Raw genomic sequence first — 55,492 nt, forward strand, 5'->3', positions numbered from 1 at the left:
GGACCACCAATAGCCTGATCGCCGGTGGAGGCGTTTCAGAGTTTGCTCAAATAAATCCCCCGTAGCAGCTGTCGAGCCCCGGCGAGGCTGCGTCCGGCGGCGAAGCCGTCGTGAGTTCATACGACGCGGTGTATCAGGTAAACCGCGTGCGCTGGGTTTACGACGGCTTCGCCGCCGAACGCAGCCTCGCTGGGGCTCGACAGCTGCTACGGGGCCGGGAATTGCGAGTTTTTGTCTCAGCCTGTAGGGTCGCGTTTTTTGCGCCGCCTCAAAGAGATCAACCATGCAGGATGCAACCCTCCCCCGCCCAGCCTTGCTGGGTATCGACCTTGGGACCACCAACAGCCTGATCGCCGTCTGGCAGGACGGTCGGGCGCAGTTGATTCCCAACGCCCTCGGTGATGTCCTCACCCCCTCAGTGGTCAGTCTCGATGAAGACGACAGCATTCTGGTGGGCAAGGCTGCCCGCGCGCGCCTGACCACGCATCCGGAGCGCACGGTGGCGGCGTTCAAGCGTTTTATGGGCAGCGACAAACAGTTCGAACTGGGCGGGCGGCAATTCAGCCCGGAAGAACTTTCGGCGCTGGTGATCGGTTCGCTCAAGCAGGACGCCGAAGCCTGGCTCGGCCACGCGGTGCACGAGGCGGTGATTTCGGTACCGGCGTATTTCAGTGACGAGCAACGCAAGCGCACGCTGTTTGCCGCCGAGCTGGCTGGCCTGAACGTGTCGCGGCTGATCAACGAACCGACCGCCGCCGCCATGGCGTACGGGCTGCATGAGCAGAAGTTCGAACGCACGCTGATATTCGACCTGGGCGGCGGCACCTTCGACGTCACGGTGCTGGAATATGCCCTGCCGTTGATCGAAGTGCATGCCTCCACCGGCGACAATTTCCTCGGTGGCGAAGACTTCACCGCCGCGCTGCTGCAAGCCTGCCTGAAAGACTGGCAACTCACCCCGCAAATGATCGATGGCCAGGGCTTGGCCAGCCTCGGCGATGCCTTGGAACAACTCAAATGCAAACTCGGTGAAGGCACCCAGCACCTGAGCTGGAACGGTGCTGGTGCATTGCGCGAATGGTCGCTGGATGAAGCCTCGGCGTTGAACATCTGGGAGCCGCTGCTCGCCCGGTTACGCGCGCCCATCGAGCAAGCGCTGCGCGATGCCCGGCTCAAGCCCAGGGACCTCGACAGCCTGGTGATGGTCGGCGGTGCCACGCGGATGCCGGCGGTGCAGCAAATGGTCGCGACGCTGTTCGGGCGCCTGCCCTATCGCCATCTCGACCCGGACACGATTGTCGCGCTGGGCGCTGCCACCCAGGCCGCGTGCAAGGCCCGGGACAGTGCCATCGAAGAACTGATCCTGACCGACGTCTGCCCCTACACCCTGGGCATCTCGACCAATCGCGGTGAAGACGTCAGCGGCGCCTTCTCGCCGATCATCGAGCGCAATACGGTGATCCCGACGTCCAGGGTGAAACGCTTTTACACGACTCATCCCCAGCAAACGCTGATCCGCATTGAGGTCTACCAAGGCGAGCGGCCGTGGGTGCGGGACAATATTTTCATCGATGCCTTCGACGTCGCGCTGACACCCAGCGAGCAGACCGAAGCGCTGGATGTGCGCTTCAGCTACGACATCAACGGCTTGCTTGAAGTCGACGTCACCCTGCTGGCCAGCGGCGAGCGTCATAGCCACAGCATCGACCGCAGCCCCACCGGGCTCGACCCGCAGTCGCGGCAAAATAGCCATGAACGGCTCAGCGCCCTGAAAATCCACCCACGCGATACCCTGCCCAACCGCACGTTGCTGGCGCGCCTGGAGCGAGCCTGGGCGCAAAGCCTGGGTGACGAGCGCGAACAGATTGCTGATTGGCTGGATACCTTCACCACCGTGCTCGGTGGCCAGCAATCGGTGGAGATTGCCAGCCATCGCTCACAGCTCAATAAAGCCCTGGATGAACTGCGCCTTTAGTCGTTAAGCCGCCGCAAGGCCACCTGCAAACCGCCGGACAAGGTGTCTTCACCGCCGCTGTCCGGTGGCACGCCGTAGCGGTTGGGCAATTTGTCGCCGGGAAAGCCGAACAACAGCAACGGCATGAACGGCAGCACTGGCGACAGACAGCCAAAAATCAGCAGCGTGGGAATCCCGCGCCCCATGTCATGCAGTCGACGCAGAATCGCGCCGAGCAACAACGCGACGCCCAGCAACAACACGCCAATGCCCGAGAGCGCAGTGCCGCTCATCAACGCCAGATACGGGGTGATCAACAGACACCCCAGCACCTGCCCGATAAACGCCTTGCGCCCGAGCCGGGAACCCAGACGCCAGAACGCAGTGGCCGGCACAGGCCGAGTGTCGCTGTTGGCCAGCAGCAGGCGTTCGTTCCAGGACAGCAGGGCGGTTAGCGCCAGACGCAGGCCCACGCTGTTCGCGGTGTCATCCTTGCCGTACTGCAAGATGCTTAGCACCTTGTTCCGCGGCACCCCTGCCGCGCCATGACGGACCAGGCTTTTCAGCGTATCGAGGAGTGAATAAACCACCAGTTTCTCGACACCGAAATCCGCCAATACTTTTTCAGGCGGCCACACCGGCTCGCCTTTGATCAAGCCATTGCGGAACCCTTCGAACCATTCATCTTCGCAACTGACGGCGGCGATGGATTGCAACAGCGCGCGGTGCTGCTCGGCATTCAGCGTCGGATCGTGATACAGCACACCCCAGAGCAACATCAGCCCCAATACATCTTCGCCGCAGGCGTCAGGATCGCTTTCAATGCAGGTATAGAGTTGCGCATTACCCGGCAGCGCCGCGCTGTCGAGGGCCTGTTGTACGTTGAACAGCTTTTGCACGAGCAAGCCATGCACCGGATCGCTGGGTTGCAACCAACCCAGTAAACCGCTGCAACTCCCTTGTTCGCGTTGCAAACGCCGCAGCAGCGGTTGGAGCCGACTCAGAGGATGAGCCGGGTTGACGTCCAGCCGCTCCAGGCAGGCCGAATCGATCAACGCCAGCCAACGTTCCGGCTGGTCGAGCAATGTCAGCAGGAACATCGTTTGAGCGTGCCATTGCCACATCGACTCGCCTTGGGCAATGGCCGGCAATACCACGCCGCGTTGCTCCAACTGGACCAGCAGGCTCAAACCGCGCAAGTCCACGTCCGCTTGCGCGTCTTGCAGATCGAACGCCTGATCGATCCGCACCAGCGCGGACTGATCGTAAGGCCGCAGCCTGCGCAACCAGAGGCGGCCAATGTTGTGCGGTTCGTCCTTTGTCAGCTCCTCGGCCAGTTGCGGCTGAACCGAACGACTGCTGAGGAACGCCTTCATCGCCAACGGGATTGGCGCCTGATTCAGCCAGCACAGTTGCTGCTCGGCCTGATACTTGAACCCGCGCAGCACCAGGCCTTCGAGGGCATCGACCGGCTGCGGTTCGTCGAGTATTTGTTGCAACAACCCCACATCGCCACGGCGCAAGGCCCAGGCATGCTGGTACAGCTGCTGCAAACGGGAATCCGCAGCCTCGCCTAGCAGCAAGGCCAGCAGAGGCAGCTCATCCCCGGTCATGCGCCAATCGACAAAGGCAGCCGGCAAGCCTTGCAGGTTGAGTTGCCCGACTCCAAGCCAGCGAGCCAGCGTCTCGGGACGTTGTGAAGGGCTGCCATAGATCTGGCTGCCATCGGCAAGGTTGGCGGGCCAGGCGCGGACATTCTCCAGACGGTCAAATGCCTGGATCAGCAGCGCCAAAAAGTCCGGCTGGCGCTTGGCGCAAAGTTCCAGCAAACGGTTTTCGGCCTTAGGGTGGCGATGTTCTTGCCACAACCGGATCCAGCATGGCAGCGCCTGATCCTCCAGGCCCAGCAAGCTGTTTTGGCAGGCCAGCAGATACAGCCAGTCGACATCGTCAGGGGCTTGCGCCTGTTGCTCGGCGCACTGTTGCCGCAGACCGACGCCGCCGATACCCGCCTGGGTGAACTGCACCAGCAGACGCTGGATGAATGCGTCATCTGCCGGCAGCGGCACACAGGTGTGGTGGCTGGCGAAGTCTTCGAACTCATGCAGAGGACGATGCTGGAAGATGTAGTCGAGGCTGCGGGCATACCAGAGGGTTTCGATTTGCACAGGCACGGGCCAATCGCCCATCAGCGCCGTGTCGAACGGATCGGGACCCTTGATGCGCTGCAGGAACGCTTCGACTTCTCTCGCCTGGTCGAACTCCAGATCCAGCAATTGCTGTTCCCAGGCCAACCGTTGCGCCAACAGATTCGCGCAGCGGTACGACAAAGGGCCAGCGTTGGCCAATGGGTGGAACAGCCCCCAACTGAGGTCATCGAGCGCGTCCAGCGGCAATTGATCCAGCGCTTTGACAAAGGCTTGCCAGGCCTGCGGATTGAAACGCCGCGCCGGGTCCTGGAGCAACGCGTAAAAATCCACCAGGGTCTGCGGCATCTCAGGGATGCCCGCACCCTCCTCTTCTACGTCGTCCTCTTCCTGCCGGGCGAAACGGTTGGCACTTTCATAGGCTTCACGCAGTGCCTGGAAGCCTTCGGGATCACTTTCCGGATGATGCTGAGGCAGACGCGCGCGGTAGGCATCCCGAATCAGTGCCTGGTCTTTGGTGGGCTCTATGCCCAGACGTATCCAGCAAGTCATGACCAGTCGAACTCCCCTAAAGATGCCGGGCGCTGCGGCGGATCAAGCTCCAGGTGCCAAGGCAAGCCGGCCAGGAAAACCGGCATGTTTTGGCTCAGGCCGCGAGCGATGCGCAGACTGCTCGAACATTCACCTTGTCGGTCCAGTTCGTAAGCAAGCGTATCGTCACTGCTGCTCAGGCAGCCCCAGAACGCGCGACCGGTCAGGAATCCGTTGAAATAGGCAAACCAGTCGTCATAGTGATATTGCGCCCTGACGGCCAGACGCCAATGCAGCCAGAGGCTCTCGGGAAGATCGATCCACCCGTTGCGCACCGCACATCGCAACAGAAACCCCATGCGCCCCAAGTCCCACGCCTGGATACCACCCGAACCGCAGCCCTCAAAGGTACGGCTGGCAAACTCATGCAAGATGCGCTCACGGGGTTCCAGTGTCTGGAGTAACGCCTGCCATTCACCGGGCAAACAGCGTTGCCATGAGCGATAGGCTGCTTCGAGGTGTGTGGCGTGACCGTTATCGGTCATTCTTTCGAGCATGCCCAACAACTGTGGCCGGTCATTGATGCCCCAGCTGCATTGCAGGTCGATAAATTCCGGATCGGAATAGAACGCGGGCTCGTCGTATTCGGCACGAGGATTGAGGGCAACCATTGGCGCGGAAAGACCGCATAGCCAACGCTGTTGTATCTCTTCCATGAAAAAAAGCTCCGGGCCGACCAGGCAGAATGGGAGTCGGCAAAACTGCGCGGATTGTAGAGAAACCGGCTCAAGGCAGCAAAGTATGCATTTCGTTTTTTGCTGGAAAATAAAAAGGCCCCGACACGTCGGGGCCTTCATTTAGCGGGTTACAGCGGGATCACGCGAATCTATTTCTGCGCATGACACTCAGTGCTGCAGCGCCGGCTTCTGCGTCCCATTGATCGGGATGCGCTTGGCTTTCGCTTCTTCTGGAACAACCCGCAGCAGGTCGATGCTCAACAGGCCATTGCTCAGGTCGGCAGCCTTGATTTCGATGTGATCCGCCAGACGGAACGACAGCTTGAACGCACGCTGGGCGATGCCTTGGTGCAGGTAGGTCACGCTGTCATTGGCGTCACGCTTGCCGCCGCTGATGGTCAGCACACCCTTCTCGACTTGCAGCTCCAGGTCTTCTTCCTGGAAACCGGCGGCCGCGACAACGATGCGGTATTGGTCATCACCGTGCTTTTCAACGTTGTACGGTGGGTAGGTGCTGCCAGGTTCGTTGCGCAGGGCGGTTTCGAAAAGGTCGTTGAAACGGTCGAAGCCTACCGAGGAACGGAACAGTGGTGCGAGGGAAAATGCAGTACTCATGGTTCAAATCTCCTGAAAACAATCAGCAAGGTTTTTTGTCTCCGCGACCCGAATTCGGCATCGCGTAACCCTTAGATAGGGACCGCTGATTGCATTTCAAGAGATTATTTTCAGATTTTTTTAGGCCGCTTCGGCGACTTGCAGGCCGAGTAAACGCGAAACCTGATCGAGCTCGGTTTCACGCCGCAGGACGGTAAACAGCTCCACCGCTTCGGGATAATTGCGGGTCAGCATCGCCAGCCACTGCTTCAAGCGTCCCGGCGATTGACGGGCCGTCATCTGCGCCTTGGCTTGCAGCCAGAAGTCCTGGATCAGCGGCAACAACTCCGCCCAAGTCATCTCGACCACTTCTTCACCGGCGCGCGCAGCGGCGATTTGCCGGGCCAGGTCCGGACGCGACACCAGGCCGCGACCGAGCATGATGTCTTCCACGCCGCTGATTTCACGGCAACGGCGCCAGTCTTCAACGCTCCAGATATCGCCGTTGGCGAATACAGGGACTTTGACCACGTCTTGCACGCGAGGAATCCATTCCCAGTGCGCCGGAGGTTTGTAGCCATCGGTCTTGGTCCGCGCGTGAACCACGATGTGCGCCGCGCCGCCTTCGGCCAGGGCCGTGGCGCAAACCAGCGCGCCGTCCGGGCTGTCGAAACCCAGGCGCATCTTGGCGGTGACCGGGATATGCGCCGGCACCGCACGACGCACGGTTTCAACGATCTGGTTGAGCAGTTCAGGTTCTTTGAGCAGGACCGCGCCGCCACGGGACTTGTTGACGGTCTTGGCCGGGCAGCCGAAGTTCAGGTCGATGACTTCGGAACCCAGCTCGCAGGCCAGCGCGGCGTTTTCCGCCAGGCAGACCGGGTCGGAACCGAGCAGTTGCACGCGCAGCGGCACGCCGGACGCGGTGCGGGCGCCAGTCAGCAGTTCCGGGCCGAACTTGTGGTAATAGGCAGGCGTGAGCAATTGATCGTTGATCCGAATGAATTCGGTCACGCACCAATCGATACCGCCGACGCGGGTCAGCACGTCCCGCAGGATGTTGTCGACCAACCCCTCCATGGGCGCCAAAGCAATTTGCATGGAAAACACACTCAACGAAAAACGTGCGGCAGTTTACTGGTTTCAGGGTGCAGAAGGTATTTCGTCAGACGGGGCGGTGGCGATTGTGCTGACGCCTTCGCGGGCAAGCCTCGCTCCTACACGCCGCAAAACCTGTAGGAGCGAGGCTTGCCCGCGAAGAGGCCCGCCCAGACACCTACGAAGGAACTTGCAACGCCGGGCCATAGCCCTCGATAAACTCCGCCGGCATGCGCTTGGGCTTGCCGGTGGAGAGTTCGATGCAGACAAAAGTGGTCTGGGCGCGCAGCAACGTGGTGTTGTCGCTGGGACGCTTGAGCTGGAAGTGACGTGTCATTTTCAGGCGCTGGTCCCAATCGACGATCCAGGTCGCCAATTGCAACTCATCGCCTTCATAGGCGGCGGCGAGGTAATCGATCTCATGCCGAACCACGGCCATCGCCCGATCCAGCCGCCGGTACTCGACCAGGTCCAGGCCAAGCCGCTGCGAGTGGCGCCAGGCACAGCGCTCGAGCCAGGTCACGTACACCGCGTTATTCGCGTGGCCCAGCCCGTCGATGTCCTCGGCGCCGACTTGCAGATCAATGATAAATGGCGTTGCCCGATCCCAGCCCATGCCCCACTCCCGGTCAGATAATTTCGACCGGGGCAGTGTAACGGATGCTCAGGCCGATTGCCGCGCCTGAAGGCTGCGGCCGGACAGCAGTGATAGCACCCCATCAATCACCCGAGGGTCTGCCATCACTCGGTGGTGACCGCCCTCTTCCAGGCGCAACAGGCGACTGTCGAACCAGGCTTCGTGAATCAGTTGGGATTCCTTGGCGCTGACATAGCGATCGTCTTCGGCGTGGACGATCAGCCCCGGCATATCGAGCTGGTAGTGCGCGACATCCAGGGTCGCAGCGCGCATCCCGACGTCTTTCTCGACCTGACGGATAAACGCTGAACGCGCCTTGGGCGGCAGCTTGACCATTCGGGCGAAACCGCGCAGTACGCCAAGAATCCGCGCCGGAGCACCAATCGTGACCAGGGTTTCGGTACGCAGTCCCAACTGCACCGCGAGCATCGCACTGGCGCCACCCATGGAGTGGCCAATCACCGCTTGCAGGGGCGGCAACTCAGCGGCTGCTTCGAGCATGGCCCGGGCGAACAACACCACATTGGCCTCGCGACCCGGCGAACGACCGTGAGCCGGACCATCCAGGGCCACTACGGTGTAGCCGGCATCCACCAGCGCTGTAATCAGGTTGGCAAACTGGGTAGGCCGACCTTCCCAGCCGTGCATCAGCAGTACCGTCGGGCCCTGCCCCCAGCGCAACGCCGAGAGGCCAAAGCGCAGGGTGATCCGCTCGGATTTCGCCAGCAGCGGTAATTCCCAGTCACTGGGGGCAAACGAGCGCGGTGTCATAAACGCCAGGCGCATTTTGCTCGCGACCAGTTGGGGTGCGAACCAGCCCAAGGTGCCATTAACGCCACGAACCCACTTTAACGTGCTCATCGCTCCACTCCTCAGGCTATTTCGCCTTCAGGTCATAGCACCGCTGATTTGGCGGCGCGCAGCAATCGATCGGACAATTCGCCTGGCCCCAGCGCCCGCGCCAGAGCCAGACCACCGACCATCAAGGCCATGTCGGCCAAGGCTTTGTCGGTGTCTTCCGGACTGGCCGCCAACTGCGCGACCATCAGTTCTACGTGTTCATTCAATGCCACACGGAATTCATCCGGCAGTCGTCCCAGTTCACCGACCGAAGCCGGGATCGGGCATGCCGAGCTGGAAGAATCACGGTGTTTGCGCGACAGGTAGAACGCAGCGACCAATGCGCGGCGCTCTTCGCCGGTCAACTCGGCATCCATGTCGGCAATCAGCTCCCGGCGGTGGCCGAGCAACTGCTTGAACGCTTCCAGCATCATCGCGTCCTTGCTTTCGAAGTGAGCGTAGAAGCCGCCGACCGTCAGGCCAGCCGCCCCCATCACTTCGCCCACGCTCGGCTCGGCCGGGCCGCGCTGGATCAGCGCTGCGCTGGCAGCCTTGAGGATGCGTTCGCGGGTTTGAGCTTTTTTATCGTTCATCGTTGCCTCCGAATATTACGACTAGAATATTATTCGCATAATAAATTTGCGCAAGTCATGGGTGTGACCGCTGGTCTGAAGAACAGTTTTGAAGAAAAAGGAGAATTGGCCAAACGCCAGACAAACAAAAGGGCCATTCAATAATTGAATGACCCTTATAAATCCCGCAGAGCGGGTAATCGTGGCGTCCCCTAGGGGACTCGAACCCCTGTTACCGCCGTGAAAGGGCGGTGTCCTAGGCCACTAGACGAAGGGGACACAAACCCTTCTATACAGCTGATCAGTGCTGAGCGCTGATCGATTCAAGGCCGGTGTGGCCAGACCTTGAACTGTAAAATTGGTGGAGCTAAACGGGATCGAACCGTTGACCTCTTGCATGCCATGCAAGCGCTCTCCCAGCTGAGCTATAGCCCCGATTTATCGCCTGGCGGCGGAGCAGCATCTTGCGACACTACTTCTGTAAAACTGGCGTCCCCTAGGGGACTCGAACCCCTGTTACCGCCGTGAAAGGGCGGTGTCCTAGGCCACTAGACGAAGGGGACGCAAACCCTTCTATACAACTGATCAACGCTGAGTGTTGATCGCTTCAAGGCCGGTGTGGCCAGACCTTGAAGTGTAAATTGGTGGAGCTAGACGGGATCGAACCGTCGACCTCTTGCATGCCATGCAAGCGCTCTCCCAGCTGAGCTATAGCCCCTCATCGCTGAGGACGGGGCGAATCTTAATGGCGCATCGGAAGGCTGTCAAACTTATTTTTAAAATATTTCAAAGTTTTTTGCCGACATAACAATCACTTACCGCCAAACCCCATAAATCCGAGGCCATACCCGGTCCTGTAGCAGCTGCCGCAGGCTGCGTTCGAGTGCGCAGCACTCGCGATTCGGCCGCCCTGCCCTTTCAGACAGATTGTGTCGCTGCCATAAGGGGCCGCTACGCAGCCCAACGCAGCCTTCGGCAGCTGCTACAGAGTACGGTGGGAATCAGGCGATATTGCCCAACAGTTTTTCCCACTCCTTGTTTTCCTTCTTCGACACGCCACCGAGCAAGTCGAGGGCCTGGCGCAGACGGAAACGCGTCAGGTCCGGGCCGAGGATTTCCATCGCGTCGAGCACCGACACCGAACTGGCCTGCCCGGTGATCGCAGCGAACATCAGCGGCATCGCATCCCGCAGCTTGAGCTCCAGGGATTCGACCACGGCCTGGATGGTCGCGGTGATGCTGTCCTTCTCCCACTGACGCAGGCTTTCGAGCTTCCACAGGATCAACTGCATCAACTGACGAACCTGATCACCCGAGAGTTTCTTGGATTCGAACAGCTTGGCATCCGGATTCACGCCACCGGCGAAGAAGAAGCCGGCCAGCGGTGCAACCTGGCTGAAGGTTTCAACCCGGCCCTGCACGTGCGGCGCAATCTTCATCATGTATTCAGGATTCAGCGCCCAGGTTTGCAAGCGGCTGGCGAACTCTTCCACCGGCAAGTCACGCAGCCATTGGCCGTTGAGCCAGGACAATTTCTCGATATCGAAAATCGGCCCGCCGAGGGAGACGCGGCTCAGGTCGAAGTTGTCGACCATTTCCTGCAACGAGAACTTCTCGCGCTCGTCCGGCATCGACCAGCCCATACGACCCAGATAGTTGAGCATCGCTTCCGGCATGAAGCCCATGCGCTCGTAGAACGTCACCGAGGTCGGGTTCTTGCGCTTGGACAGCTTGCTCTTGTCCGGGTTACGCAGCAGCGGCATGTAGCACAGCTCCGGTTGTTCCCAGCCGAAGTACTCGTACAGCAGAATCAGTTTCGGCGCCGAAGGCAGCCACTCTTCACCGCGCAGCACGTGGGTGATGCCCATCAAATGGTCATCGACCACGTTGGCCAGGAAGTACGTCGGCAGGCCGTCGGTCTTCATCAACACTTGCATGTCCATGCGATCCCACGGGATCTCGACGTCGCCACGCAACATGTCCGGCACTACGCACACGCCTTCGCTCGGCACTTTCATGCGGATTACGTGGGGTTCGCCAGCGGCCAGACGACGGGCGACTTCTTCCGCAGACAGCAACAGCGCACGGCCGTCGTAACGCGGGGTTTCGCCGCGAGCCATTTGCTCGGCGCGCATCTGGTCCAGTTCTTCGGCGGTGCAGAAGCACGGGAAGGCGTGGCCCATTTCAACCAGTTGCTGGCAGTACTTCTGATAAATATCGCCACGCTCGCTCTGACGGTAAGGACCGTGCGGGCCGCCGACGTCCGGGCCTTCGCTCCAGTCGATACCCAACCAGCGCAGGGCGTCGAAAATCTGCTGTTCGGACTCGCGGGTCGAACGCAATTGGTCGGTGTCTTCGATCCGCAGGATGAACTCACCGCCGTGCTGCTTGGCAAAGCAGTAGTTGAACAATGCGATGTAAGCGGTACCTACGTGGGGGTCCCCGGTAGGCGATGGCGCGATGCGCGTGCGGACGGTGGTCATGGCAAGTCTCGAAATAAAGGTCAAACAAAGGGCGAATGGTAACAGGCGATACCCGCCCGGCTCCAGTCAGCAGGGCATTTAAGCCAAGGTTGCGTCTACAACGCCCGTAAGCCGTGGTGAATGGCCGAATATCAGCCGATGGCATTTACCGTTTATCGGCTGTATGCCAGATTCGCCTGCTGATAACTTTCCTTACAATTCTCGACTACAGTCTGCCCCATGCCTGCCCAACTCAAGCGTCGCCTGTTCTTCTTCCTGCTGATCGTCCTGTTGATCGCCGGGGGCTTCTTTGCCCATTGGTTCTTCAAGGGGCGCTTTTATGAAAGCACCGACAACGCGTATGTCCAGGGCGAGATCACCCGCGTCTCCAGCCAGTTGGGCGCGCGCATCGATGAAGTGCTGGTGCAGGACAACCAGCATGTCGAAAAAGGCCAGTTGCTGATCAAGCTTGAAGGCGATGATTTCCACCTCGCCGTCGACCGCGCCAACGCCGCCCTGGCCATGCGCGAAGCCGAGCAAGTGCAGGCCCGAAGCAAACTGACCCAACAATCCAGCCTGATCGCCGCCAGCGATGCGCAAGTCGCTTCCAGTCAGGCCAGCCTGGGTCGTTCGCAAATCGACCTGTCCCGCGCCCAGACCTTGCGCAAACCCGGCTACGTCTCGGAAGAACGAGTGACCACCCTCTCCGCCGATAACCACATCGCCCGTTCGCAAGTGACCAAAGCCCAGGCCGACGCGCAAAGTCAGCGCCAGCAGGTCAACGCCCTGAGCGCAGAAATCAAACGCCTCGACGCGATGATTTCCAACGCCAAGACCGAGCTAGCCCAAGCGCAACTGAACCTGACCCGCAGCGAGATCCATGCACCGATCAGCGGGCTGATCGGTCAACGCGCCGCGCGCAACGGCCAGTACGTGCAGGCTGGCGCTTATCTGTTGTCGATCGTGCCCGACCAGGACATCTGGATTCAGGCCAACTTCAAGGAAACCCAGATCGGCCACATGCAGCCCGGTCAGAAAGCCGAACTAACCTTCGATGCCTACGGCGACACGCCGATTGAAGCGCGGGTCAACAGCCTGTTCGCTGCTTCGGGGGCGCAATTCAGCCTGTTGCCGCCGGACAATGCCACGGGCAACTTCACCAAAGTCGTACAACGGATTCCGGTCAAACTGACGTTCGCCGCGGACAATCCGCTGCACGGCAAGATCCGCCCGGGCATGTCGGTCACCGTCAAAGTGAACATCAAAGACGCCCCTGACGATGGCCGGTGATCAACTGATCCGCCCGGCTGGGGAACCGACCCGGCGGGACTGGATCGCGGTGATGAGTGTGATGCTCGGCGCCTTCATGGCGGTGCTCGACATCCAGATCACCAACTCTTCGCTCAAGGATATTCAGGGTGCGCTGTCGGCGACCCTGGAAGAAGGCTCGTGGATTTCCACTTCGTATCTGGTGGCGGAAATCATCATGATTCCGCTGACCGCGTGGCTGGTGCAGCTGCTGTCGGCACGGCGCCTGGCGGTGTGGGTGTCGCTGGGCTTCCTCGCCGCCTCGCTGCTGTGCTCGATGGCCTGGAGCCTCGAAAGCATGATTGTCTTTCGCGCTTTGCAGGGTTTTACCGGTGGTGCGCTGATCCCGCTGGCGTTCACCCTGACGCTGATCAAACTCCCGGAACATCACCGCGCCAAAGGCATGGCCATGTTCGCCATGACCGCGACCTTCGCCCCTTCTATCGGCCCGACCATTGGCGGCTGGCTCACGGAAAACTGGGGCTGGGAATACATTTTCTACATCAACATCCCGCCCGGTCTGCTGATGATCGCTGGTCTGATGTATGGCCTGGAGAAGAAAGAAGCCCACTGGGAATTACTCAAAAGCACCGACTACATGGGCATTCTCACCCTCGGCGTCGGCCTCGGTTGCTTGCAGGTGTTTCTTGAGGAAGGCCATCGCAAGGACTGGCTGGAGTCGAACCTGATCGTCAGCCTGGGCAGCATTGCACTGTTCAGTTTGATCACCTTTGTGATCGTGCAATTCTCCAAACCCAATCCACTGATCAACCTGCGCATCCTCGGTAATCGCAACTTTGGTTTATCGAGTATTTCCAGCCTGGGGATGGGAGTCGGATTGTACGGCTCGATCTATTTGTTGCCGTTGTATCTGGCGCAGATCCAGAATTACAACGCGCTGCAGATCGGCGAAGTGATCATGTGGATGGGGGTTCCGCAGCTGTTTTTGATTCCGCTGGTGCCGAAGCTGATGAAGTTTATCCCGCCGAAATGGCTGTGCACGATTGGCTTCGGGTTGTTCGGGTTGGCGAGTTTTTCCTCGGGCGTGTTGAATCCGGATTTCGCCGGGCCGCAGTTCAATCAGATCCAGATCATCCGCGCGCTGGGCCAGCCGCTGATCATGGTCACCATCTCGCTGATCGCCACGGCGTACATCCTGCCCCAGGACGCAGGATCAGCGTCGAGCCTGTTCAATATCCTGCGAAATCTCGGCGGCGCGATCGGCATCGCCCTCCTCGCCACCCTGTTGGATGCACGGACCAAGACGTACTTCGATTATTTGCGCGAGTCGATTGTGCCGAGCAATCCGCAGGTCGCGGAGCGCATGGCGTCGATGGCGGACCGGTTTGGCAGCGACACTGCGGCATTGGGCAAGATGAGTGAAATCGTGCATCAGCAGGCGTCGATCATGGCCTACAACGATGCGTTTCACTTTGTCGGGATTGCGCTGGGGATCAGTATGCTGGCGGTGTTGCTGACCAAGGCTTTGCCGGCGGGTTTGAAGGCTGGCGAGGCGCATTAGCGGTTGATTGCGGTGGGCTTTCGGACGCCTTCGCGGGCAAGCCTCGCTCCTACAGGTTTTGTGGCGTATGCAAATTGGCGCACGACACAAATCCGTAGGAGCGAGGCTTGCCCGCGAAGAGGCCATAACAGCCTCTGCAAATATCAGACAGAGATCAACCGCTCCCGCAACTTGCCAATCTCATCGCGCATCTGCGCCGCCGCTTCGAATTCCAGATCCCGTGCCAACGCGTACATCTTCTCTTCCAGCGCCTTGATGCGCTTGGCGACTTCGCCCGGCGAACGCAATTCGGCTTCGTACTTGGCGCTCTCCTCCGCAGCCTTGGCCATGCCTTTGCGCTTCTTGCTGCGCGAGCCCGGCACGGTGGCGCCTTCCATGATGTCGGCGACGTCCTTGAACACACCTTTAGGCGTGATGCCGTTGGCCAGGTTGAACGCAATTTGCTTGTCGCGACGGCGCTCGGTCTCGCCGATTGCCCGCTCCATGGAGCCGGTAATCCGGTCGGCATACAGAATCGCGCGGCCATTGAGGTTACGCGCCGCCCGGCCGATGGTCTGGATCAGCGAGCGCTCGGAACGCAGGAAGCCTTCCTTGTCCGCATCGAGAATCGCCACCAGCGACACTTCCGGCATGTCCAGGCCTTCACGCAGCAGGTTGATCCCCACCAGCACGTCGAAGGTGCCGAGGCGCAAGTCGCGGATGATTTCGACCCGTTCGACCGTGTCGATGTCCGAGTGCAAATAACGCACTCGCACGCCGTGGTCAGCCAGGTAATCGGTCAAGTCTTCGGACATGCGCTTGGTCAGCGTGGTGACCAGCACCCGCTCTTCCAGGGCCACGCGCTTGCCGATTTCCGAGAGCAGATCGTCGACCTGGGTCAGCGCCGGACGGATTTCGATTTGCGGGTCCACCAGACCGGTCGGACGCACCAGTTGCTCGACCACGCGACCGGCGTGTTCCGCTTCGTAGTTGCCCGGTGTGGCCGAGACAAAAATCGTCTGCGGGCTGATGTTTTCGAACTCGTCGAAACGCATCGGCCGGTTATCCAGCGCTGACGGCAGGCGGAAACCGTATTCCACCAACGTCTCTTTACGCGAGCGGTCGCCCTTATACATAGCGCCAACCTGCGGCACGCTGACGTGGGATTCGTCGATTACCAGCAAAGCGTCGGCCGGCAGGTAGTCGAACAAGGTTGGCGGCGCCTGACCGGATTCACGGCCCGACAGGTAGCGCGAGTAGTTTTCGATGCCGTTGCAGTAACCCAGCTCCAGAATCATTTCCAGGTCAAAACGGGTTCGCTGCTCCAGACGCTGGGCTTCCACCAATTTGTTGTTGGTGCGCAGGTAATCCAGGCGCTCCTGAAGCTCGACCTTGATCCCTTCGATGGCGCCGAGCAGGGTTTCCCGTGGCGTCACGTAGTGGCTTTTCGGATAGAACGTGAACCGCGGCAACTGCCGGGTGACTTCGCCGGTCAGCGGATCGAACGCGGAAATTTTCTCCACTTCGTCATCGAAAAGCTCGATGCGGATCGCTTCGAAATCGGATTCCGCCGGGTGGATATCGATCACGTCGCCGCGTACACGGAACGTAGCCCGGGCGAAATCCATGTCATTGCGGGTGTACTGCAGGTCCGCCAGACGGCGCAGCAAGGCGCGTTGATCGAGCTTGTCGCCGCGATCCACGTGCAAGACCATTTTCAGATAGGTTTCCGGGCTGCCCAGACCGTAGATGCACGACACCGTGGTGACGATGATGGCGTCTTTGCGCTCCAGCAGCGCCTTGGTCGCGGAGAGTCGCATCTGCTCGATGTGGTCGTTGATCGAGGCGTCCTTCTCAATGAAGGTGTCCGACGACGGCACATAGGCTTCGGGCTGGTAGTAGTCGTAATAGGAAACGAAGTATTCGACGGCGTTGTTCGGGAAGAATGCCTTGAACTCGCCGTACAACTGCGCGGCCAGGGTTTTGTTCGGCGCCAGCACCAGAGTCGGACGCTGCACCTGGGCGATTACGTTGGCGATGCTGAAGGTCTTGCCCGAACCGGTCACACCGAGCAACGTCTGGTGCGCCAGCCCGGCTTCGATGCCCTCGACCATCAGGCGGATGGCTTCCGGCTGATCGCCGGCGGGCTCGAAGCGGGTGACTAGCTGGAATTCAGACATGAAATACCTCTGGGTTCGCGCCTTGCACGGTCAAACCGACAGGAGCGAGAAAGGCCGCAAACGACTCACGTCGCCCGAGGAAAAAAACTGGATTGTGCTCAATGTGGAGCCGATTGCCCGCGCTTTCAAGGCAAACGTCCTACATCCCTCGAAGTCTTTGACGATGCCAATCGACTAACGGTCGAAAAATAATCGAAAAAACTTGCTGTAAAAGCCGAATCGTCTGTCGCCATCAATCGCAGATGGCCTCTATACTAGCTCCCCGTTTGTGCACCGCTCTAGTGCATTCGGCTGGAGCGCGACACGTCCCTCCACACTCCATTCAGAGCCGCCGCAAAAATGAGCCTGTTCTCCGCTGTCGAAATGGCACCACGCGATCCAATCCTGGGCCTCAACGAAGCATTCAACGCCGATACCCGTACCAACAAGGTCAACCTGGGGGTCGGTGTTTATTGCAACGAGGAGGGGCGAATTCCACTCCTGCGCGCCGTTGTCGAAGCCGAGACGATTCGCGTCGCTCAACACGCTTCCCGTGGCTACTTGCCGATCGATGGCATCGCTGCCTACGACCAGGCCGTGCAGAAACTGCTGTTTGGCAATGACTCGCCGCTGATCGCATCCGGTCGCGTCCTCACCACCCAAGCCGTTGGCGGTACTGGCGCACTGAAAATCGGTGCCGACTTCCTCAAGCAACTGCTGCCGAACGCTGTCGTGGCGATCAGCGACCCAAGCTGGGAAAACCACCGCGCGCTGTTCGAAACCGCCGGTTTCCCGGTGCAGAACTATCGCTACTACGACGCCGCGACCCACGACGTTAACCGTGCCGGCCTGCTCGAAGACCTGAACGCCCTGCCGAACGGTTCGATCGTTGTGCTGCACGCTTGCTGCCACAACCCGACCGGCGTGGATCTGAGCCCGGCGGACTGGAACAACGTGCTGGAGGTTGTGAAAGCCAAGGGTCACGTACCGTTCCTCGACATGGCCTACCAAGGCTTTGGCGACGGCATCGACGAAGACGCCGCAGCCGTGCGCCTGTTCGCCGAATCGGGCCTGACTTTCTTCGTTTCCAGCTCCTTCTCCAAATCGTTCTCGTTGTACGGCGAGCGCGTTGGCGCCCTGTCGATCGTCAGCGAATCGAAAGAAGAAAGCGCGCGCGTGCTGTCGCAAGTCAAACGCGTGATCCGCACCAACTACTCCAACCCGCCGACCCACGGTGCAAGCATCGTCGCCGCCGTGCTGAACAGCCCGGTACTGCGCGCACAGTGGGAAGAAGAACTGGCCGAAATGCGCCTGCGGATTCGCGGCATGCGCATCCAGATGGTTGAAGCGCTGGCCAAGCAAGCCCCACAACGGGATTTCAGCTTTGTCGGCCGTCAACGCGGCATGTTCTCCTACTCCGGCCTGACCGTTGAGCAAGTGACCCGCCTGCGCAGCGAGTTCGGCATCTACGCCCTGGACACCGGCCGCATCTGCGTGGCCGCGTTGAACCAGAGCAACATCGACGCGGTGACCAAGGCCATCGTTCAGGTGATCTGAGTCTCGCGCGGTACGAAAAACGGGAAGCCTTTGGGCTTCCCGTTTTTTATTTGTCGCAGATAAGTGTCAAAGCGATGTCTGCGCCCTCTAAACTGCACACAGATCAAACTGTGGGAGCGGGCTTGCTCGCGAATGCGATGTATCAGGCAACATCGATGTCGACTGACACGCCCTCTTCGCGAGCAAGCCCGCTCCCACAGGGTTTTGTATACACCCGAGATTTCTGACGAGAACCCACATGAAAAACGATGACCTACGCGCTGACCGGGACGAGCTGGACCATTTCGTGCCCCGCACCCCGGCCAAACGCGGCAACAACCTGTTGCTGCAAGTGGCTGCCGGCGTATTTCTCGGTGGCCTGGCCTTGTGGCTGGTGCAACTGGCCGCCACCTCGCTGTATGCCAAGCTGATGCTCGGCACCTTCACCTTCGGCGGTTAAGCCAGTTCGGTTGCGCGCTGGCTGGCGGCGTCGTCGTAAGCCACGTAAAGCGATTCGGCCACTTGGCTTTTGATCGCCTTGGCGCTTTCCAGGCCAAGGACGAAGCCTTCAGCCTTGCCACCGGCGCGGTTCAATTCGTCAGCGGTGCTGGCCTGAGTGATGGCGTCCAACAGTTTTTCGGCGTGAGGGCCGACACCCTTGGGCAGACTGATCTGGGCGATGCTCATGCGAACACCCCGTTTGTTTGCGATGCGAGTGCTGGATGATTCATGGCGCTTACCTTTTCGGCGAATGGCCGGTAGCGCGTGTCACCACTTCCGGGCAGCTATGGTAGACCTCTCCCACGATTCTGGTAACCGCCAATCAGCGCTAAAACACCACTCGTGCCATTGAATCGATGAAGTTAGCAATGGATGCTTGACTTCTCTTTTTGAATCAGTAACATACACGCCATTCCGCGATAGCTCAGTTGGTAGAGCAAGTGACTGTTAATCACTGGGTCCCTGGTTCGAGTCCAGGTCGTGGAGCCAGACAGCAACATCGAAAAGCCCCTGAATCGAAAGGTTCAGGGGCTTTTTTGTGGGCCTGTGGAAAAGTCAAAAGATCGCAGCCTTCTACAGCTCCTACACAGGATTCGCGTTCACCTGTAGGAGCTGCCGAAGGCTGCGATCTTTTGATCTACAGCCTTTTTAGCGGGGGGAGCCGTCAGACATGCTCCCCACTTTTCGAATGCGCCGACCGTGGCTCTGCATGCCCATGGTCGGCCTCGATGACCGGGATTTCCTTGCCGTCGCAGTCATGCAGTTTGCCTTCGCTGAAGTAGTCCCCTTCGCGCAACGCCGCCAGGTCCTGGTAGCGCAGGACGCGTTCAGTGCCGGCCGCAAAAACTGACTGCTGGTCCGAGTTGCCGGTGGTGAAGTGGTTGAAGGTCAGGTTCAGCACGATAGCCATGATCGCCGACGAGCTGATGCCCGAGTGGAAGATCGTCGCGAACCAGCTCGGGAAGTGGTCGTAGAAGTTCGGTGCGGCGATGGGGATCATGCCGAAGCCGATGGAGGTGGCGACGATGATCAGGTTGACGTTGTTGCGGTAGTCGACCTTGGACAGCGTACGAATGCCGCTGGCCGCCACGGTGCCGAACAGTACGATGCCGGCGCCGCCGAGTACCGACGTCGGCACAGCTGCGATAACCCGACCCATGAACGGCAACAGGCCGAGGATCACCAGGAAGATGCCGCCAGTGGCGACCACAAAGCGGCTCTTGATGCCGGTTACCGCCACCAGACCGACGTTCTGGGCGAAAGCACTTTGGGTGAAGGAGCCGAAGATCGGCGCGATCATGCTCGACAGCATGTCAGCGCGCAGACCATTGCCCAGACGTTTTGAGTCAACCTTGGTGCCGATGATCTCGCCCACCGCGAGGATGTCAGCGGAGGTTTCCACCAGGGTCACCATGATCACGATGCACATCGACAGGATCGCGGCGAAGTGGAAGGTCGGCATGCCGAAGTGGAACGGTGTCGGGAAGCCGAACATCGGGCCTTGGGTAACGGACGAGAAATCCGCCATGCCGAGGAACACCGCGATCACCGTGCCGATGACCATGGCCAGCAGGATCGATAAGCGCGAGATGGTCGCACTGCCGACCTTGCTCAACAGCAGCACCAATACCAGGGTCACTGCCGCCAGACCGATGTTCGCCATGCTGCCGAAGTCCGGGGCGTGGCTGTTGCCGCCCATGGCCCAGCGTGCGGCCACCGGCATCAGCGTCAGGCCGATGGTGGTGATCACAATGCCCGTGACCAGCGGCGGGAAGAACTTGGTAATTCGCGAGAACACCGGCGTGATCAGCAAACCGATCAGCGAAGCAGCTATCACCGCGCCGAGGATCGACTGGAAGCCGCCCTCCCCGCCGCTGCTGACAATCGCCACCATGGTCGCGACGCCAGAGAACGACACGCCCTGCACCAGCGGCAACTGACAACCGAAAAACGGTAAACCAAGGGTCTGCAGCAACGTCGCCAGCCCCCCCGCAAACAATGAAGCAGCAATCAACAAACCGATGTCCGCCGGTGAGAGCCCGGCCGCTTGGCCGATGATCAAGGGTACCGCGACGATGCCGCCGTACATGGTCAGAACGTGTTGCAGGCCGTAAGCCATATTCGCGCCGATCCCAAGGTTTTCATCCTCGGGCCGTTGGTGTGAAACATGGGGCGTTTTCATGGTTGGGGGGTTCCCTGGTTTTTGTTATGCGCACACTGTATGCAAGACTCAGGACAAATGTCTATAGAGTTGTATACAACTATCCAGTCAGATTATGGACATATAGCCATCCGACCTGCTGAGACGGCGCGCCTGAGCCAGCAAAAACCTTGCAATACATCCATCCCTGCACAACCCCCACCCCCCGCTAGTCTTTTGCCTTCATGGCGACCGCCGGCACGGATGCCCTCTTTTTTATACATATAAAGTATGCATAATGAAGCCATTCGAAATTCAGTACGACAAAGCAAAGAATGCAGCCAATAAACTCAAGCATAGAGGCGTCAGCCTGGCCGAGACCGAAACCGTATTCAATGACGAGCGAGCGCTGACCTTGCAAGACTGCGATCACGATGAACAACGCTGGATCATCCTCGGACAGGATGCCAAAGGACGTGTGCTGGTGGTTGCCTACACCTGGCGTGACCCGAATTTCGTTCGAATTATTTCCGCGCGCACCGCTACCAAAAACGAGCGCCACCAATACAGGGAGGCATGACCATGAAAGACGAGTACGACTTCAGTAACGCCAAGCGCGGGGCCATTGCTTCCAGCAAAGGCAAGACCCGCATCACCATCATGCTGGATGATGCCGTGATCGAGGCGGCGCGTACGCTCGCGGAGAACGAGGGCTTTGGGTATCAGACGGTGATCAACAATACGTTGCGTCAGGTATTGCTCAGCGATAAGGGGCAAGCCGCGAAGGCCACGCCGCACAGCGGTGCCAGCGGCGGCCATATCAAAAAAGGCGTAACCGCGACCGATCTGAAATGCCTGGAGAAAAAACTCGCTGACGCCCTCAGCGAAATCCATCGGGTGATGGAGCCAGATGTCCGACCGTAGATAACAACCTCACCGCCCGACATCGGTGTCTGGGCGGAATTCAAAGGAAATGGTGTGGTGATTTACAGGCAGGGAAAGAATTGAAACGTCCATCACTGTTCAGGCTTTTGGCCGCCCTGTTAATGCTCTTCGCCAGTGGCGCCAAGGCCGAGCTCGTGTGTGATGACTTCTTGGTAAAGCTCAGCGACAAGCCCGGGTTTATCGAGTTTCAGGGCTGTCAGCAGTCAATCGATCGTCAGGGACAGCCGTTCTCGGCCAGCTACCGGGTGTCGGGGGAAAACGCCTCCAAAGCTGAAAAATACCTCAAACAACAATTTGGTCAGCCCGCTCTCAAGCGAGTGTGTTGCATATGGGAATCGACAGCACATTTCTATCGAGACAAGCAGACCGACATTGGTTATTCCATCACGATGGGCTCAGGAGAGACGTTGATCCGTGATCGAAAATCGTGGCCAGCCATCGACTACTTTTACATCGGCGTCGATGCGTATGCAGAGGATCCCTGAAACGCCTGGCGACGACCGACCGATGCACAGCAGACTCGATCAGGCTTGTTCTTTCGGCTCAATCAAACGCACAAGCACCTGCCGCAACCGGTCATTGATCGGCACCTGAATCCCGAACTCGCTTTGCAGCAACCCGGTCAATTCATCCACATCTGTCACTTGGCGCCGCTCGCTCTCGCTGCCAATCCGGTGGAGCGCAAAGCTGCCGTTGTTCAGCGTCTTTCGCCACCCTTCCCCGGTACGCGCCACCATCAACTGTTTGACGAAAGACGATTCAGGATGCGTCGAGACATACCAGTTGCCGACGGTGTAATCGATGTCTTCCTGGCGTTGCAGATCAAAGATATACATCGCTCGCCATTCATCGCCCACCTTGGCTCGCAGGGTATAGCCGTCGACATGTTGTTCGATGCGATAGGGTTCGTGGGGGGTGAGTTGTTCATCGCTGCTATCGAGTTTCAGCGGTGCGGTGGGCACCATGCCGCCAAAACCAACATCGGTGATGTAGCGCACGCCGTCCAGGATCACCAGGCTCAAGCGGTGGGTACGCGCCGTCCATGCACCTTCGGGCTGGCCCATCACCACACGGCCGCTGATGCCGCGAGCGTCGAAGCCCAGTTCCTGCAGCAGAGCGAGGAACAAGTTGTTCAGCTCATAGCAGTAGCCACCACGATTTTGCTGCAGGACTTTCTGCTCAATCGAAGGCAAATCGATGAGTACCGGTTCGCCCGATAACGTCGTGAGATTCTCAAACGGGAAGGCGCCAGTGTGGCGCAGCTGAAGTAGGCGCAGGGTTTCCAGCGTGGGCGCGGGGGGCGCGTTGAAACCCAGGCGTTGCAAATACAGGTTCAGATTCTTCAGGCGTGACTCGCTCATTGCTCAGTCCTTATGTGCGGGGCCGCGGATCACTCCGCCGATGGGCGCCATATATAAGGGAAAAAGCCCTGCGACCGACAATTGATTTCGCCAATCGCCACCGACGTAATATCAACGCCGCTTGCGCGTCCCCAGCCGGATCCAGGTCGGCGCATGGTCACTGGCATGAGGCTCGTTGCGCACCCAGGCATCAACCCCGGCCTCTTGCAGATAAGGACTCAGCGCCGGGTTCAACAGCAGATGATCAATACGCAACCCGGAGTTTTTCTGCCAGTGCTGTCGGAAATAATCCCAGAACGTATAGAGACGATCCTCGGGATAGAGATGACGCAGGGAATCGGTCCAGCCTTGGTCCAGCAATCGTTGATAACACTCACGGCTCTCGGGTTGCAACAACGCGTCCTTGAGCCAGGAGCGTGTGTTGTAGATGTCGAGGTCGGTGGGCACCACGTTGTAGTCGCCGGCCAGGACCACCGGATGATCGCTGGCTTGAAGGGCCTGTGCATAACTGATCAACCGTTCGAACCAGGCCAGTTTGTAATCGAATTTCGGCCCCGGTTGCGGGTTGCCGTTGGGCAAGTACAGACATCCCACCAAAACCCCGTGCACCGCAGCTTCGAGGTAGCGGCTCTGGGTGTCGCTATCGTCGCCGGGCAAGCCGCGACGACTCTCCAGCGGTTGCGCGTCCCGGGCCAGAATCGCGACACCGTTCCAGGAGGACTGGCCCTGCCAGATCGCGCCGTAACCTGCCGCTTCCAGCTCGGTGGCAGGGAACGCACTGTCGAGGGACTTGAGTTCTTGCAGGCAGACAATGTCCGGTTGTTCTCGCACCAGCCAGGCCAGCAGATTAGGCAGTCGAGCCCGCAGGCCGTTGACGTTGAACGTCGCAATTCGCAAATTCTTCATCGGCCGAGGCTCCTGGCGGCGAGGTGTCCAGGTTGTGACAGCAGCCCGTTCTGGTGGTTGCGCCCGGAAAGCAATCTGCGGCGTAATAGGCGTCCAACGCCCTAGCCGATTTGCCGAGAATAGCGACTCATGGAAACCCGCCTCGAAGGCCACAGAATTCTCCTGCGCCCCCTGCAATACACCGATGCCGACGCACTGGTCGAGGCGGCTGGGGACGGAGAATTGTGGAACCTGACGGTCACCGTCGTGCCCTCCCCGATCACCGTCGACAGCTACCTGAAAAGAGCCCTTGATGGTCGCGACGCTGGCACTGTCCTGCCATTCGTCATCGTGCTAAAGGACACCGGCAAGGTCATCGGCTCGACACGCTTCTGGAAAGTCGACCGACTCAATCGCAAGCTCGAAATCGGCAGCAGCTGGATCGGCGCCAGTTGGCAGAAAACCTTCGTCAACACCGAAACCAAATACCTGATGCTGCGCCACGCGTTTGAAGTGCTCGATTGCGTACGCGTGCAATTCACCACCGACGAAAATAACCAGAAGTCACGCAACGCGATCCTCAGGCTCGGCGCGCAGCAGGAAGGCATCGTGCGCCACGAACGGATCATGCCGGACGGACGCAAGCGCAACTCTGTGCGGTTCAGCATCATCGATGATGAGTGACCACAGGTTCGGCAGCACCTGGAAAAGAAACTCGCCGAATACAACCCTCACTAACACCACGACTTAATGTGGGAGCGAGCTTGCTCGCGAAAGCTGTATGCCAGTCGCCGTCAATGTTGGATGTGCCGAAGCTTTCGCGAGCAAGCCCGCTCCCACAGAGGAAGGTCGCCATTCGTCATCTTGCCGGCACCAACCGCGCCTACCCGAACACCAATATCAGGTAACGACTCAATTCTGGAGACGTACCATGATCACGACAAAAATCACCTCATTACTGCTGGCAGGTTTGCTGTGCGCAGCGCCGCTGGCCAGTTATGCCGCCAACGATGCCCCTGATGCCACCGGCACCAAATCCGGCGGAGTCAGCGGCTCGACACTGCCACCCAACAGCACGCCCGGTGCACCGTCCGGCGGTAAAGAAACCAATAACGGCACCAACTCATCGAGCACAGGCTCGGGTGTCAACGGCAGCAACGGCGGGACCAGCGGTTCTGGCGCGGGCGGTGGCACCGGAGCGCCCGGTGGCGGGACGGGCGGAGCTGGCGGTGGCACGGGCAGCTGAACGCGAAAAGGCAGCTTTTGATTTTGAAGGTCGGGATCAGGACCTGTCTTTTCACCTGTTCAGCGATCCGAACGCATCAACGCCTCGACGCCCCCCTCCAGCGACAGCACCGCCGAACGGTTTCGTCCTGAGTGCTTGGCCTGATACAGCGCGGCGTCTGCGCGCTGGATGAAGACTTCGATGCTGTCGCGTCCGGTCGGCACAAATGCATAGCAACCCAGGCTGACGGTTACGTACCCGGTGGGTGAGCCGCTGTGGGTGATGTTTTTGTCCATGACACTGCGGCGAATCTGCTCGGCAATCACCAACGCTCCGTGAATGTCGGTGTCCGGCAGCAGCACTGCAAACTCTTCACCGCCATAACGCACCGCGAGATCAGCCTTGCGATGACAGCAACTCTTCAGCGCGCGCGCCACTTCGGCCAGGCAATGGTCCCCCGCCACATGACCGTAAGTGTCGTTGTAGCGCTTGAAGAAATCGATATCGAGCATCACCAGGCTCAGCGGGCTCGCCTGTCGGGAACCGCGACCGAACTCGATGTCCAGCGCCCGCTCGAACAAGCGTCGGTTGGCCAAACCGGTCAGGCTGTCATGGGTGGCGATCAGCTCCAGCGCTTCCTGGGCCTGGCGTAGATCGGCTTCGATCCGCCCACCGTCGCGCACCTGATGAATGAACACCCAGCCGAACAGCCCCACACCCAAGATCACCAAGGCGACGATGACACTCGATTGAAACGCCGTGGCGTACCAGTCATGGAGAATTGCGTCCCTTGACGAGGCCGCCGACACGACCAACGGATACGCTTCCAGCTGACGGTAGCCATACAAGCGCACCGTGCCATCGACCACCGAATTGATCATCGCATTGCCGGAATTCGCGCTCGGCAAGTGCCTTTGAAAAATCGCCCCTTGGGCCAGCGACGTTCCGATCTGCGACTCCACGAACGGTCGCCGCGCCAGCAACGTGCCGTCCGTGAGCGCCAAAAACATCGTGCCCTGCTCATCGATACTGAAACTTTTGAAGAACTGATCGAAGTACGCCATCTTGATCCCGGCCAGCAACACGCCCTGGAAGTTGCCATCCTTGTCGTTGACGCGCTTGGTCACCGGAATGATCCACTCACCGTTCTCGCGACTGCGGATAGCCGGGCCGATGTGCGCCAGGGACGAAACGTTTTGCTGGTGGAACTTGAAGTACTCGCGATCCGATACACCCGAGCCACGCGGCAAGTCCTGGAACGAGGTCACGATCCATTGCCCCTGTTTGTCGAACAGGAAAATCCCGTGCAATTGATGCAAGGCTTGCACTCGCTGCACAAAGGTTTTGTGCAGACGCGGCAATTGGGTCGTGTCGTAACCGTCGGCCTGAATCCAGTCGGCCAGGCTGGTCAGCACCAGATCGGCCTTCATGAACGTGTCTTCGGCCTGCTGCGCCATGGCCCGGGTCAGGTTCGACGACGCGACTTCTGCCAACGCCAGGTCATGGCGTCGCGATTGCTCCAGTTGCAGGTACAGCAAACCACACAGGCACAAGCACACCGCCGCGATAAAAAACGCTGCAGCCTTGAGCAAAGGCAAGCGTTTCAGGGCGCCGGGGGCGTGATGCGAGTCGTGAATGGGGATAGGCAAAGGTGTTTCCTGGAGGGCACGGCATGGGCGAAGGCCCAAAGCCCTTATTTTTTGTGAGCTTAGTCTACGGGGTTGTCTGGGGCCAATGGGAAACCCGCTCTGCTAGGATCAAAGGCCTCAGGACCTGTCCCGCAGGTTTACCCATGGAGGAAAACATGAGTGCTCAGTCTCACCCGGTCGCCATCAATACCGCCGTTTTCGATCTCGGCAATGTACTTATCCGCTGGAACCCCAGAAACCTTTACAAAAAATTGTTCGGTGACGACGTCGAGGCGATGGAAACCTTCCTGACGGAGGTTTGCCACACCGCCTGGAACGAACAACAGGACAAGGGCCGGACCTGGCAGGAAGCCATCGAGGAAGCCATCGCCCGGCATCCTGGCCAGGAAGCGCTGATCCGCGCCTACCGCGAACGCTGGGAAGAAACCCTCGACGGTGCCATCGAAGACACCGTGACCATTCTTGATGAACTGCACGCCAACGGCATCCGGCTGCTGGCGCTGACCAACTGGTCCGCCGAAACCTTTCCGATTGCCCTTGAGCGTTTTGAATTCTTGCAGCGCTTCGAAGGGATTCTGGTGTCGGGCGCCGAGGGCGTGATCAAGCCTTCGCCAGAGATTTTCCAGTTGTTGGCGTCACGTTATGACGTTGATTGCAGTCGTGCGGTGTTTATTGATGATCACCGGCCGAACATCGATGGGGCACAGCGCGAGGGGTTTCATGCGATCCAGTTCTTCGACGCGGCGCAACTGCGGAGGGATTTGGTAGCGCTGGGGTTGCCGGTTCAAGCTGGCTGAGATTGGGGGGACCGCATTCGCGAGCAGGCTCGCTCCCACATGGGATCTGTGTGGTACACAAAATTTGTGTTCACTGAAGATCCAATGTGGGAGCGGGCTTGCTCGCGAAGAGGCCCGCCCAGTCACCGCAAAACCTACCGGGCCAACCGCCGCATCGCACTCTGCAAATGCGCCCGCGCACTCTCGGCATCCCCCAATCGCATCTGCTCATACGCCCGCTGGGCAATCTCATGGGAGACAGGCTTGAGCTCACGCCCGCTCGCCATCGCCAGCAACTGCACCTGAGCAGCACGCTCCAGGTAATACAGATCGTCCCAAGCCTCAGCGATGGTTGGCCCGGCAACGATCACGCCGTGATTTTTCAGGAACAGGATATCGGCATCGCCCATGACGCTGGCAATCCGGTCACCTTCGGACTCATCAAGGGCCAGACCGTTGTAATCCTCGTCCACCGCCGTGCGCCCGTAAAACTTCAACGCAGTCTGCCCCAGCCACAGCAGCGGTGGGCCTTGCAGCAAACACAGCGCCGTGGCATTCGGCATGTGGGTGTGAAACGCCACTCTCACCCGCGGCAGTTGTTTATGCAGCCGCGCATGGATGTAGAACGCGGTCGCCTCGGGCTGTCCGTCACCCGCCACAACATTGCCATGAAAGTCGCAGACCAGCAGGTTCTCAGCGCTGACCTCGGCAAACGCATAGCCGTAAGGGTTCACAAAAAACAGGTCATCGCGCCCCGGCACCATCGCTGAAAAATGGTTGCATATGCCCTCCTCCAAACCGTGCAGCGCCGCCAGTTGGAAGCACGCCGCCAATTCCGTGCGAGCAATGAGCGCGGCCTCCGAATCCAGATCCAGATTGGCGTAGCGCGCCGGACGGGAACTGCCTGCAAGGGTGTGTGCCATAACGACTCCGTGAGTTACCAGCCAAGTGAAGTGAATAACGGCACGACCTGATCCAGCGTGCTCAAGATCGCATCGGGTCGATAGTCGGGCAGCAATTGCCGACCGGTGCCGCGGTCGATCCAGACGCAGCGGAACTGCATATCCCGCGCGGCGGTGTGGTCCAGCATCGGACTGGCGCAGATGTGCACCACCTGATCACGGCGCACGCCAAGCTGTTCATGAGCGTAGTCAAACAGCCTTGGATTGGGTTTGTAAGCGCCGGCCTGTTGCGCGGTGATGACCCGATCAATATACCCACCGAGTTGCGCAACGTTGCCGGCGATGATGTCGTCATCGGTGTTGGACACGATGCACAGCTTGAACCCCATGGCTTTCAGCCGCGCCAGCGTCTCGATCACCTCGGGAAACGGTGGCATCCGCGGAATCGCCCCGGCCAAGCGCTGACTGTCTTCGGGAAGACTCGCCAGCCCCAGCTCTTCCAGGGCAAGTTGCAAACCCTCGGTGCTCAATTGACGAAACGACCGGTGCGGCGGCATCTGCTCCAGCCGATGTTCATGGCGGTCATACACCGCGATCAGGCGATCGACATCGACCGAGTGCTCGCCCTTGTCACGCAAAATCTCGGCGACCACGGCTTTCAGGCCTTCGTCCCATTGAATCAACGTGCCGTAGCAGTCGAAGGTCAGCCACTCGGGGCGCGGGGTGTGCTGGAGCGTCATGGGGAGATCCTCTGAGATGAGAGCTTCAGCTTATGAGCGCTTGGTGATAGTGTGAAATTAAATCTATACCTCGAACTCAGTTGAAAATCGAATATCAGGAGGCCCGCCATGCTCGATCTCGAATTGCTCAAGAGCTTCGTCTGCGTGGTCGACGAAGGCAGCTTCACCCGCGCTGCCGAGCGCGTGCACCGGACCCAGTCCACGGTCAGCCAGCAGTTGCGCAAATTGGAAGAGCTGATCGGCCACCCGTTGCTGATTCGCGATCGCACCGGACAGAACATCAGCGTCACCGAACATGGCGAACGGCTGATCGGTTACGCCCGGCGCTTGCTGGCGCTGTCTTCGGAGGCGGTGCAGGCGCTGGCCAGCGACGTCGATCTGGAGATCCTGCGCCTCGGCGTGCCGGAAGACTTCGACGCCCGACGCATGGCCACGCTACTCGCCGGGTTCAGCCAGGCGAAACCGCATGCACGACTGGAAACCATCAGCGGTATGAGCCTCGACCTCAAGCAGAAACTCGACGCCGGTGAAATCGACATCGCCCTGATCAAACGCGAACCGGACAGCGGTCCGTGCTGGGCGTCCTGGCCGGAAGTGTTGGTGTGGGTGAAAGGTGCAGGAGTGGATTCGGCTAACGGGGTGTTGCCATTGGCGTTGTTTCCGCAGGGGTGTATTTACCGACAGCGAGCGATTCGCTTGCTGGATAAGGCTCAGCGGCCGTGGCGCGTGGCGTTCGGCAGCCATAGCTTGACCGGGATTCAAGCGGCGGTGGCTTCGGGCTTGGGGATTTCCGTATTGCCGGAGTCGGCAGTGCTGCCGGAGCATACGGTGTGTACGGATTTGCCTGAATTGCCGTCGTCGGAGTTGGCGCTGGTGAGTCGCGAGGGCACGTTGACCGGGTTGCAGCGGGGGTTGGTGGAGTTTTTGAAGGAGGCGTTGAGTGGGGAGGCGCGGGGTTGAAGATTGCGCCTCCGGGTTTTCGTCATTTGGATCTGGGCTTGTTGATTTCGCGAAGGAGATCGGCGGTTGGGATGTGCATGGTATTCGAATAGTACGGTCTGTAACCGTAGGCGGTGATGACCACTTTGCAGGGGATGTCAGTTTTGTTTGCCAGAATCGAGTTCAACTCATCCACCGAAAGATTTCTCCGAGACGTGCCTTTATTGCGTGTTTCGCTCAAAAAGGCACGGGTGACATAGTTGAATGCGCCCTGAACATGACCGGGAGGGCTCTTCTCAATCAAACCATACGCTGAGCGTTCTATCGTGTTGCCGACTGAAAAATCACTGTCATTTTCCAACGCGCAGTTAAGATTAGTTGAAGCCTGTCCCAGCCCTTCTCCTCGCCCATAAAGGTCCTGAAGATTAATATTGGAACTGAAACTGATATCGTACAGTGGAAGTCCTCCCTCCCGTTTGACTGACAAAAACCCTACAGTAGCAGATGACTTATTATGCTCTTTAGCACAAGACGAGCACATCACAGCTAGAAGCAGACATATTAAGATCTTCATTCTTGGCAAGCCCTACAATCACGAATAAACGCAACTGACTCATGGTTTATTAACCTCGCGCAGCAGGTCAGCCACGGGCACGTTCATAACATTTGAGTAATAAGGCTTATAGCCATAAGCTGTGAGTACAGCTTTGCAAGGAATACTACTCTTATTCAAAAGAATTGAATTTATTTCCTTTATAGATAAGTCATCATCTCCAGTGCCATTTTTTATAGTCCTCTTAAAAAAAGCACTCGTAACATAACGATAACTCTGCCCATCCGTTTTAACCTGATCCGCCTCAATCACCCCATACGCTGAAAGCTGCCGAAAACGCTCCACGGAAATATCCTGGTCATCGCCAAGTGCACATTCAAGTATGGCAGATGCGACGCCCTCGCTTTCACCCTTGCCAAAGAGATCCAAAAAGTTAATGTCTGACTTGTAGTGAATATCATATAGAAAGGATTGATCTTCTCGTTCAATAGACACATAGCTCAGATTGGCAGCTGGCATTACATGATCCTTGGCACAAGAAGAAACAAGGATAAGCAGTAATAGAAGTAACGAATTTTTCATATCATCAAAACCCACTCATTATCGACTCAAATAGCAAGTCGCTAGCAGATTTCGCTCCCGAGATTGGCCTAGCAAACAACGCACTAGCATTATAATGATTTGCATCTACATTGGCATTTATGGAAGGACCGCAATCAATAATCCATTTCTCACCGAAGTCCGCCACCCCATCTGAGGAATCCGGTGTCGAAGGCGTCGCCTTTATATTAATCCAGTTCTCAGCAACAGGAGATGGTTTATCCATATAGATATCTGAACCTAACCATACTAAAGCACCCTCACCAACAGGATCCAGGGTGATCAACATTTTTATTTTATAACCCCAATCCGACATTATTTTCGTCAGATGCGCACCGTTCCAGCCACCCAGACTATGCCCGACAATATATACCGGGCAACTCTTATAAGGAATCAAACCCAAAACACTTCTCTGAATATCTTTTTTGCCTCTTACATCATTGTAGCCAACCCAGGTAGACTCATACTTCCCTTCTTTTTTCAAGGTACTAGTGCGCGTATCGAACGATGTCCGTGCCTGGAGAACATTTCGGTAAGGACGACCTGAAAAATAGTAACTTTCCTTATCCCCCGCCCCACCCACAAAAATAACAACGGCCTTGGTACTCTCAATCGGCACAGTCTTTTCACTGACATCCTTCTTGTCCGTCAGCGTATGTTCACTTCGCTGCTTATACGTATTGCCTTTCGCGCACGTAACCGTTTCACCCGCCATGCCTTACTCCTCCAAAAACAACTTGATGCTTTCGGGAAGGTGCGAGCTGATCGTGTGGGTGAACCCCGACGCGTCAGATACGCCATGCTCTTGGCGCCCGTCCGCACGCTGAATCATGTAGGGATGATTCGGCATCGGCTCGCCGGTCGTCGCGTTCACCAGTTTCAACTTGTCGGTGAAGTTGACCGGCATCGGCAGTAGTCCGGTGAACGGGGCAGAAACAACGGTATCGCCAATAATCACCGTGCCCGAACCACCAATGACGACATTGCCGTGGCCACCCACGCTGTCGAGGGTGGCGGCGTTCAAGCCATTGATAAATACCGTCGCGGACACGCCGCCGGTGATCGGGCTGCCGCAAGCCGATTTGTCGGTCATGCGCGCAGCGGCCAGGCCATCGAAGTTCACATTCGGCGAACCGCTGGCGATGGGATTGGTGCCGTGTCCCGGTAGCGGGCAAGCGGTGGGGTCGGTGAGGCGGGCAGCGGGTTTTCCGCTCATGCACAAGCTCCTTGCAGGCTTTTCTGACAATCCATTGAATTAGCGCGCAAGGATGAGGGATGTGGGGGATTTGTTCAAATGCCAAGTACAGAGATCATCGCAGGATTTGAGCCACCGCAATCCTGTGGGAGCGGGCTTGCTCGCGAAGAGGCCATATCAATCGACATCAATGTTGGCTGACATACCGCTTTCGCGAGCAAGCCCGCTCCCACAGGTTTTGCGTTTTAATTAAGCGATATCAGCGCGACGGCGGAACCCGGATATCTCCCGCGCGGCATTGGGTTTTCACGCCCTTCCCGCACGCGCCGAACTCCAGATCCTTGCCCATGCACACCCGCACTTCCGACAACTCCGGGCCGCTGCACAGCACAGCAATGCCGTCCGCCGGAATCCCGGGGTTGCTCTCGCGGAACAGGTCGCTGATTTTCTGCGCCGTGAAGTAATGCGTGCCACTGAAAGGTTGAAGTTGCTCGGGGACTTTCACCGCAGCCACGGCTTTGTCCGCCGCATCCAGATAACCCGTCGCACCGAGACCGCTGCAAGTACCGTGTTTCGACCATTCATGCTCAAGCAACTTCGGCGTCGGGAACAGCGTCAGCCCTTGGGTGCGCTCGGCCGGTGACAGCGCGACCATCGGCGGGCACGACTCCGGCCAGCCGCCCTTGGCGTATTGCGGCCAGAGGCCGTGGAGCACAAAGCCGTAGCCTTTGCCGGAGCATTGCACGTCGTCTTTATGGGTCAGGCAGAAGGTCGGCGACCAGGACAGCGTCAGCAGGTAGTAATCGAATACTCCTGCCACTGACTCGACTGGCGCTTTGCCTTGATGTGTTTGCCGAGCATTGCTCAGGCCGATGTTACCGAACGTTATCGCGAGGATCGCGATGGCTGCGTAAAGCTTTTTCATATACCCACTCCTTGGGAATGATGACTTGGTTGAGTCCTGGGCCGACGATCGGCCAGGGGTTGTTTTGTCATGCAGGTGTTTCAATCGCATGACGCAAGGCAAAACGTGCATTACCTTGATAACGCTATGATCACTCTTACATCACGACAGGGAATCGACATGAGTAAGGCAGACGAGCTCGCCGCAAAACTGAGAGATACCCGGCATTCCGGCGTCGACGCAACCAGCGGCACCGATCAGGCGATCGACAGTTGGCCTGGCGAAGTGTACGCAATGTATCACCAGATCGAAGCGTGGCTGAAGCCGCTGCTGGAGGCTGGCCTGAGCATTCGGCGTAATCCCACCCATGTTTTCGAGCGCCATCCTGAAGGCGCGACTTACGCCTACTCCATCGACCAATTGGTGATTGAAGGCAACCACCACAGCATCACTTTCGTGCCGATCGTGCGCTTCACAGCCGACGGCGCAGGCCGGGTCGAGATTCATCTCAAGGGCAAAGAGATTCCGCTGCTGCGAACCGTCAGCGAGCACGGTGAAAGCCAGTGGTGGCTACAGTCGATCGAGCAATCCGGGCAGCAGCTGGATGCGGTGGCGTTGACTGAGGTTAATCTGCTGTCGGTGATTCAGGAAGGACTGGATCTCTAGACCACATCAGTTCCCCTTGTGGGAGCGGGCTTGCTCGCGAAGGCAGTGTGTCAGTCGCCACATGTGTTGACTGATACACCGCTTTCGCGAGCAAGCCCGCTCCCACAGGAGGTCGGTGTTCATTTCACTGGCTAACCACAATCTTCCCGATCATCTGCGGATGCAGCGCGCAGAAATACTCAAACTCCCCCGGCGTGTTGAACACGTAGGAAAAGCTGTCATTGGTATCCAGCGCCCCCGAGCGGAACACTTTGTGGGTTTCCGCCACCGTATGCGGGATCTCGTCATCGTTCACCCACGTCACTTTGGTCCCGACCGCTACGGTCATGTCCTTGGGTCCGAACATGAATTCCTTGATATCGATTTTCACATCCTGAGCCCACACCGGCATCGACAGCATCAGACACACCATCGTCAGCAATAGCTTTTTCATCCTCGCGCCCTCCCCTTAAACCAATGTCGAATCGATCAGCGCCAGCGGATGCTCGCCCTGTGTCGCGCGCACATCAGTGACGCCCAGGTAATTGCGCAGTTGATCCGCCGCGACCGTCATCGGCCCCGGTGACGGCGCCGTGCCCGGTGCGGGTTGTGGATAAGCCGTGCCGCGAGCGGTGTGGAAGGTGATGTTGCCTTCGACCTTCTGGATAACCTGGTGGATATGCCCGTTCAACACCGTCACCGATCCATACTTGCGCAGCATGGCAATCGCCTGGTCGCCGTCCTCGGTGCCCCAACCCCACGGCTGATAAATCGTCCACAACGGAATGTGGGTAAACACCACAATCGGCGTGCTGGTGCTCACGGCGCGCAAGTCGTCGGCCAGCCAGGCGAGTTGATCGGCGCCCAGGTTCGCTTCGCGGCCAGCCTGGAAGTTGAAGACGTTCACCAGCGCGATGAAATGTACGCCGTGATCATCGAAGCTGTACCAGCCGTTGCCTTTGGTGCCCTTGCCGTAACGTTCCAGATAGAGCTTGCCGCCACCCTCGTCGAGCGTGTCGTGCTCGCCCGGCACGTAGTGCACGGTGGACGGCAGGCCCTTGAGCAATTGCGCAGCGGTGTCGAACTCTTCGGCTTTGGACAGGTGGGTGATGTCGCCCGTGTGCAGGATCAGCGCCGGCCGTTTCGGCAACGCGATGACCTTGTCGATGGCCACCTGTAAGGTCTTCACCGGTTCCGGGTTGGCCTCTTTGTTAAAGCCGATGTGCGAGTCGCTGATCTGCACAAAGTGAAAGGTGCTGGCCAATGCCTTGGGGTCGGTGACATTGCCGGAACTGTCCAGCGCAAAGGCCCGGGGAACGCCGCCGCTCAAAGCCCAGATCACCCCGGCCCCGGCCCATGCGGAACACTTGAGCAGCGTCCTGCGGTCGGGGTTCAGCGGACCGTCGGTACGTCGTTGATGTTTTGATTGAATGTCCATCGGTTTGCCCTCGTTGGCGGACTACAGTGAAGTAGCTGACACGAGGTACAACCGGGTAGGACGAGTCTTTATTCCGCGTCGAAAAATATATTTTTTCCCGGGAATAAAACACCGTGAATCACAGTTACAGGAGTGGGACGGTGCGGGAAACACTATGAAGCGATTTGAGGAACTGTTTGCGCCCCACATGGACGCGGCCTATAACCTCGCGCGCTGGCTCACCGGTAACGACAGCGCCGCGCGCGATGTCGTGCAGGAAAGTGCGCTGCGCGCCTTTCGGTTTTTGCACCGCTTCGCCGATGGCAATCCAAAAGCCTGGTTCCTGACCATCGTGCGTAACGAAAGCTACACCTGGCTCAAGGCTGCGGCCGGCCACCGCTGGGTCGCTATCAACAATGAACTCATCGACGACGAACCGGCCCTGAGCCACAGCCAAACCCCGGAACTGCTGGCCATTCACACGGAAAACGCGGTGCAGATCCAGCAAGCCCTGAGCGCCCTGCCGCCAGCGTTTCGCGAGGTAATTATTCTGAAGGAGCTCGAAGACCTGCCCTACAAGGACATCGCCCTGGTGGTCGATATTCCCATCGGCACCGTCATGTCGAGACTGGCCCGGGCTCGTGCCATGCTCAAGCTCGAACTACAGAAGATGCACGACCATGAATGAACTCGACTGCACGGCTTGCCAGACGCTGGTTCATGGGTATCTGGACAAGGAACTGGACAGCGTGACGGTGGCGAAAGTAGCCGGGCATTTGGCCGAGTGTGCCGAGTGCGCGCGGCTGCATGATGAGTCGCGGTTGCTGATGAACAGCGTGAAACGGCACGCGCCGTATTACGCGGCGCCAGCGTCGTTGACTGCCAATGTGTTGGCGTCCGTTGCGCCACAGCGGAGTGCGTTCGAACGCTGGCGAACATGGTTCGCACCAGCCTTTTCAGCGGCGGCACTGGCCCTGGCGTTGGTGCTATTTGTGGCGACGCCTGGCAGTGAACAACCGCTAATGGATGAGGCGGTGTCGAGCCATGTTCGCTCATTGATGGGTGAGCATTTGAATGATGTGGTGTCGTCAGATCGCCACACGGTGAAGCCCTGGTTCACCGGCAAACTCGACTTCTCGCCACCGGTATTCGATTACGCGGCGCAAGGATTTCCGTTGTTGGGTGGGCGGCTGGATTATCTGCAACACCAGACCACGGCGGCGCTGAGTTATGCGCGGGCCAAGCACATCATCAACGTGTTTATCCTGCCGACGACCGAAGCGGATAAACCGGCGCAAACACGGTCGATTCGTGGTTTTAACGTGGTGTCGTGGGAGAAAAATCACATGCGGTTTGTGATGGTTTCGGACGTGGAAAAAAGTGAGCTTGAGGCGCTCGGGCAGTTGCTCAGGAATGGCGCCTAAGACGACTCCCCAGTGTAGGAGCTGCCGAAGGCTGCGATCTGTTGATCTTGGTCTTTAATATCAAAAGATCGCAGCCTTCGGCAGCTCCTACGAAGGAGTTACGGCCTGACTTGCCCCACCGCCGCCTGCAAATCCAGCGCCGGCAACTTCGCCGGCGAATTCAGCGCTTTCAACACTGGATTATCGTAGCCATACACATCCGGTTTAAACGCCACTCGCCCGTTGCTGCCCATGTCCACCGTCCAATACGCCAACAACACCGGCACTTTCACCGGCAAGCGAATGTTCTCGGTCTTGCCATTGGCCAGTTGCTTTTGAATCCCGGCGCTGTTCCAGCGCACCGGATCGTTAAACAGCAACTCGACCAACTGCAATGGGTTCTCCACCCGAATACAGCCCGAACTGGTGGCGCGGACGTTCTTCGCGAACAACTCCCGGTGCGGTGTGTCGTGCAGGTAAATCGCATAGTCATTCGGGAAGCGAATAACCACCTGGCCCAGCGAGTTTTCCGGCCCGGCATCCTGGCGCAAAGTAATGCCCTGCGGATGACTCCAGTCGATGGTCGCCGGATCCAGCACATTGCCTTCCCGATCCAGCGGACGAATGCGGTTGGCACTGAGGTAATTCGGGTTGCTCAAAATCTTCGGCAACACATCTTCTTTCAGAATCGTTGGCGGCACGGTCCATGTTGGGTTGAACGTGACGTAAGTAATCTCGGCCTGAAAGATCGGCGTACTGCGAAACGGTTTACCGACCTGCACCCGGGAACGCCAGACGGGTTGGCCATCGCGATACAGCGCCACTTTGTACCCGGCGATATCGACAATAACGAACGTGCCCTGCAGTTTATAAAGCAGCCAGCGCGCGCGCTCCATGTTGACCCGCACCTGATCGATGCGCGCCTGCACCGGCACGTTCAACGCCGCGAGGGTCGTCGCACCGGCCACGCCGTCCGCGCCCAGGTACTGTTCGGTCTGGTACTTTTTCACGGCGGCGATCACGGCATCGTCGTATTCATTGTTTTTGCTGTGTTTCGAGTCCAGGTAACCGCCCGCCGCCAACCGCGCGCGCAACTGCGCCACGGCGGGGCCGTCCATTCCTGGCTTGAGCGATTGCCCTTCGGTGATTTTCGGCCAGCCGCCACGGTCGCGAATCGTGCGCAACTGCGCCAAGGCTTCACGCAAACCGACGTACACCGCCTCTTGCGGCGGCGCTTGCGCAAAGGCGCTAGCGACATCATGGGTGTCGAGCGCGATGAAGAAGTTATTCACGTCGTCCCGAGGGTCGGCGCCAGTAATGTCGAAATTCCAATGCATGTCCAGCCGCGCAGGGTCAACCTTGCCCCGGCGCAATTGCAGCAATGCCGTGAGGTAAGTGCGGGTTGCCGCGAGGTCGAAGGCAGCTTGCTGGGCCGGCGTCGGCGCCGTGTTCTGCATCGACGCCTGAGCCATGGCCAAATCATCGCCACGAAAATCCGCAGGCTCCAGGCCATCGATTTGCGTGTCGTTGAGGCTTTTCAGCAACTGGGCGACATCATCAGGGTTGGTCCACGCCGCACGGAATTGGCGATGGGTATAGAAATCCAGCACCACGCGGTTAACGTCGATGCGCTGATGACGCGGCCGGGTCTGCAACGGCGGGAATGCCGAAATCATCGGCTCCAGCACTGCATGAATCTCCTGGGCGACGTTATCGTCGGGTATCGCCTCGATCATGCTGATCGACGGATTTTCCGGCGCGATCGGCGAAGTTTCAGCGACGGCCGTGCCGCTGATCAGAAAGCCCATAAAAAAGACATGGCTTATGACGAATAACCTTGATAGTTGCCTCATGGATAATCCTTAATCTCGTGCGTTCAGCACTTGTCGTTTGCCCTGCTAAACTCGAAATAACTTAATGAGACATCTCTATGGCGCTAAACCGCTTTGGCTTTCTATGCTCGGCCCTGCTGCTGACGGTAACGTCAATACCGCTAGCCTACGCCGATTCTCTCGCTGCCGCCCTCGCCAAAGCGGCCCCCGGTGCTAACGCCAACGTCATTGGTCTGGCCGTTCGCGCCTCCCAATGTCGAATCGCCCAAGGTTCGGCCCCCGTACAACGGCTCGCCGTCATCGATTACTCACTGCCTTCGACCGAACAGCGCCTGTGGGTGTTCGATTTAAAGAAGCGCAAATTGCTGTTTCATGAACTCGTCGCCCATGGCCGCAACAGCGGCGAAAACATGGCCGTCAACTTCTCCAACCAAAACGAAAGCTTCGCCACCAGCCTTGGCTTATACCGCACCCAGTCCAGTTATGTCGGGCAAAACGGCTATTCGTTGCGCATGGAAGGGCTGGAACCCGGGTTTAACGACAACGCGTTTGATCGGGCCATCGTGATTCACGGCGCACCCTACGTCAGCCCGAAACTGGCAAAGATTAATGGGCGGATTGGTCGCAGCCTGGGATGCCCGGCGGTGCGGCCAGCGATTGCGCATCGGTTGATTGATTCGATGAAGGATGGGCAGTTGTTGTTTTCGTATTACCCGGATCAGCGGTGGTTGAAGACTTCTTCGTTTGTGAATTGTGGGAGTGGGACGATGGCGGGGGTTTCTGGGGTGAAAACTACTCGGTGAGTGGGTGGGCCACATGTCTATGGATTTGACTCTGGAACATAAAAATCGGGTACGTATAGCTCTGGCAGAAGCGTTTGTAGACAGCTGGGTTGATTACGCCTACATGGCCGAGCAAGTTCGGCCCTATGACTTAAAAATCGTGGAAGACATCCTCTATATGGAAGTCGCACCGGTTTGCTTCTGGAATCTGGAGGCCGCTGTCCCACCGATCTGGACTGGCTTTGAAGATGAATCTCTACTGAGTGAAATCGAGAAGGCGCTGAGCGCTCGAGAGACGAGTCCGGTTCAGCGCATCATTGATCGGCTGAAAATCGCTTGGTTGCGTTATAGCTATGGATATATCTGGAAGGAAATCCTGAAAAATTTATGAGTCGCATGTGAGATCTATACGCTTGGATGCTCCCTCCTCTATTCCGACTTTCGGAATATCCAGTGACTCTCGATGAAGTTGTAGGCAAAATCCGAGAGTTGCGTAAGAGGGTACGCCTGCTGTGCTTTTGGGCTGGTTACCTCCTTGTTGGTCCTATCTGCGTCGGGATACTCTCCAAACGTCGCTGCACATACAGCGACCGGGCGTGAGACCCCGGATTCCAATCAAGGCGCAAAGCGCCACAGAACCCATCGCGGCATTTTTCGGCTGCGATACGGTTTTATGGCGGCTGTGCGTGGAAGGCCCTCGGGCCTACCGGTTACCTTGATTGCCGGGTCTCACACCACGCACAGCTGCCACCCAAGCTTTTGAGACGGCTAAGTGGCAGTTTCCACCAATCAAGGGAACTGTTAATGAACAAAGTAAATCCGCACAAAATTGGCCTATTTACTCTCCGCTATCCTGGATTGCGTAGCTCCCCGCCTCGTCATCTATGCATCAATGGAGGTGACATATGACCGATCCCACAGAAATTAAAACCCTCGGCTTTACCCCCTGCATTTACTGCCCAGATTCAGAACTGGCAATGTTCCACGTCAGTGCGGATGTACCGGTCAGCGAAGCATTGTTAAAAGCGTCTGACTTGCTGTCCCTGGCCAAGGCGCTTGCGCAGGACGCCGCGTTCGAGAGAGACACCGACCGTCACGCCTGGGCCGCGCACTATCTGACGGCGATGGGTAAGGCGATCATTGATGATGTGATGAAAGCTGTTTCACCGCGACCTAATCTTGCGGGAAAGAAAACTGCTAAATAGCGGCGAACCATTCTATATTCGCCCCGAGTAATCGGGGCGTTCGGTGCTGATTGTTCGAAGGTCTGCAAAAAGGAAATCCTGTCCTTCAGGCCCTCCTGAGTTGTATTCAGCATTTTCCTCGAGACGAAAAAAAACCGCGCACGGCGGGATTTAATGCTTAAGCTATCAGTTCCACGCATGGAGGCACTTATGAAATATGCAACGATCCTTTTGACTACCGTTTTACTCGGCGGCTGCTCCTCATACAGTGAACGCGGCACCGGCGAAGGCGGAAGGGAAATCGGCAACAAGGGTTACACCGTTCGCTGCGATGCGACACCGGCCAACCAACCCGGCTGCTACACCCCGCCGCCATCGTGGTCCTGGTGGCCGTCCAACAACATCAAATTTAAATTGGGTGCGAACTGAACCGGAAAGAACGGGGGCAGGTTTATTTGCTTGGGGCTGAAACAGTTCGTCAAAATATGCCTCAAAGTGGAAGCCCTCGAAACACTCGCTGGATGGCCAGATGATCGTATGCGATCCATAAACTCCACATTTAAAGTCACGACTTGATCCTCAATGCTGCTCTCACTATTCTTTTCCAGAGCCAGCACCTCATGATGCGTCCCAACTGAGCAAACTTGAGCGGTACATCGAGGAAGGCTACCAAGAGCCGTAAGTGCGGCTGCGCCACGCAACTGAGCATCTGCCGACGGCTTCTCCGGTGAGGTTTACGAAGCTTTACTGCCCAGAAACTGATTGCCGGTATCGCGTAGTTAAACGCGCTAATCTTGATGGCTAGTGGAGTTTACGGCGAGTGTAAGAATACGAGCGGAGCAACGATCATGGAATACGACGATAAACTGATTGAAGATGCCGTGCTTGCCCTTTTGGCAACCTTCAGTTTTGATAACGGCAATGCTTGGAAAGGGTTCGACTTCGAGACCATGAGCCGATTATATGAACATGGTCTTATCAGCAATCCGGTGAACAAGAACAAATCAATTTGGTTGACCGCTGAAGGGCTGGAGCGAGGTCGGCAGATAGCCGACCGATTGTTTGGGGTAAAAATTCAAGTGGAGCCTGCATCCGACTCGGATACCTGATTTCATACCACCGCCATACGGTAGGGTTTATGGATCGCTCACGATTTTCTCGTACTCGTCCAGGTACTGCTCGATCATCTTCTTGATCGTCCCACCCTTACGGTTCGCGCGCTCGATGCCACCAGGCTCCGCCAGCTCCCTCTCCCGACGCTAGATCCAAGCCTGGGCGACCTGCTTGTGATCGAAGGTCCGGCTTTCCTGATAAACTGCCGTCCCGTTTGATCCATATCTGCGCCGTGTAAGCCGTCGAGTTGTCCTTGCGCTTGCGTAATGTGATCGTGCCCGTTTTCAGTTGCTACATTGCTGAATTCGATTGCTACGTTGTAGCAACCGACTTCAAACAACGATGAAAACCGGGTAAAAACCGCTGCATAAAAGATCAGTATTAATGAATCACGAAAAGCCTGAAGCCCCCGTAAATACTAACCATACCCGACCAGAGCTGTCCCGGCGGTTTAGCGTCGCCCCGATGATGGATTGGACGCACCTTCTCTCATCCTTCCGAAAATAAAGGCCCAAACGCCTCCTCCCCAGCCCTCGTACCACCTACGTACCACCAACCTACACTCTCATCCCTGCGCCCCCGCGCCGTTCGGCCGCTCTAGCAACATTTAAGCATTCGTTTTCAGCTCCAATCATGACCACTATCGCAGTCGGGCTTTCAGGTTTCATCGGAAGCTTCCCAGGCTGATAACGAGGGCTCAACCCCCTCCACCCTTGCCACTATTTCAAGTCCTCTAGCGGTATCAAGGTAGCTTCAGGGCGAAGCAGGTGATAGTTACATGATTTATGTGGGAGCGCCGGTCTTGCAGCACCTTTCACTCGGCAATTCCCGATTTCAGTTTGACCCCTGGGAAAAAGGTAATATTGGTAATATGTTTTTATAATCACTGAAATCATTAATTAAATCAGGTAGTTAACAATATTTTATAAAAGTAATAATAAGGGAAGAAATAGGTTAGAAAATTACCTTTGAGCTTGGTAACTCCAGATCATAGTAAAACCCTTTAAAATCAGTAATTTATAAAAATATTACCTCGAGCCTTACTCAATATTACCCTCTGAGGTAATACGTCAAAGCCACGGTTTACAAGGGCTGCAGCCCCTCTCTCGCACCGACTTACCAAAATTACCCTCTCCCCGCCCCTGACCTGAAATTAACCCTTCTGATTCGCTGCTATGCTTTCGTCTTTCCGAATGGAGTCGAAGCTATGACCAGCGAATATTCCCTCCCGATCGTCCTTGAAAAAATCTACGACAATCAGTTAGCCCTAGAAGCAGCGATCATGGAACTGACCCTCCTGGCTGAAGGACAAGGCTTCGCCGATACCGGCGACAATGCCCGTACTGCCTTGGACCGAATTGGTGAAAACGCTGGATTTATTAAGCAGGGCTTGGCGCGCCTGAGAGCGATCAAAAAGGATTAGCTATCGACCTCACACTGGCGCGACTCCGCTCTCGTACGGGTACCGAGCGGACAGGAACTGTGACTCGGAAAGTGACGACCACCCTTCAGAACTCGTACTCTTCCCCGTCCTTTTATAACTAGGAGTGGATCATTGAGATTTAAAAAGCTCTAAGAGAAATGGCCAATAGGGCCCATTTTTCGGTTCGTGACGTGTGGGGCATTGACTGGAAATTTAGTGGCTGTCTGTTCGTGAACATATGTCTAGGTCATTCGTCGTGCTAGCATCAATCACACAGCTAGGGCGCACGGAGGCGAATATGCCAAAGACGATGCAAAAAAAACACTTACAATTCTCCAATTTTACGACGTCGGTACTTTCTAAACTCTCGCCGACATCGTTACTCGACAAGTGTTTAACGCAGGACTTATGTACCAGCCTGACTGAACCCCCTATACAGAAGCCTTCAATATGAAGATGGCTATTTGCATAGATTACGACAATCTTCACAAACCACAAAAGGCTGCTGGCATAATGTCTGTTATATCCAGCGCACTAATCAAGATGCCTGAAATCCTTGAAAGCTCTTTAGGCACTTGTGAAGTTAGACTTTATGGCGGCTGGTTTGAGGGCGAAAACCTAACTAAACTATCGCAAGATGTCTCTGTAAATATTCAGGATGAGTTTCCTACGATATTAAAGTTACCCACTGCAACCGGCATGTGCAAAATTAGTGTAACGGTAGAACTTGCTTTCTCTCTCCTTGAAGAACCTAGCCACCATCTATTCAACACTTACAGAAAAAAAGGCAAGCCCCACAATTTAAGAGTTGAAAAACAAGCCAATATAGGTTGCTCCACACCTACATGCCCGTTGCCAATGGCGAGAAAACTTCTGGAAAAAGGTTTCTGCCCATCTGATGGATGTGCTCACTCAGACAAACATATTGTGTACCGGCACGAGCAGAAACTTGTAGATACCATGCTCACGTGCGACCTAATCTACCTTGCCGCACAACAATATGACTGTTTAATCATAATAAGTGCTGATGATGACTTTCTGCCTCCAATCAGAACTTTATTATTGCGTGGCTCTAAAGTAATCAGGGTACACCCGAGGCTAAATATTGGAAGCCAGCCTGTAAATGTTGCTGGAAGAAAATTAATTGAGATAGGTCTTTAACATGCAGATCGATACATTCAAATCAATTATCGCAACCTTTGCAGACCCTGGCGTAGACATTATTTACGACAGGCAGCGGGTTATGTTCTCAATAAATGGCAACGTAATTGACGCTGCCATTTCATCGAGAAGCGGGGACATTTTCGTTGATGAAGGAACGGGCTTTGTTCATGCAAGCAAATGGATTATTACGCGTCTAGCAAATTTGCCGCTATTGGCAAACAGGATCAATGAGCAGATCCCTATTCAGGAGAATTTTGTTGCTCCTGCAGCTGATATTTTGCCTTCTTTAAATGCTAGCCCTGATGAGAGAAAGACAAAAGTAGATAACGCGCTTACTGAAATTCTTTCAACTTTAAGCGATCGATCTCCACTAGAAACCACAGTTCTATATTTGACAAGTGATGCAGGAGAAGGGAAAACCTCACTTATCAATAAAGCAGCACGAGAGCAGGCCAAGAAATTTACATCAGGAGAGTCGGATTGGTTACTCGTTCCAATCATATTGGGCGGAAGACACTTTCTTCGATTTGACGACATTACAGTTGGCGCACTTCAAAACAAGTATCGCTTTCCATTTCTTTATTACAATTCTTTTTTGGCACTCGTACGAATGGGTGTAATTGTTCCTGCCTTTGATGGTTTCGAGGAAATGTTTGTTGAAAACAGTTCTGGCGAGGCGCTTTCGGCAATGGGGATTTTGGTGAGTGCGCTGCAATCTACCGGAGCCGTAGTAATTGCTGCAAGGAAAGCCTACTTCGAGTTTGAAAACTTACGATCACAAGAAAAGCTTTACGACACCATCAGCCAGTTTGACGTTGGATTCTCCAAGCTGGAGATCAACCGATGGAGTAAGAAACAGTTCCTAGAGTACTGTATCAGCAGAAAAATTTCTGACGGCGAAACAATTTACAACCGAGTGGCTGAACGTCTGGGACCTACTCACTCGCTATTAACACGACCGGTTCTAGTAACAAGACTTTTAGATATTGCTGGAAAGAGTGATTCATTAGAGACCTTCATTGAGCGAATTCAATCTTCAGGCTCGGATTTCTTTTCGGTTTTTGTACGCGGGATTATTGAGCGAGAAGCTACTGAAAAATGGATTGATCGCTCTGGAGACATGGGTTCCAATTTGCTTACGGTAGATGAGCATTGTGAGTTGCTATCATTGATAGCTATTGGCATGTGGGAGTCGCGTACCGAGCACCTCAAAAAAGATCATTTGGAGATGATTGCGGAATACTTCTGTGAGAGTAAACGTAAGACGGCACTTCAATCCCAGCAGGTTGTTGACCGGATCAGAGGCCATGCACTTTTGATTTCTTCAAACGATACAGCCGCTGCAGTTCAGTTTGACCATGACGAGTTCCGTCAATTTTTTCTAGGCGATGGATTAGCTGCCGCGGTAGCTCCGATGAACAAATCAGCAGTCGCTGAAGCTTTTAGCATTCTGAGACGAGGGATACTCCCAGAACACACACAACTGTCCTTCATCAGAGCGGTGAAGCGCAGAGATGGTAAAGAATTATCAGACCTCGATGCAGCTAATTTTATTGCTCAGGTTAGCGCCCTGGATGGGCAAGCGTCATATACTAAAGAAAACTGCGGCAACCTAATTGTTCGACTTCTAAGCGATTTGGATGCTGAGGGAACTATTTTTCAAGATATCGTATTTGGCATTGATTGTTTACGCGATTGCAAATTGGCGGGAGTGTCATTTAAGGACTGTCATTTCTCACAAGGTAGCTATGAATCTACGATGATCAGAGGTTGCACCTTCGAAAATTGTACCTTCGGCCAAATTCGCTTCCACCCATCGACTGTATTCGACAACAACCACTTCGAGAACAGCACTGTTGACTCGATTAAAATTGAGAGTTCGGGCGTTGAGATCTGGGAGCCAAATGCAATCAACATATTTCTAGCGTCCTTAGGAACAACCTTTGACACACCTATCGACGTTGACCTTAAAGTTTTGCCTCCAGAATTTGACGATGACTTGATAAACATCGAAAAACTACTGCGCTATTTTATGCGCAGCACCCATATTAGCGAGTCTGTTATCAGAATCAAACTTGGAGATAAAGGACAATCTTTCATAGACAATTCTTTACCTGAACTCTTGAGCAGAGGAATCGTTATTGAAATTGACAACAGAGGTTCAGGACAGCAAAGGCGCTTTAAATTAGGAAAGCAATTACAGCAACTGAATGGCAAACTATCGGAGGCAAAAGGCTCATACGTCGAATTCCTTAAAAGCTATGAAAGTTTAAGCGGTGATTAATAACCCTTAAGGGAGGGGTGGGGCGGCATATCTAAGTAGATGTATCGCCCTTCCCCTGCGGATATACCAGACCTTAGGGAACGTTCGTTCTGGGTCGACTGTGGTCTTCCGACTTAGCCGTATTAGCAATTGTGAAATGCGCCAAAGAGCATGAAAGCCTGCTGCACCAAGGACTCCAGCCCAGTTGATGGCCTTCCTTCAATTCGTCCACAATTTTGCTGGTGCGAGCTATTGAGAAATAAAAAAGTCGATAAAACGCCTGTTTTCAAATGATGCCCCCTTGAAATCCGGGGCATCTAGAGATCGGCGTCTGATTTGGATTGCTTCAAGCGCTACGTAAAACAAACACACTTCTTTGCAATATTTTGCAGTCAGTGAAATGACCAAATATCTCATAGACCCCACTACGGGGTTGAGCAAAGCCGTGATTTACAACGCCGAGCTCTTTGCAAAAAAAAAGGAAACGAAGCCCGTCGGCGGGAGGGGGATAAGTGCTTTTTCAGACGTTTTTTTCTTCGCCCAGCGTAATTCACCAGCGTATCCCCTTGCCTGTCCTCGATCTCGTTTCATCGGATGAACATTGCCTCTGCACCTCAATCGGCATGCTGCTTATTCATACAGTCTTTTTATTGATTCAGCGGTGAGCTATACATGCGGAGCATTTGGTAGTGTCGGGTGATAGGGCCAGCGCGATTGCTCAGTGGGAATTAATTCTGCGGTACGAAGCCGCACTGCTCGAAAACCCTGGTCGTCACCACAAAACACTGCTTATTCAGGCTCCTACCCTACACCGCCTTCAGTTGATCAACCGTGACGATCTTAACGAACTCCTGGAGCAGGCCGACGGTGCTCTAGCCTATGGAGTAGAAGCACTGATTGAGTGTCATGGTGGCGACCAGGCGGGTTAGTACATGCATATGCTTGTTACCCCTATGAGACGCAGATGCGTTGCGCTGACGCCCCAAGAACGGCGGCGCTACCCCCGATACGGGGCAATGTGATGGTGAACTCAGAAAACAACGTCGAACTCGGTCAGTGCGCCAATGTGGCTCGGGTGGATGTGGGGCTGCCTCTTGATCCCGATCCGTTACTGCGGCTACTGGATGCGACGCTGTCGGGGATGTCGGTTACCGGTTTTGTCTTGAGCGGAATTGAATTTTTCGATGATTGCGCTTATGCGCAATCATGGTGGTGCAGGGAAGGTTGAGCATAATGAAGCCCGCAAAGACGGGCTTTTTATTTAAAACGGGTCGTCTACAGCCTTTAACTTCTGTTTCATGACTGAGTAAATTTTCTCTCCAACCATCGGACTGCTTATCAGTATTTGCAGCCCTCTTTCTAATCCCGATTTATCTTCACAGTAAATATCACCTTCCTCGGTTGTTATCAAACATGGATAACCATTTGGATCTAGAGCCCATTTGGCTAGTTCGCTTGGTTTGTAAATTTCCGCCAACGGATTGAAAGCTGCTAAAAAACTGTAAGGTTTAGCCGTTGTTTTAGGATTGGTAAACATTTCAAATAGGGGGATGGTTTTCTGAAGAACGTCAATTTTGACTGTACCTTTCGAAGCATCCTCCAATTGTTTATTCAGGGACTCAAGCACAGAGTAAATTTCCTCTCTGTTCTTTTCAGCTTGTTGCGCGGCACTCAATCCTTTATTAAAAGACCCGATAAAATCAACCATTTATATAACTCTCTCAATTATTCCGTAAACGGGCAAATGATCAAACTTAGACCCTGCACTCTTGACCATCTGAGTATAGCTAGGGATCTCAAAAATATGATCACAATCAGTAGCCAACCGCCACTCTTTCGCCTCGATGAAAGCATGCGAAAAAATTAATTGGTCAAACGTGTGCCACCGAGTTATTTCTCCAGACTTGTAGTAATAACTACCGGCTGCAGGGTGTTCGGAATTTGTCTTACAGAGGTACTTCCAGAACGGGTTATAGAATAGATGCTCACGCTTATGCACCAAGTCCACATCTCGCGTCGCCATTACCTGCTGACTCAAAGATTCGTCGAATGGTTCATCATTGTAATCTCCTAGAAGAATAACAAATGGATTTTCACCATCATCTTCTATAACTGCATCGATGGAATCTCTCAGTCTGATACCTAACAAATGCCTATTCGCATCATTCTGCTGACACCACAGCCTACTTGGCCAGTGAGATATATAAACATGAAAAAAAGAGGTAGCCCCCGCTACGACGAGCTCCATTTTTTTAGCTACCTTTAAAGTACTCCCCCCTTTTTGCGTAACTATATCCTTGGTGGAATATACAAATATTTTGGCGCAATTATATATATAACAAATATCAAAACTTGACCTCCCCACAGATGTAATCTCTGTAGCAAAGGCATACCCTTCGACCTGACACACTTCAGATACGTGCGCGAAGTCTTCTGTCGACATTTCTCCAAGAGCGATGAAATCTGCGCGACCTACTTGTATCAGATACAAAATTACCGAACAGGCAACAGCCTTTTGTTCGGGAGTGGATCTACTTTTTGCTGAAGGTGCCAAACTCGTATTCCACCAAGCAAATATGACCTGATCAGCTTGCGAATCCATTCCTCCCCCTCTCATACTCGAGCTACGCTTGAATCGAATTAAAGCTATACAAGAGCTCTGATTTTGTAGAAATTTTAGCATAGTGCTTCTACCTCAATCAGGCTCAGCACGCATGTCGAAGGATGCACATCAAAAAGCTGGAGATCACTATAAGGTGATTGGCTTCAACTTTCCTAATAGCGATGCTGCCGACGCAGCCTTAGTTGTGAATAATGCTGCGTCGGTTGGGCTCGGCGTTGGTCCTGGCTGGTGGGTATGCGCAGCCAATTGCGTGTTCATCTGTTGCACTAGATCTAGAAGATCACACAGCACGTGCAGCACGTTCACCCCTTCGGATCCTAACCAGGTCTTAGGCGACTGCAGGCGCTGACTGACCGCCGCCACACTCTCGCGCAAGCCTTGGACTTCCTCCTGCATGTCGCCACCCACCGTTGCATTGTGCTTCTGCCCGACCACCAGATTTAAATCACGCCCGGTGGCCTGGTGCAGATCGTCTACTGCCGCCAGGCTTACGGATCCCGCCGACAGCAATTTGAGTGCTCCCAGCGCCTCGATCTTCTTGACGCCACCCACTGACTCGGTTGAATGGTCGTCCACTGTCCTGGTGTGGGTCTGAAAGCGCTCGGTATTGTCCATGGCTTCCACTTCGCGCTCGATCGCCTTGTCCTGGATCTTTCCGTCTGTCTGGCGCAGCCAGTTACCGTCGGCGTCCACCCGTTGTTGCACGGCGTCGCTGTGCTGCCACACCTGGTCACCTTTCGGCACCTTGGGCAACGTCAGTCCGTGCGGCAAGATGGTCTGGATATACGGCTTGTTCGGTAAGCCATAAGCGAAACACACCACCACGCTGGTGCCCTCCTCCGGAAACGCAAAGAATCCCATTTCGTCACCACCCACCGGCATGGGTAGCGGAACGCCAGACAATACCGGAAGTGCCGTATCGATCTCGCCGTCCGGGGCCATCACCTGCAGGTCAACCGAGAAGCGCGGTCGGAAGTCGTCACACAGCCCAGCATTCGCCGGTGCGTCGGCCACGGCCATCACCTTGGCGAAGCGCGGCAAGTGATAGCCGCCGGTGAGCTCGGGGAATTGGCGTTCTACGCTGCGCTTTATTGCGTCGTCCATTTGATGGCCATCTGTGTGCCGGCCAACGTCACGTTCGTGATCCGTTCGCCCTGGTTGATTGATACGCCTGGTCGCAGGCCTGGCAAGGCGGCGATCATCGCGCTCTGGCTGCCCTGGTAACCATCGAAAAGGTTGACTGGCAGTTGTAGCGGCGATCGAGCGCCGAAGAAACTGTCAGCCCAGGCGCCGACGTAGATCTCGCCGTCACCCTGTTGCTGCCAGATAAAATCTTTGATGCCGAACACCCGCGCCATGCTGTCCATCGCCTGGTAACCAGCGGCCAGGTTGTAGAAAAACGGCGTCTTGACCCGGGTATAGGCCTGATCCGGGACCCGAAAGCGCAAGCCGGTCTTGCTGCCGATGTCGGCCAGCACGGCGCGCAGATCCACATGACGCAGGTTCATGGGCAGCGGGTTGGCCAGCACCGCGGCTAATTCGCGACACAGCACCACTTGCTCGATGCCGTTGGTGGCGGTGCAACGCTCGACGTATCCGATGAAATGACGCTTTAGCACCGCTTCGTTGTAGCCAATATCGAACGTGACCAGACCTTTGACGGTAACACTCGCCTTGATCGTGAACGTGGCGCGGCCCGGACTCTTGAGATCCAGACGGACATCGTCATTGACCAGCGGCATATCCACACCGCCAATGGTCAGCACCTTGTGCAGCTTCATGCTCATGACGTGCTGCCCAGGTAGGTGTCCACCTTCTTCAGCACCGCTTCAAAGCCGGTCAACTCTTCGGGCGATCCCGACGATCCCGACGATCCCCCCGATCCGCTTCCTGCCACACCATCGCCAGGCGCTGACTGCGTCGTCACCCCATTGCCGGCGCGACGGTTCTCGACCTTCTCCGGATTGGACAGCTTTTCGCTCAAGGTGAACTGGACGATCCACTGGGCCAGGGTGTCGTCTTCCCGGGCGCTGACCCCATCGGAGAACGTCACCTGCCGGATGCCAAAAGCCTTGGCCGTGTCGTTGACGATCCGATAGGTCTGGAGTTGGCCACCACCTGCAGTCGCCTCGGCCAAACGCATGATGGTGCGCAGGTTGTCGAGCGCCTTGTACGGAATCGTCAGCGCTACGGTCAGCGTCTTGGGCTTAAATCCCTTGTGCGACTTGTCGGTCCCCGACGTCTGGCCGCCCAGATCGTCGGCCTCGATCTTGAGGTTGGCCGTCAGCTTCATGCGATGACCGATAATCTGCTCGCCATTGAGTAGCAATGTCATAGGCCCACCAGCTCCCGGACAAAACTCAGGCTTTCTGCCGATCCGACCAGCAGTGCGCCGGCACACAGCGGCCATTCATGCCCCGGCGCTTCGCCTTCGAGCAGTTCGCGGCGTAGCTGGCCAGCGTCGCCTGGTCCCAGCATTCGGGACTGAATCGATACGTCGTCTGCGCTGTTGGTGAACTGGGCCTTGAGATCGGCCAGCTGTTGATCGCGCTCCTGGGCCTGCGTCTTTTTCCGAGCCTGTAGGTTCGCCAGGTCGGCCATCGGCGAACTGTCGGCTGCATAGCCCTCAAGTACCGCCAGTTGTCCCGCCATGGATTGGCTGGCCAACTTGGTGATCGGGCAGCGTTGCAACGGCAACTGGCTCCAGAGCGGCATTTGTCCCGCGATCGGCATGACCCACTTTTCCACCTCTAGCCTGGCCAGGTGTTCAGCCCGACGTTCGGCGCGCACCAGGTCCGGCATAGGCAGCACGACGTTGAACCGTCCCAGCGTCGCCGCCAGCTGGTCCAGACGCGTGGCGAGAAAGATCAATACCAAGGCGCTTTGCTGCCCTTCAGGGCGGACAGCGTCGGTCGTGTCGGTCAGCTTGTCAGCCAGCAGCTGCAGCAGGTTCGGCGCGGACAGAAAGCGCTGGTGGCCGCCACTGCCTTGGCCAACCCCGTGCTGGAATGGCGTCACGACGATACACGACGGGACATTCTCGAACTGGTTGGCCAACGCCGTGCGGCCGGCGCTGATCGCCGCTTGCGCGGCGCCGCCGATTGGCCCCGGGCTGGTGGTCGCGATGCCGGCTAGCTTGGAGACACGTTCCCCAGTGCTGAGCATTTCGCCCTGGATCAGTTGGCGAGCGCCGGCCATCTGGTCCATCCATTGAGTGGCTTGTACCGGCCAGCGCAGCTTGATCGGTGCCCAGTCATTCGTCATGAGCATCAATCCAACCCGGGGCAGATGGCTGAGTTTCGTCAGACGGGTAACCAGCCACCTGTGGCCATTCGCGCACAGCTTGGCGCCAGGCCAATAACTCGGTGAATTGCTGCGGCGTCACTGGCAGAGCCGTCCCCAAGTCTCGCGCATCCCGATACTGAGAGACGATGTTCTCGGACGCCTTCAATTTCGTGTCAATCCACAGCCTTGCCAGGACAAGCGGATCTGACTCAACAACGATATCTTCCGCGTACTTGGAGTAATTGCCGCCGTTGTTCAAAAAGCTCTCAATCGCCTCATACAGCGAGGGGTTGTAGTCTCGAGTAACGTGGCAACGGTTACTGGCCACGGTCACAACAAAGGAACCATCATCCTTTACGCTGACGTCGCGGAACTCAACAGTCAAAACTGTATGTTCACTTACATCCGGATTCACTACTTCATCAATGGCAGGCGTAGTAATAACTTGGGATTGTTCTGTCATGGTGCATATCTCCAGGCGAAGCCATAAATCGTTGCTCCCCCACTAAATGAAATCACAGTACCGCCAGGCGCCTGGCCACTTTTACCCACCACCCCTTGACCGGCGGAGTAGTAGTGCATCAGTGAATAGCACCACGTCCCGCCGGCTGGCAGTTGGATAGATGTAGCTGTCACTTGGACAGCGAGGAAGTTATTGGAGTCAGGGCGATAGAACGTTGTTTCACTCCACAACAACCCTAAATCGGTGGAGTCCACCTGGGCACGGATACCGGAACCCACCTGCGACCAACCTATCCGAACAGTGTTGGCACCTTGGTATGCACCGCCCCCCTGCTGTACAGGAGTAAATCCCAATCGACGCTGAAGATAGTGGACTGCGTTATCAGCTCGACGACGGAAGTAGGGATATTCTGGATTGTCGCTGGCGAAGCCGGCATAAGAAATAGAGTCGCCAAATACTCTCTGATCAAACATCCCATTGATTTGGGCTGCGGTATAACAGTCGGAAATACCGTACCCGGCAATAGTGCTGGCCTTGTTGGCTTTGCTGTTTGGATCAAAATTATTCTGAGTCCAGAAAACACCAAGATCACTGCCATCAACTGCAACTCTTACTGCGGAGCCAGACCAGCCAATATTGATTCTGTTGCCAGCTTGGTTTGGCCCGCCGCCCTGTTTAACAAAGGCACCGTTCGATTCAACTTTTGTAAATGCATCGGTAATTCCATAACCGGCCAGGCTGCTGGACCAATTTGCTTTGCTACTCGGATTAAAGTTATTTTCAGACCAAATAACCCCTAGATCCGTTGAATCGACCGTGGCCAGAAGGCCTCTAGCCGACCAACCAATACAAACGGTGTTGGTGAGTTGATTGATACCGCCACCTTGTTTCACGAAGGCGCCGTAGGCGGCTGGCTTCGTGTAAACGTCGGTGATGCCGTAACCGGCGAGCGTCGTCGGGTTGTCGCCTCCGGTGACAATGCCTTTTTGGTTGATACTGACTTTCGTGTACGTACCAGCAGGCGCCCCGCTGTCGGCCAGCGTCAGGAAGATTTGCGGGTTGGCCGTGCCGTCGAAAATGGCGCTGCCCGTCGCCGCGCCGCTGAAGGAGAAGTTGCGAGCAGTGGCAAGTTGCGCCGCTTTGCCCACGACGGTGGTGCCGTTGATGATCGCTGTGATCGCGCTGTTCAGTGCCGTGCGCACCGCGTTGACCATTTTGGTGGTAGCCAGCACGAGGCTGCTATTGCTGGCTGGGTCGTCACTGATGGCGTTGGGAATTTGGTCGAGTTTGACGTCTGCTTTAGTGGTAGCCCGGGCGCGCAGGTTCGGGTAGTCGCCGTTCTGAGCAGCCCAGTGCTTAATCAGCTCGCCGGCGATCGGCTCCACCGGGCGCAGATCCGTGATTGCAGTTGAGGTCGGTAGGTCCGCCAGGGGCACCAAGTAGTGGCGTGCGCCGGCGCTACCGGAGTAGTCCTCTTTGCTGTCACCGAACACCACTTTGAAAGTGCCGACCATATCGTTCAGCTCGCGCTGCAGCACCACGTCGAGCCAAGCCTTGTTCGGCACTGATGGCACCGTGACGGGTAGTGCCGTCGAGCGTTCAAGGCGAATGCCTTCGACGTAAGCGATCCCGGGTTTCAGCTGGTACGTGCTGCCGACCTTTTCCAGTGCCAGGCTACTGCCGAAGAAACAGGCCCGCCCGAAAATGTCACGGTTACTACGTCGCTCCCGCTCATCAATGCCTTGCAAGCGAGCGGTAAAATCGTGCTGCCAGGTGCTGGCATCGACCTTAATGCCCGTCAGCTGCTGCGCCCCGTCGAACACCACCAGGAAGTTGCGGGTCACGTTGTTGCCGATCTGCTCGGGCAGGATGTTTTTGCGCTTCTGTTGGACCGGCACATACGCCACCGAGAGTAGGACGCCTTCGCTGGTTTCCAGACCAATCCAGTTCCAGTCGAAGTCGCCGACGTCGGTGCCCATCATCAGGCTGTAAACGACCTGGTTCGGGTTGACGAATCCACTCTGGGTGACCGGCCAGGTGTACACAACCTGGGGCGCCGGTGGCTTGCCGGCAGCGCGGTTAACCGGGCTGTTCGGGTTCAACCCGGGAACGTTGGCCAGCACAAAGTTGGCGATCGTCAGCGGTTGGCTGGCAGCCTGTTTTTGGGCAATCAGGCTTTCGCCGGCCAGTGTGATACTTGCAGCCATGAATACTCCTACAGGCTGGCAACCAGCGTTTGCTGGTCATCATTGAAATCGGCCAGGGCGACATGCAGTTGCACTGGAGTGATGGTGACGAAGTCGTAACGCCTGCAGGTGCGGCCGTACTGACGGATCAGCACGCGCAACAGGTCAGGGTTTTCAGAAAGCTGTGAGTCGCTGAGGGTCAACAGCACGATGTCCCAATCCCGACCGGGCATGCGTTCGCTGACCTCGATGTAGCCCACACCCAGGCGTACCAGGATGCGTTTCAGGCCGGCAGTGCTGCCGGCGTCCACCGAGTTG

The 55,492-nt window shown here is 56.6% G+C and carries 58 protein-coding genes, 5 tRNA genes and 1 pseudogene (1 of these 64 only partly in view); 26 read left to right on the forward strand and 38 right to left on the reverse strand.

The features are described from left to right. Window positions 1-283: 283 nt before the first annotated feature. On the forward strand, window positions 284-1,975 hold the full coding sequence (locus NK667_RS16805; protein WP_249574226.1) for a molecular chaperone HscC: 1,692 nt from the start codon (window positions 284-286) through the stop codon (window positions 1,973-1,975). On the opposite strand, the gene NK667_RS16810 is transcribed toward NK667_RS16805, so the two are convergent. From NK667_RS16810 to gltX, 12 genes are all read right to left on the reverse strand, one after another. After that, on the reverse strand, window positions 1,972-4,653 hold the full coding sequence (locus NK667_RS16810) for a DUF805 domain-containing protein (protein ID WP_054615518.1): 2,682 nt from the start codon (window positions 4,651-4,653) through the stop codon (window positions 1,972-1,974). The two genes, NK667_RS16805 and NK667_RS16810, sit on opposite strands and share 4 nt — an antisense overlap. Next, complete coding sequence (locus NK667_RS16815) at window positions 4,650-5,348, reverse strand: DUF1266 domain-containing protein (protein WP_054615519.1); 699 nt, start codon at window positions 5,346-5,348, stop codon at window positions 4,650-4,652. Before NK667_RS16815 ends, NK667_RS16810 begins: the two co-directional genes overlap by 4 nt. Before the next feature lie 189 nt (window positions 5,349-5,537). Continuing rightward, complete coding sequence (locus tag NK667_RS16820; protein WP_054054113.1) at window positions 5,538-5,984, reverse strand: Hsp20 family protein; 447 nt, start codon at window positions 5,982-5,984, stop codon at window positions 5,538-5,540. A 120-nt stretch (window positions 5,985-6,104) separates the two neighbouring features. Next, window positions 6,105-7,064, reverse strand: a complete 960-nt coding sequence (locus NK667_RS16825; protein ID WP_054054115.1) for a tRNA dihydrouridine synthase — start codon at window positions 7,062-7,064, stop codon at window positions 6,105-6,107. A gap of 175 nt (window positions 7,065-7,239) precedes the next feature. Beyond that, a complete protein-coding gene (locus NK667_RS16830; protein ID WP_054615520.1) occupies window positions 7,240-7,677 on the reverse strand; it encodes an acyl-CoA thioesterase in 438 nt (145 codons plus the stop codon). A gap of 48 nt (window positions 7,678-7,725) precedes the next feature. Further along, window positions 7,726-8,559, reverse strand: coding sequence for an alpha/beta fold hydrolase (locus tag NK667_RS16835; protein WP_054615521.1), 834 nt, complete (start codon window positions 8,557-8,559; stop codon window positions 7,726-7,728). A gap of 32 nt (window positions 8,560-8,591) precedes the next feature. Next, window positions 8,592-9,131 (reverse strand): TetR/AcrR family transcriptional regulator, encoded by a 540-nt coding sequence (locus NK667_RS16840; RefSeq protein ID WP_054054121.1) that lies wholly within the window; start codon window positions 9,129-9,131, stop codon window positions 8,592-8,594. A 182-nt stretch (window positions 9,132-9,313) separates the two neighbouring features. Next, a tRNA-Glu gene (locus NK667_RS16845) sits at window positions 9,314-9,389 on the reverse strand. Between the two features lie 80 nt (window positions 9,390-9,469). Beyond that, window positions 9,470-9,545 (reverse strand) — tRNA-Ala (locus tag NK667_RS16850). Between the two features lie 52 nt (window positions 9,546-9,597). Next, a tRNA-Glu gene (locus tag NK667_RS16855) sits at window positions 9,598-9,673 on the reverse strand. 79 nt (window positions 9,674-9,752) lie between these two features. Next, window positions 9,753-9,828 (reverse strand) — tRNA-Ala (locus NK667_RS16860). A 283-nt stretch (window positions 9,829-10,111) separates the two neighbouring features. Continuing rightward, window positions 10,112-11,593, reverse strand: a complete 1,482-nt coding sequence (gene gltX, locus NK667_RS16865; protein WP_054054123.1) for a glutamate--tRNA ligase — start codon at window positions 11,591-11,593, stop codon at window positions 10,112-10,114. A gap of 219 nt (window positions 11,594-11,812) precedes the next feature. Between gltX and NK667_RS16870 the strand changes: the two genes are divergently transcribed. Then, on the forward strand, window positions 11,813-12,862 hold the full coding sequence (locus NK667_RS16870; protein ID WP_054054125.1) for an HlyD family secretion protein: 1,050 nt from the start codon (window positions 11,813-11,815) through the stop codon (window positions 12,860-12,862). Beyond that, window positions 12,852-14,402 carry an MDR family MFS transporter gene (locus NK667_RS16875; RefSeq protein ID WP_054615522.1) on the forward strand — a complete coding sequence of 517 codons (1,551 nt, stop codon included), beginning with the start codon at window positions 12,852-12,854 and terminating at the stop codon, window positions 14,400-14,402. Before NK667_RS16870 ends, NK667_RS16875 begins: the two co-directional genes overlap by 11 nt. Window positions 14,403-14,545: 143 nt before the next feature. Here the strand turns inward: NK667_RS16875 and uvrB are convergent, their stop codons facing one another. Next, entirely contained in the window at window positions 14,546-16,561 is a 2,016-nt protein-coding gene (uvrB, locus tag NK667_RS16880; protein WP_054054130.1) for an excinuclease ABC subunit UvrB, read from the reverse strand. Here uvrB and NK667_RS16885 point away from each other — a divergent pair. From NK667_RS16885 to NK667_RS16895, 3 genes are all read left to right on the forward strand, one after another. Further along, window positions 16,560-16,739, forward strand: a complete 180-nt coding sequence (locus tag NK667_RS16885; RefSeq protein WP_054054132.1) for a hypothetical protein — start codon at window positions 16,560-16,562, stop codon at window positions 16,737-16,739. The genes uvrB and NK667_RS16885 overlap by 2 nt on opposite strands. A 161-nt stretch (window positions 16,740-16,900) precedes the next feature. After that, on the forward strand, window positions 16,901-18,097 hold the full coding sequence (locus tag NK667_RS16890; RefSeq protein ID WP_054054134.1) for an amino acid aminotransferase: 1,197 nt from the start codon (window positions 16,901-16,903) through the stop codon (window positions 18,095-18,097). A gap of 238 nt (window positions 18,098-18,335) precedes the next feature. Further along, entirely contained in the window at window positions 18,336-18,536 is a 201-nt protein-coding gene (locus tag NK667_RS16895; RefSeq protein ID WP_054615523.1) for a hypothetical protein, read from the forward strand. Here the strand turns inward: NK667_RS16895 and NK667_RS16900 are convergent. Continuing rightward, window positions 18,533-18,763: a hypothetical protein gene (locus NK667_RS16900; RefSeq protein ID WP_054054139.1), complete on the reverse strand. Its 231-nt coding sequence runs from the start codon at window positions 18,761-18,763 to the stop codon at window positions 18,533-18,535. The two genes, NK667_RS16895 and NK667_RS16900, sit on opposite strands and share 4 nt — an antisense overlap. A 227-nt stretch (window positions 18,764-18,990) precedes the next feature. On the opposite strand from NK667_RS16900, the gene NK667_RS16905 reads away from it, so the two are divergent. Then, window positions 18,991-19,066 (forward strand) — tRNA-Asn (locus tag NK667_RS16905). A 175-nt stretch (window positions 19,067-19,241) separates the two neighbouring features. Here the strand turns inward: NK667_RS16905 and NK667_RS16910 are convergent. Next, entirely contained in the window at window positions 19,242-20,759 is a 1,518-nt protein-coding gene (locus NK667_RS16910) for a nucleobase:cation symporter-2 family protein (protein WP_054054140.1), read from the reverse strand. A 256-nt stretch (window positions 20,760-21,015) separates the two neighbouring features. On the opposite strand from NK667_RS16910, the gene NK667_RS16915 reads away from it, so the two are divergent. The 3 genes from NK667_RS16915 to NK667_RS16925 all read left to right on the forward strand — a co-directional run bounded on the left by NK667_RS16915 (window position 21,016) and on the right by NK667_RS16925 (window position 22,147). Continuing rightward, window positions 21,016-21,297 carry a BrnT family toxin gene (locus NK667_RS16915; RefSeq protein WP_054054142.1) on the forward strand — a complete coding sequence of 94 codons (282 nt, stop codon included), beginning with the start codon at window positions 21,016-21,018 and terminating at the stop codon, window positions 21,295-21,297. 2 nt (window positions 21,298-21,299) lie between these two features. After that, the gene (locus tag NK667_RS16920) at window positions 21,300-21,641 is read left to right on the forward strand and encodes a BrnA antitoxin family protein (RefSeq protein WP_054615524.1); all 342 of its coding nucleotides are present in this window, start codon (window positions 21,300-21,302) and stop codon (window positions 21,639-21,641) included. A gap of 80 nt (window positions 21,642-21,721) precedes the next feature. Then, window positions 21,722-22,147 (forward strand): DUF4952 domain-containing protein, encoded by a 426-nt coding sequence (locus NK667_RS16925; RefSeq protein ID WP_054615525.1) that lies wholly within the window; start codon window positions 21,722-21,724, stop codon window positions 22,145-22,147. A gap of 39 nt (window positions 22,148-22,186) precedes the next feature. Here the strand turns inward: NK667_RS16925 and NK667_RS16930 are convergent, their stop codons facing one another. Next, window positions 22,187-23,023, reverse strand: coding sequence for an arylamine N-acetyltransferase family protein (locus NK667_RS16930; RefSeq protein ID WP_054615526.1), 837 nt, complete (start codon window positions 23,021-23,023; stop codon window positions 22,187-22,189). Window positions 23,024-23,134: 111 nt separating this feature from the next. Beyond that, a complete protein-coding gene (xth, locus tag NK667_RS16935) occupies window positions 23,135-23,929 on the reverse strand; it encodes an exodeoxyribonuclease III (RefSeq protein ID WP_054615527.1) in 795 nt (264 codons plus the stop codon). A gap of 129 nt (window positions 23,930-24,058) precedes the next feature. Between xth and NK667_RS16940 the strand changes: the two genes are divergently transcribed. Both NK667_RS16940 and NK667_RS16945 read left to right on the forward strand, forming a co-directional pair. Continuing rightward, window positions 24,059-24,592 (forward strand): GNAT family N-acetyltransferase, encoded by a 534-nt coding sequence (locus NK667_RS16940; protein WP_054615528.1) that lies wholly within the window; start codon window positions 24,059-24,061, stop codon window positions 24,590-24,592. 247 nt (window positions 24,593-24,839) lie between these two features. Continuing rightward, window positions 24,840-25,154 carry a hypothetical protein gene (locus NK667_RS16945; RefSeq protein WP_054615529.1) on the forward strand — a complete coding sequence of 105 codons (315 nt, stop codon included), beginning with the start codon at window positions 24,840-24,842 and terminating at the stop codon, window positions 25,152-25,154. Window positions 25,155-25,213: 59 nt separating this feature from the next. Here NK667_RS16945 and NK667_RS16950 read toward each other — a convergent pair whose 3' ends face one another. Beyond that, window positions 25,214-26,782 (reverse strand): sensor domain-containing diguanylate cyclase, encoded by a 1,569-nt coding sequence (locus tag NK667_RS16950; RefSeq protein ID WP_054615530.1) that lies wholly within the window; start codon window positions 26,780-26,782, stop codon window positions 25,214-25,216. Window positions 26,783-26,937: 155 nt separating this feature from the next. On the opposite strand from NK667_RS16950, the gene NK667_RS16955 reads away from it, so the two are divergent. Next, on the forward strand, window positions 26,938-27,579 hold the full coding sequence (locus NK667_RS16955; protein ID WP_054615531.1) for an HAD family hydrolase: 642 nt from the start codon (window positions 26,938-26,940) through the stop codon (window positions 27,577-27,579). 134 nt (window positions 27,580-27,713) lie between these two features. Here NK667_RS16955 and NK667_RS16960 read toward each other — a convergent pair whose 3' ends face one another. Together NK667_RS16960 and NK667_RS16965 are read right to left on the reverse strand one after the other, a co-directional pair. Continuing rightward, on the reverse strand, window positions 27,714-28,481 hold the full coding sequence (locus tag NK667_RS16960) for an aldolase (RefSeq protein WP_054615532.1): 768 nt from the start codon (window positions 28,479-28,481) through the stop codon (window positions 27,714-27,716). A gap of 14 nt (window positions 28,482-28,495) precedes the next feature. Then, window positions 28,496-29,200 (reverse strand): haloacid dehalogenase type II, encoded by a 705-nt coding sequence (locus tag NK667_RS16965; RefSeq protein ID WP_054615533.1) that lies wholly within the window; start codon window positions 29,198-29,200, stop codon window positions 28,496-28,498. Between the two features lie 108 nt (window positions 29,201-29,308). Here NK667_RS16965 and NK667_RS16970 point away from each other — a divergent pair, with 108 nt between their 5' ends. Continuing rightward, window positions 29,309-30,160 carry a LysR substrate-binding domain-containing protein gene (locus NK667_RS16970; protein WP_054615534.1) on the forward strand — a complete coding sequence of 284 codons (852 nt, stop codon included), beginning with the start codon at window positions 29,309-29,311 and terminating at the stop codon, window positions 30,158-30,160. 22 nt (window positions 30,161-30,182) lie between these two features. Here NK667_RS16970 and NK667_RS16975 read toward each other — a convergent pair whose 3' ends face one another. The 5 genes from NK667_RS16975 to NK667_RS16995 form a co-directional block, all read right to left on the reverse strand. Beyond that, a complete protein-coding gene (locus NK667_RS16975; RefSeq protein ID WP_054615535.1) occupies window positions 30,183-30,713 on the reverse strand; it encodes a hypothetical protein in 531 nt (176 codons plus the stop codon). Window positions 30,714-30,752: 39 nt separating this feature from the next. Further along, entirely contained in the window at window positions 30,753-31,211 is a 459-nt protein-coding gene (locus tag NK667_RS16980; RefSeq protein ID WP_236708606.1) for a hypothetical protein, read from the reverse strand. 67 nt (window positions 31,212-31,278) lie between these two features. Beyond that, entirely contained in the window at window positions 31,279-32,007 is a 729-nt protein-coding gene (locus NK667_RS16985; RefSeq protein WP_054615537.1) for a hypothetical protein, read from the reverse strand. A gap of 3 nt (window positions 32,008-32,010) precedes the next feature. Further along, a complete protein-coding gene (locus NK667_RS16990) occupies window positions 32,011-32,508 on the reverse strand; it encodes a PAAR domain-containing protein (protein WP_054054171.1) in 498 nt (165 codons plus the stop codon). Between the two features lie 238 nt (window positions 32,509-32,746). Further along, the gene (locus tag NK667_RS16995) at window positions 32,747-33,412 is read right to left on the reverse strand and encodes a ribonuclease T2 (RefSeq protein ID WP_054615538.1); all 666 of its coding nucleotides are present in this window, start codon (window positions 33,410-33,412) and stop codon (window positions 32,747-32,749) included. A 159-nt stretch (window positions 33,413-33,571) separates the two neighbouring features. Here NK667_RS16995 and NK667_RS17000 point away from each other — a divergent pair, with 159 nt between their 5' ends. After that, the gene (locus NK667_RS17000) at window positions 33,572-34,057 is read left to right on the forward strand and encodes a hypothetical protein (protein ID WP_054054174.1); all 486 of its coding nucleotides are present in this window, start codon (window positions 33,572-33,574) and stop codon (window positions 34,055-34,057) included. 124 nt (window positions 34,058-34,181) lie between these two features. On the opposite strand, the gene NK667_RS17005 is transcribed toward NK667_RS17000, so the two are convergent. After that, window positions 34,182-34,490, reverse strand: a complete 309-nt coding sequence (locus NK667_RS17005; protein ID WP_054615539.1) for a cupredoxin domain-containing protein — start codon at window positions 34,488-34,490, stop codon at window positions 34,182-34,184. Window positions 34,491-34,505: 15 nt separating this feature from the next. Continuing rightward, on the reverse strand, window positions 34,506-35,474 hold the full coding sequence (locus tag NK667_RS17010) for a metallophosphoesterase family protein (protein WP_054054177.1): 969 nt from the start codon (window positions 35,472-35,474) through the stop codon (window positions 34,506-34,508). A gap of 154 nt (window positions 35,475-35,628) precedes the next feature. Here NK667_RS17010 and NK667_RS17015 point away from each other — a divergent pair, with 154 nt between their 5' ends. Further along, complete coding sequence (locus NK667_RS17015; RefSeq protein ID WP_054615540.1) at window positions 35,629-36,141, forward strand: sigma-70 family RNA polymerase sigma factor; 513 nt, start codon at window positions 35,629-35,631, stop codon at window positions 36,139-36,141. Beyond that, complete coding sequence (locus NK667_RS17020; RefSeq protein ID WP_054615541.1) at window positions 36,134-36,877, forward strand: anti-sigma factor family protein; 744 nt, start codon at window positions 36,134-36,136, stop codon at window positions 36,875-36,877. Before NK667_RS17015 ends, NK667_RS17020 begins: the two co-directional genes overlap by 8 nt. Before the next feature lie 98 nt (window positions 36,878-36,975). Here the strand turns inward: NK667_RS17020 and NK667_RS17025 are convergent, their stop codons facing one another. Continuing rightward, on the reverse strand, window positions 36,976-38,709 hold the full coding sequence (locus tag NK667_RS17025) for a L,D-transpeptidase family protein (RefSeq protein ID WP_054615542.1): 1,734 nt from the start codon (window positions 38,707-38,709) through the stop codon (window positions 36,976-36,978). Window positions 38,710-38,786: 77 nt separating this feature from the next. Here NK667_RS17025 and NK667_RS17030 point away from each other — a divergent pair, with 77 nt between their 5' ends. From NK667_RS17030 to NK667_RS17050, 5 genes are all read left to right on the forward strand, one after another. Then, window positions 38,787-39,491 (forward strand): murein L,D-transpeptidase catalytic domain family protein, encoded by a 705-nt coding sequence (locus tag NK667_RS17030; RefSeq protein WP_054054186.1) that lies wholly within the window; start codon window positions 38,787-38,789, stop codon window positions 39,489-39,491. A gap of 13 nt (window positions 39,492-39,504) precedes the next feature. Beyond that, a complete protein-coding gene (locus NK667_RS17035; RefSeq protein WP_054054188.1) occupies window positions 39,505-39,861 on the forward strand; it encodes a DUF7079 family protein in 357 nt (118 codons plus the stop codon). 514 nt (window positions 39,862-40,375) lie between these two features. Continuing rightward, the gene (locus tag NK667_RS17040) at window positions 40,376-40,675 is read left to right on the forward strand and encodes a DUF3077 domain-containing protein (RefSeq protein ID WP_054615543.1); all 300 of its coding nucleotides are present in this window, start codon (window positions 40,376-40,378) and stop codon (window positions 40,673-40,675) included. Window positions 40,676-40,864: 189 nt separating this feature from the next. Continuing rightward, window positions 40,865-41,083, forward strand: a complete 219-nt coding sequence (locus NK667_RS17045; RefSeq protein WP_054615544.1) for a hypothetical protein — start codon at window positions 40,865-40,867, stop codon at window positions 41,081-41,083. 419 nt (window positions 41,084-41,502) lie between these two features. Further along, window positions 41,503-41,763 carry a DUF6429 family protein gene (locus NK667_RS17050; protein ID WP_054054194.1) on the forward strand — a complete coding sequence of 87 codons (261 nt, stop codon included), beginning with the start codon at window positions 41,503-41,505 and terminating at the stop codon, window positions 41,761-41,763. A 42-nt stretch (window positions 41,764-41,805) separates the two neighbouring features. Here NK667_RS17050 and NK667_RS17055 read toward each other — a convergent pair. Further along, a pseudogene (locus NK667_RS17055) lies at window positions 41,806-42,055 on the reverse strand (site-specific integrase); the annotation flags it as partial. Window positions 42,056-42,974: 919 nt separating this feature from the next. On the opposite strand from NK667_RS17055, the gene NK667_RS17060 reads away from it, so the two are divergent. From NK667_RS17060 to NK667_RS17075, 4 genes are all read left to right on the forward strand, one after another. Beyond that, a complete protein-coding gene (locus NK667_RS17060; protein ID WP_054615545.1) occupies window positions 42,975-43,190 on the forward strand; it encodes a hypothetical protein in 216 nt (71 codons plus the stop codon). Window positions 43,191-43,640: 450 nt separating this feature from the next. Continuing rightward, a complete protein-coding gene (locus NK667_RS17065) occupies window positions 43,641-44,351 on the forward strand; it encodes an NYN domain-containing protein (RefSeq protein ID WP_083471342.1) in 711 nt (236 codons plus the stop codon). 1 nt (window position 44,352) lies between these two features. After that, a complete protein-coding gene (locus tag NK667_RS17070) occupies window positions 44,353-46,638 on the forward strand; it encodes an NACHT domain-containing protein (RefSeq protein WP_054615546.1) in 2,286 nt (761 codons plus the stop codon). A gap of 1,000 nt (window positions 46,639-47,638) precedes the next feature. Continuing rightward, window positions 47,639-47,845: a hypothetical protein gene (locus NK667_RS17075; RefSeq protein ID WP_413786146.1), complete on the forward strand. Its 207-nt coding sequence runs from the start codon at window positions 47,639-47,641 to the stop codon at window positions 47,843-47,845. Between the two features lie 33 nt (window positions 47,846-47,878). On the opposite strand, the gene NK667_RS17080 is transcribed toward NK667_RS17075, so the two are convergent. From NK667_RS17080 to NK667_RS17120, 9 genes are all read right to left on the reverse strand, one after another. After that, window positions 47,879-48,325, reverse strand: coding sequence for a hypothetical protein (locus tag NK667_RS17080; RefSeq protein ID WP_054615548.1), 447 nt, complete (start codon window positions 48,323-48,325; stop codon window positions 47,879-47,881). Then, window positions 48,326-49,219, reverse strand: a complete 894-nt coding sequence (locus NK667_RS17085) for an endonuclease/exonuclease/phosphatase family protein (protein WP_054615549.1) — start codon at window positions 49,217-49,219, stop codon at window positions 48,326-48,328. 147 nt (window positions 49,220-49,366) lie between these two features. Beyond that, window positions 49,367-50,344, reverse strand: coding sequence for a hypothetical protein (locus NK667_RS17090; protein ID WP_054615550.1), 978 nt, complete (start codon window positions 50,342-50,344; stop codon window positions 49,367-49,369). Next, the gene (locus tag NK667_RS17095; RefSeq protein ID WP_054615551.1) at window positions 50,329-51,027 is read right to left on the reverse strand and encodes a hypothetical protein; all 699 of its coding nucleotides are present in this window, start codon (window positions 51,025-51,027) and stop codon (window positions 50,329-50,331) included. The genes NK667_RS17090 and NK667_RS17095 overlap by 16 nt, the downstream gene beginning before the upstream one ends. Continuing rightward, a complete protein-coding gene (locus tag NK667_RS17100; RefSeq protein ID WP_054615552.1) occupies window positions 51,024-51,575 on the reverse strand; it encodes a baseplate complex protein in 552 nt (183 codons plus the stop codon). The genes NK667_RS17095 and NK667_RS17100 overlap by 4 nt, the downstream gene beginning before the upstream one ends. Beyond that, the gene (locus tag NK667_RS17105) at window positions 51,572-52,504 is read right to left on the reverse strand and encodes a hypothetical protein (protein WP_054615553.1); all 933 of its coding nucleotides are present in this window, start codon (window positions 52,502-52,504) and stop codon (window positions 51,572-51,574) included. The genes NK667_RS17100 and NK667_RS17105 overlap by 4 nt, the downstream gene beginning before the upstream one ends. Beyond that, window positions 52,494-52,988, reverse strand: a complete 495-nt coding sequence (locus NK667_RS17110) for a hypothetical protein (protein WP_054615554.1) — start codon at window positions 52,986-52,988, stop codon at window positions 52,494-52,496. Before NK667_RS17110 ends, NK667_RS17105 begins: the two co-directional genes overlap by 11 nt. After that, window positions 52,985-55,195 carry a phage tail protein gene (locus NK667_RS17115; RefSeq protein WP_054615555.1) on the reverse strand — a complete coding sequence of 737 codons (2,211 nt, stop codon included), beginning with the start codon at window positions 55,193-55,195 and terminating at the stop codon, window positions 52,985-52,987. Before NK667_RS17115 ends, NK667_RS17110 begins: the two co-directional genes overlap by 4 nt. 8 nt (window positions 55,196-55,203) lie before the next feature. Beyond that, on the reverse strand, window positions 55,204-55,492 hold the 3' portion of the coding sequence (locus NK667_RS17120; protein ID WP_054615556.1) for a phage tail protein. It continues 236 nt past the right edge of the window; 289 of the gene's 525 nt are visible here — the last part of the coding sequence; its start codon lies off the right edge, out of view — the gene reads right to left on this strand; the stop codon is at window positions 55,204-55,206.

The organism is Pseudomonas nunensis (genome assembly GCF_024296925.1).
Taxonomy (GTDB): Bacteria; Pseudomonadota; Gammaproteobacteria; order Pseudomonadales; family Pseudomonadaceae; genus Aquipseudomonas; species Aquipseudomonas nunensis.

Bases quoted from the DNA above. Each gene is read 5' to 3' on its own strand.
- NK667_RS17045 (WP_054615544.1), top strand. From the start codon at position 40,865: ATGAAATATGCAACGATCCTTTTGACTACCGTTTTACTCGGCGGCTGC.
- NK667_RS16960 (WP_054615532.1), bottom strand. From the start codon at position 28,481: ATGGCACACACCCTTGCAGGCAGTTCCCGTCCGGCGCGCTACGCCAAT.
- NK667_RS16840 (WP_054054121.1), bottom strand. From the start codon at position 9,131: ATGAACGATAAAAAAGCTCAAACCCGCGAACGCATCCTCAAGGCTGCC.
- NK667_RS16835 (WP_054615521.1), bottom strand. From the start codon at position 8,559: ATGAGCACGTTAAAGTGGGTTCGTGGCGTTAATGGCACCTTGGGCTGG.
- NK667_RS16825 (WP_054054115.1), bottom strand. From the start codon at position 7,064: ATGCAAATTGCTTTGGCGCCCATGGAGGGGTTGGTCGACAACATCCTG.
- NK667_RS17110 (WP_054615554.1), bottom strand. From the start codon at position 52,988: ATGACAGAACAATCCCAAGTTATTACTACGCCTGCCATTGATGAAGTA.
- NK667_RS16995 (WP_054615538.1), bottom strand. From the start codon at position 33,412: ATGAAAAAGCTTTACGCAGCCATCGCGATCCTCGCGATAACGTTCGGT.
- NK667_RS17075 (WP_413786146.1), top strand. From the start codon at position 47,639: ATGGTGAACTCAGAAAACAACGTCGAACTCGGTCAGTGCGCCAATGTG.
- NK667_RS17085 (WP_054615549.1), bottom strand. From the start codon at position 49,219: ATGGATTCGCAAGCTGATCAGGTCATATTTGCTTGGTGGAATACGAGT.
- NK667_RS17105 (WP_054615553.1), bottom strand. From the start codon at position 52,504: ATGACGAATGACTGGGCACCGATCAAGCTGCGCTGGCCGGTACAAGCC.
- NK667_RS16945 (WP_054615529.1), top strand. From the start codon at position 24,840: ATGATCACGACAAAAATCACCTCATTACTGCTGGCAGGTTTGCTGTGC.
- uvrB (WP_054054130.1), bottom strand. From the start codon at position 16,561: ATGTCTGAATTCCAGCTAGTCACCCGCTTCGAGCCCGCCGGCGATCAG.
- NK667_RS17080 (WP_054615548.1), bottom strand. From the start codon at position 48,325: ATGGTTGATTTTATCGGGTCTTTTAATAAAGGATTGAGTGCCGCGCAA.
- xth (WP_054615527.1), bottom strand. From the start codon at position 23,929: ATGAAGAATTTGCGAATTGCGACGTTCAACGTCAACGGCCTGCGGGCT.
- NK667_RS17040 (WP_054615543.1), top strand. From the start codon at position 40,376: ATGACCGATCCCACAGAAATTAAAACCCTCGGCTTTACCCCCTGCATT.
- NK667_RS17065 (WP_083471342.1), top strand. From the start codon at position 43,641: ATGAAGATGGCTATTTGCATAGATTACGACAATCTTCACAAACCACAA.
- NK667_RS16810 (WP_054615518.1), bottom strand. From the start codon at position 4,653: ATGACTTGCTGGATACGTCTGGGCATAGAGCCCACCAAAGACCAGGCA.
- NK667_RS16885 (WP_054054132.1), top strand. From the start codon at position 16,560: ATGAAATACCTCTGGGTTCGCGCCTTGCACGGTCAAACCGACAGGAGC.
- NK667_RS16820 (WP_054054113.1), bottom strand. From the start codon at position 5,984: ATGAGTACTGCATTTTCCCTCGCACCACTGTTCCGTTCCTCGGTAGGC.
- NK667_RS16870 (WP_054054125.1), top strand. From the start codon at position 11,813: ATGCCTGCCCAACTCAAGCGTCGCCTGTTCTTCTTCCTGCTGATCGTC.
- NK667_RS16815 (WP_054615519.1), bottom strand. From the start codon at position 5,348: ATGGAAGAGATACAACAGCGTTGGCTATGCGGTCTTTCCGCGCCAATG.
- NK667_RS17010 (WP_054054177.1), bottom strand. From the start codon at position 35,474: ATGGACATTCAATCAAAACATCAACGACGTACCGACGGTCCGCTGAAC.
- NK667_RS16920 (WP_054615524.1), top strand. From the start codon at position 21,300: ATGAAAGACGAGTACGACTTCAGTAACGCCAAGCGCGGGGCCATTGCT.
- NK667_RS17070 (WP_054615546.1), top strand. From the start codon at position 44,353: ATGCAGATCGATACATTCAAATCAATTATCGCAACCTTTGCAGACCCT.
- NK667_RS17100 (WP_054615552.1), bottom strand. From the start codon at position 51,575: ATGACATTGCTACTCAATGGCGAGCAGATTATCGGTCATCGCATGAAG.
- NK667_RS17025 (WP_054615542.1), bottom strand. From the start codon at position 38,709: ATGAGGCAACTATCAAGGTTATTCGTCATAAGCCATGTCTTTTTTATG.
- NK667_RS16890 (WP_054054134.1), top strand. From the start codon at position 16,901: ATGAGCCTGTTCTCCGCTGTCGAAATGGCACCACGCGATCCAATCCTG.
- NK667_RS16930 (WP_054615526.1), bottom strand. From the start codon at position 23,023: ATGAGCGAGTCACGCCTGAAGAATCTGAACCTGTATTTGCAACGCCTG.
- NK667_RS16990 (WP_054054171.1), bottom strand. From the start codon at position 32,508: ATGAGCGGAAAACCCGCTGCCCGCCTCACCGACCCCACCGCTTGCCCG.
- NK667_RS16910 (WP_054054140.1), bottom strand. From the start codon at position 20,759: ATGAAAACGCCCCATGTTTCACACCAACGGCCCGAGGATGAAAACCTT.
- NK667_RS16875 (WP_054615522.1), top strand. From the start codon at position 12,852: ATGGCCGGTGATCAACTGATCCGCCCGGCTGGGGAACCGACCCGGCGG.
- NK667_RS16980 (WP_236708606.1), bottom strand. From the start codon at position 31,211: ATGCCAGCTGCCAATCTGAGCTATGTGTCTATTGAACGAGAAGATCAA.
- NK667_RS17005 (WP_054615539.1), bottom strand. From the start codon at position 34,490: ATGAAAAAGCTATTGCTGACGATGGTGTGTCTGATGCTGTCGATGCCG.
- NK667_RS16970 (WP_054615534.1), top strand. From the start codon at position 29,309: ATGCTCGATCTCGAATTGCTCAAGAGCTTCGTCTGCGTGGTCGACGAA.
- NK667_RS17000 (WP_054054174.1), top strand. From the start codon at position 33,572: ATGAGTAAGGCAGACGAGCTCGCCGCAAAACTGAGAGATACCCGGCAT.
- NK667_RS17020 (WP_054615541.1), top strand. From the start codon at position 36,134: ATGAATGAACTCGACTGCACGGCTTGCCAGACGCTGGTTCATGGGTAT.
- NK667_RS16915 (WP_054054142.1), top strand. From the start codon at position 21,016: ATGAAGCCATTCGAAATTCAGTACGACAAAGCAAAGAATGCAGCCAAT.
- NK667_RS16955 (WP_054615531.1), top strand. From the start codon at position 26,938: ATGAGTGCTCAGTCTCACCCGGTCGCCATCAATACCGCCGTTTTCGAT.
- NK667_RS17050 (WP_054054194.1), top strand. From the start codon at position 41,503: ATGGAATACGACGATAAACTGATTGAAGATGCCGTGCTTGCCCTTTTG.
- NK667_RS17060 (WP_054615545.1), top strand. From the start codon at position 42,975: ATGACCAGCGAATATTCCCTCCCGATCGTCCTTGAAAAAATCTACGAC.
- NK667_RS17015 (WP_054615540.1), top strand. From the start codon at position 35,629: ATGAAGCGATTTGAGGAACTGTTTGCGCCCCACATGGACGCGGCCTAT.
- NK667_RS16900 (WP_054054139.1), bottom strand. From the start codon at position 18,763: ATGAGCATCGCCCAGATCAGTCTGCCCAAGGGTGTCGGCCCTCACGCC.
- NK667_RS16965 (WP_054615533.1), bottom strand. From the start codon at position 29,200: ATGACGCTCCAGCACACCCCGCGCCCCGAGTGGCTGACCTTCGACTGC.
- NK667_RS17035 (WP_054054188.1), top strand. From the start codon at position 39,505: ATGTCTATGGATTTGACTCTGGAACATAAAAATCGGGTACGTATAGCT.
- NK667_RS17095 (WP_054615551.1), bottom strand. From the start codon at position 51,027: ATGAGCATGAAGCTGCACAAGGTGCTGACCATTGGCGGTGTGGATATG.
- NK667_RS17030 (WP_054054186.1), top strand. From the start codon at position 38,787: ATGGCGCTAAACCGCTTTGGCTTTCTATGCTCGGCCCTGCTGCTGACG.
- NK667_RS16805 (WP_249574226.1), top strand. From the start codon at position 284: ATGCAGGATGCAACCCTCCCCCGCCCAGCCTTGCTGGGTATCGACCTT.
- NK667_RS17090 (WP_054615550.1), bottom strand. From the start codon at position 50,344: ATGGACGACGCAATAAAGCGCAGCGTAGAACGCCAATTCCCCGAGCTC.
- NK667_RS17115 (WP_054615555.1), bottom strand. From the start codon at position 55,195: ATGGCTGCAAGTATCACACTGGCCGGCGAAAGCCTGATTGCCCAAAAA.
- gltX (WP_054054123.1), bottom strand. From the start codon at position 11,593: ATGACCACCGTCCGCACGCGCATCGCGCCATCGCCTACCGGGGACCCC.
- NK667_RS16985 (WP_054615537.1), bottom strand. From the start codon at position 32,007: ATGGCGGGTGAAACGGTTACGTGCGCGAAAGGCAATACGTATAAGCAG.
- NK667_RS16975 (WP_054615535.1), bottom strand. From the start codon at position 30,713: ATGAAGATCTTAATATGTCTGCTTCTAGCTGTGATGTGCTCGTCTTGT.
- NK667_RS16830 (WP_054615520.1), bottom strand. From the start codon at position 7,677: ATGGGCTGGGATCGGGCAACGCCATTTATCATTGATCTGCAAGTCGGC.
- NK667_RS16940 (WP_054615528.1), top strand. From the start codon at position 24,059: ATGGAAACCCGCCTCGAAGGCCACAGAATTCTCCTGCGCCCCCTGCAA.
- NK667_RS16895 (WP_054615523.1), top strand. From the start codon at position 18,336: ATGAAAAACGATGACCTACGCGCTGACCGGGACGAGCTGGACCATTTC.